The 48,206-nt window shown below is 67.2% G+C and carries 63 protein-coding genes and 2 riboswitches; of the genes, 12 read left to right on the forward strand and 51 right to left on the reverse strand.

The genetic code is table 11. From position 1 onward, the window contains the following. Positions 1-140: 140 nt before the first annotated feature. On the reverse strand, positions 141-1,292 hold the full coding sequence (locus FJX73_10610; GenBank protein MBM3471223.1) for a hypothetical protein: 1,152 nt from the start codon (positions 1,290-1,292) through the stop codon (positions 141-143). Continuing rightward, the gene (locus FJX73_10615) at positions 1,289-2,473 is read right to left on the reverse strand and encodes a hypothetical protein (GenBank protein MBM3471224.1); all 1,185 of its coding nucleotides are present in this window, start codon (positions 2,471-2,473) and stop codon (positions 1,289-1,291) included. Before FJX73_10615 ends, FJX73_10610 begins: the two co-directional genes overlap by 4 nt. A 55-nt stretch (positions 2,474-2,528) precedes the next feature. On the opposite strand from FJX73_10615, the gene FJX73_10620 reads away from it, so the two are divergent. After that, the gene (locus FJX73_10620) at positions 2,529-3,818 is read left to right on the forward strand and encodes a hypothetical protein (protein ID MBM3471225.1); all 1,290 of its coding nucleotides are present in this window, start codon (positions 2,529-2,531) and stop codon (positions 3,816-3,818) included. Here the strand turns inward: FJX73_10620 and FJX73_10625 are convergent. The 11 genes from FJX73_10625 to FJX73_10675 all read right to left on the reverse strand — a co-directional run bounded on the left by FJX73_10625 (position 3,815) and on the right by FJX73_10675 (position 14,513). Beyond that, on the reverse strand, positions 3,815-4,387 hold the full coding sequence (locus FJX73_10625; protein MBM3471226.1) for a Uma2 family endonuclease: 573 nt from the start codon (positions 4,385-4,387) through the stop codon (positions 3,815-3,817). The genes FJX73_10620 and FJX73_10625 overlap by 4 nt on opposite strands. A gap of 44 nt (positions 4,388-4,431) precedes the next feature. After that, on the reverse strand, positions 4,432-5,751 hold the full coding sequence (locus FJX73_10630; protein ID MBM3471227.1) for a phospholipid carrier-dependent glycosyltransferase: 1,320 nt from the start codon (positions 5,749-5,751) through the stop codon (positions 4,432-4,434). Continuing rightward, positions 5,735-8,260 (reverse strand): DUF3488 domain-containing protein, encoded by a 2,526-nt coding sequence (locus FJX73_10635; GenBank protein MBM3471228.1) that lies wholly within the window; start codon positions 8,258-8,260, stop codon positions 5,735-5,737. The genes FJX73_10630 and FJX73_10635 overlap by 17 nt, the downstream gene beginning before the upstream one ends. Then, positions 7,936-9,054, reverse strand: coding sequence for a DUF58 domain-containing protein (locus FJX73_10640; GenBank protein MBM3471229.1), 1,119 nt, complete (start codon positions 9,052-9,054; stop codon positions 7,936-7,938). The genes FJX73_10635 and FJX73_10640 overlap by 325 nt, the downstream gene beginning before the upstream one ends. After that, complete coding sequence (locus FJX73_10645; GenBank protein MBM3471230.1) at positions 9,041-9,991, reverse strand: MoxR family ATPase; 951 nt, start codon at positions 9,989-9,991, stop codon at positions 9,041-9,043. Before FJX73_10645 ends, FJX73_10640 begins: the two co-directional genes overlap by 14 nt. A gap of 33 nt (positions 9,992-10,024) precedes the next feature. Then, positions 10,025-11,119: a glycosyltransferase gene (locus FJX73_10650; protein MBM3471231.1), complete on the reverse strand. Its 1,095-nt coding sequence runs from the start codon at positions 11,117-11,119 to the stop codon at positions 10,025-10,027. Further along, entirely contained in the window at positions 11,116-11,451 is a 336-nt protein-coding gene (locus FJX73_10655) for an mRNA-degrading endonuclease (protein MBM3471232.1), read from the reverse strand. Before FJX73_10655 ends, FJX73_10650 begins: the two co-directional genes overlap by 4 nt. Before the next feature lie 3 nt (positions 11,452-11,454). Next, positions 11,455-11,697, reverse strand: coding sequence for an AbrB/MazE/SpoVT family DNA-binding domain-containing protein (locus tag FJX73_10660; GenBank protein MBM3471233.1), 243 nt, complete (start codon positions 11,695-11,697; stop codon positions 11,455-11,457). A 70-nt stretch (positions 11,698-11,767) separates the two neighbouring features. Continuing rightward, positions 11,768-12,226: a type II toxin-antitoxin system PemK/MazF family toxin gene (locus FJX73_10665; protein MBM3471234.1), complete on the reverse strand. Its 459-nt coding sequence runs from the start codon at positions 12,224-12,226 to the stop codon at positions 11,768-11,770. A 104-nt stretch (positions 12,227-12,330) separates the two neighbouring features. Next, positions 12,331-13,539, reverse strand: a complete 1,209-nt coding sequence (locus FJX73_10670; protein ID MBM3471235.1) for a flippase — start codon at positions 13,537-13,539, stop codon at positions 12,331-12,333. A 47-nt stretch (positions 13,540-13,586) separates the two neighbouring features. Then, complete coding sequence (locus tag FJX73_10675; GenBank protein MBM3471236.1) at positions 13,587-14,513, reverse strand: glycosyltransferase family 2 protein; 927 nt, start codon at positions 14,511-14,513, stop codon at positions 13,587-13,589. Positions 14,514-14,515: 2 nt separating this feature from the next. On the opposite strand from FJX73_10675, the gene FJX73_10680 reads away from it, so the two are divergent. Then, complete coding sequence (locus FJX73_10680) at positions 14,516-15,325, forward strand: nucleotidyl transferase AbiEii/AbiGii toxin family protein (protein ID MBM3471237.1); 810 nt, start codon at positions 14,516-14,518, stop codon at positions 15,323-15,325. Further along, positions 15,132-15,953, forward strand: coding sequence for a hypothetical protein (locus FJX73_10685; GenBank protein MBM3471238.1), 822 nt, complete (start codon positions 15,132-15,134; stop codon positions 15,951-15,953). The genes FJX73_10680 and FJX73_10685 overlap by 194 nt, the downstream gene beginning before the upstream one ends. Before the next feature lie 53 nt (positions 15,954-16,006). On the opposite strand, the gene FJX73_10690 is transcribed toward FJX73_10685, so the two are convergent. From FJX73_10690 to FJX73_10720, 7 genes are all read right to left on the reverse strand, one after another. Next, complete coding sequence (locus FJX73_10690; protein ID MBM3471239.1) at positions 16,007-16,483, reverse strand: PIN domain nuclease; 477 nt, start codon at positions 16,481-16,483, stop codon at positions 16,007-16,009. Beyond that, complete coding sequence (locus FJX73_10695; GenBank protein ID MBM3471240.1) at positions 16,461-16,667, reverse strand: type II toxin-antitoxin system VapB family antitoxin; 207 nt, start codon at positions 16,665-16,667, stop codon at positions 16,461-16,463. The genes FJX73_10690 and FJX73_10695 overlap by 23 nt, the downstream gene beginning before the upstream one ends. 83 nt (positions 16,668-16,750) lie before the next feature. After that, positions 16,751-18,334 carry a hypothetical protein gene (locus tag FJX73_10700; protein MBM3471241.1) on the reverse strand — a complete coding sequence of 528 codons (1,584 nt, stop codon included), beginning with the start codon at positions 18,332-18,334 and terminating at the stop codon, positions 16,751-16,753. Then, positions 18,334-18,678: a type II toxin-antitoxin system PemK/MazF family toxin gene (locus FJX73_10705; protein ID MBM3471242.1), complete on the reverse strand. Its 345-nt coding sequence runs from the start codon at positions 18,676-18,678 to the stop codon at positions 18,334-18,336. The genes FJX73_10700 and FJX73_10705 overlap by 1 nt, the downstream gene beginning before the upstream one ends. Next, a complete protein-coding gene (locus FJX73_10710) occupies positions 18,665-18,925 on the reverse strand; it encodes a hypothetical protein (GenBank protein ID MBM3471243.1) in 261 nt (86 codons plus the stop codon). The genes FJX73_10705 and FJX73_10710 overlap by 14 nt, the downstream gene beginning before the upstream one ends. 67 nt (positions 18,926-18,992) lie before the next feature. Then, positions 18,993-19,454: a type II toxin-antitoxin system VapC family toxin gene (locus FJX73_10715; protein ID MBM3471244.1), complete on the reverse strand. Its 462-nt coding sequence runs from the start codon at positions 19,452-19,454 to the stop codon at positions 18,993-18,995. Positions 19,455-19,457: 3 nt separating this feature from the next. Further along, positions 19,458-19,718, reverse strand: a complete 261-nt coding sequence (locus FJX73_10720; GenBank protein ID MBM3471245.1) for an AbrB/MazE/SpoVT family DNA-binding domain-containing protein — start codon at positions 19,716-19,718, stop codon at positions 19,458-19,460. 141 nt (positions 19,719-19,859) lie between these two features. On the opposite strand from FJX73_10720, the gene FJX73_10725 reads away from it, so the two are divergent. Both FJX73_10725 and FJX73_10730 read left to right on the forward strand, forming a co-directional pair. After that, positions 19,860-20,183, forward strand: a complete 324-nt coding sequence (locus tag FJX73_10725) for a hypothetical protein (protein MBM3471246.1) — start codon at positions 19,860-19,862, stop codon at positions 20,181-20,183. Next, positions 20,180-20,602: a type II toxin-antitoxin system VapC family toxin gene (locus tag FJX73_10730; protein ID MBM3471247.1), complete on the forward strand. Its 423-nt coding sequence runs from the start codon at positions 20,180-20,182 to the stop codon at positions 20,600-20,602. Before FJX73_10725 ends, FJX73_10730 begins: the two co-directional genes overlap by 4 nt. Before the next feature lie 216 nt (positions 20,603-20,818). Here FJX73_10730 and FJX73_10735 read toward each other — a convergent pair whose 3' ends face one another. Next, a complete protein-coding gene (locus tag FJX73_10735; protein ID MBM3471248.1) occupies positions 20,819-21,019 on the reverse strand; it encodes a hypothetical protein in 201 nt (66 codons plus the stop codon). Between the two features lie 624 nt (positions 21,020-21,643). Beyond that, the gene (locus FJX73_10740; protein MBM3471249.1) at positions 21,644-21,859 is read right to left on the reverse strand and encodes a hypothetical protein; all 216 of its coding nucleotides are present in this window, start codon (positions 21,857-21,859) and stop codon (positions 21,644-21,646) included. A gap of 252 nt (positions 21,860-22,111) precedes the next feature. Between FJX73_10740 and FJX73_10745 the strand changes: the two genes are divergently transcribed. Both FJX73_10745 and FJX73_10750 read left to right on the forward strand, forming a co-directional pair. Next, positions 22,112-22,384: an AbrB/MazE/SpoVT family DNA-binding domain-containing protein gene (locus FJX73_10745; GenBank protein ID MBM3471250.1), complete on the forward strand. Its 273-nt coding sequence runs from the start codon at positions 22,112-22,114 to the stop codon at positions 22,382-22,384. After that, entirely contained in the window at positions 22,272-22,694 is a 423-nt protein-coding gene (locus tag FJX73_10750; GenBank protein ID MBM3471251.1) for a nucleotidyltransferase domain-containing protein, read from the forward strand. Before FJX73_10745 ends, FJX73_10750 begins: the two co-directional genes overlap by 113 nt. 240 nt (positions 22,695-22,934) lie before the next feature. On the opposite strand, the gene FJX73_10755 is transcribed toward FJX73_10750, so the two are convergent. The 12 genes from FJX73_10755 to FJX73_10810 form a co-directional block, all read right to left on the reverse strand. Then, positions 22,935-23,363: a putative toxin-antitoxin system toxin component, PIN family gene (locus FJX73_10755; GenBank protein MBM3471252.1), complete on the reverse strand. Its 429-nt coding sequence runs from the start codon at positions 23,361-23,363 to the stop codon at positions 22,935-22,937. After that, positions 23,363-23,584 (reverse strand): hypothetical protein, encoded by a 222-nt coding sequence (locus tag FJX73_10760; protein ID MBM3471253.1) that lies wholly within the window; start codon positions 23,582-23,584, stop codon positions 23,363-23,365. Before FJX73_10760 ends, FJX73_10755 begins: the two co-directional genes overlap by 1 nt. A gap of 42 nt (positions 23,585-23,626) precedes the next feature. Further along, positions 23,627-23,830, reverse strand: a complete 204-nt coding sequence (locus FJX73_10765; GenBank protein ID MBM3471254.1) for a hypothetical protein — start codon at positions 23,828-23,830, stop codon at positions 23,627-23,629. A gap of 6 nt (positions 23,831-23,836) precedes the next feature. Further along, the gene (locus FJX73_10770) at positions 23,837-24,280 is read right to left on the reverse strand and encodes a type II secretion system protein (protein MBM3471255.1); all 444 of its coding nucleotides are present in this window, start codon (positions 24,278-24,280) and stop codon (positions 23,837-23,839) included. A 12-nt stretch (positions 24,281-24,292) separates the two neighbouring features. Continuing rightward, positions 24,293-25,702 carry an O-antigen ligase family protein gene (locus FJX73_10775; GenBank protein MBM3471256.1) on the reverse strand — a complete coding sequence of 470 codons (1,410 nt, stop codon included), beginning with the start codon at positions 25,700-25,702 and terminating at the stop codon, positions 24,293-24,295. A gap of 96 nt (positions 25,703-25,798) precedes the next feature. Then, positions 25,799-26,221 (reverse strand): type II secretion system protein, encoded by a 423-nt coding sequence (locus FJX73_10780; protein ID MBM3471257.1) that lies wholly within the window; start codon positions 26,219-26,221, stop codon positions 25,799-25,801. 207 nt (positions 26,222-26,428) lie between these two features. After that, a complete protein-coding gene (locus FJX73_10785) occupies positions 26,429-28,147 on the reverse strand; it encodes a hypothetical protein (GenBank protein ID MBM3471258.1) in 1,719 nt (572 codons plus the stop codon). 10 nt (positions 28,148-28,157) lie between these two features. Next, positions 28,158-28,766 (reverse strand): type II secretion system protein, encoded by a 609-nt coding sequence (locus FJX73_10790; GenBank protein MBM3471259.1) that lies wholly within the window; start codon positions 28,764-28,766, stop codon positions 28,158-28,160. A 14-nt stretch (positions 28,767-28,780) separates the two neighbouring features. Next, a complete protein-coding gene (locus tag FJX73_10795) occupies positions 28,781-29,308 on the reverse strand; it encodes a hypothetical protein (GenBank protein MBM3471260.1) in 528 nt (175 codons plus the stop codon). Then, positions 29,305-29,838 (reverse strand): hypothetical protein, encoded by a 534-nt coding sequence (locus tag FJX73_10800; protein ID MBM3471261.1) that lies wholly within the window; start codon positions 29,836-29,838, stop codon positions 29,305-29,307. The genes FJX73_10795 and FJX73_10800 overlap by 4 nt, the downstream gene beginning before the upstream one ends. 225 nt (positions 29,839-30,063) lie before the next feature. After that, positions 30,064-30,327, reverse strand: coding sequence for a hypothetical protein (locus FJX73_10805; GenBank protein ID MBM3471262.1), 264 nt, complete (start codon positions 30,325-30,327; stop codon positions 30,064-30,066). Beyond that, positions 30,299-30,745 carry an AbrB/MazE/SpoVT family DNA-binding domain-containing protein gene (locus tag FJX73_10810; protein ID MBM3471263.1) on the reverse strand — a complete coding sequence of 149 codons (447 nt, stop codon included), beginning with the start codon at positions 30,743-30,745 and terminating at the stop codon, positions 30,299-30,301. Before FJX73_10810 ends, FJX73_10805 begins: the two co-directional genes overlap by 29 nt. Positions 30,746-31,078: 333 nt before the next feature. Between FJX73_10810 and FJX73_10815 the strand changes: the two genes are divergently transcribed. From FJX73_10815 to FJX73_10830, 4 genes are all read left to right on the forward strand, one after another. Then, positions 31,079-31,420, forward strand: coding sequence for a type II toxin-antitoxin system RelE/ParE family toxin (locus FJX73_10815; protein MBM3471264.1), 342 nt, complete (start codon positions 31,079-31,081; stop codon positions 31,418-31,420). Further along, positions 31,287-31,844 (forward strand): nucleotidyltransferase domain-containing protein, encoded by a 558-nt coding sequence (locus FJX73_10820; GenBank protein ID MBM3471265.1) that lies wholly within the window; start codon positions 31,287-31,289, stop codon positions 31,842-31,844. Before FJX73_10815 ends, FJX73_10820 begins: the two co-directional genes overlap by 134 nt. After that, on the forward strand, positions 31,612-32,262 hold the full coding sequence (locus FJX73_10825; GenBank protein MBM3471266.1) for a DUF86 domain-containing protein: 651 nt from the start codon (positions 31,612-31,614) through the stop codon (positions 32,260-32,262). Before FJX73_10820 ends, FJX73_10825 begins: the two co-directional genes overlap by 233 nt. A gap of 76 nt (positions 32,263-32,338) precedes the next feature. Continuing rightward, positions 32,339-32,527, forward strand: a complete 189-nt coding sequence (locus FJX73_10830; GenBank protein MBM3471267.1) for a hypothetical protein — start codon at positions 32,339-32,341, stop codon at positions 32,525-32,527. A gap of 64 nt (positions 32,528-32,591) precedes the next feature. On the opposite strand, the gene FJX73_10835 is transcribed toward FJX73_10830, so the two are convergent. The 10 genes from FJX73_10835 to FJX73_10880 form a co-directional block, all read right to left on the reverse strand. Further along, positions 32,592-33,029, reverse strand: coding sequence for a type II toxin-antitoxin system VapC family toxin (locus tag FJX73_10835; protein MBM3471268.1), 438 nt, complete (start codon positions 33,027-33,029; stop codon positions 32,592-32,594). Next, positions 33,026-33,304, reverse strand: coding sequence for a type II toxin-antitoxin system prevent-host-death family antitoxin (locus FJX73_10840; GenBank protein MBM3471269.1), 279 nt, complete (start codon positions 33,302-33,304; stop codon positions 33,026-33,028). The genes FJX73_10835 and FJX73_10840 overlap by 4 nt, the downstream gene beginning before the upstream one ends. 278 nt (positions 33,305-33,582) lie before the next feature. Further along, positions 33,583-33,981: a type II toxin-antitoxin system PemK/MazF family toxin gene (locus FJX73_10845; protein ID MBM3471270.1), complete on the reverse strand. Its 399-nt coding sequence runs from the start codon at positions 33,979-33,981 to the stop codon at positions 33,583-33,585. Beyond that, positions 33,963-34,253 (reverse strand): hypothetical protein, encoded by a 291-nt coding sequence (locus FJX73_10850; GenBank protein MBM3471271.1) that lies wholly within the window; start codon positions 34,251-34,253, stop codon positions 33,963-33,965. Before FJX73_10850 ends, FJX73_10845 begins: the two co-directional genes overlap by 19 nt. Positions 34,254-34,322: 69 nt before the next feature. Beyond that, complete coding sequence (locus tag FJX73_10855; GenBank protein MBM3471272.1) at positions 34,323-35,540, reverse strand: type II secretion system F family protein; 1,218 nt, start codon at positions 35,538-35,540, stop codon at positions 34,323-34,325. An 8-nt stretch (positions 35,541-35,548) separates the two neighbouring features. Continuing rightward, a complete protein-coding gene (locus FJX73_10860; GenBank protein ID MBM3471273.1) occupies positions 35,549-36,733 on the reverse strand; it encodes a type IV pilus twitching motility protein PilT in 1,185 nt (394 codons plus the stop codon). A 9-nt stretch (positions 36,734-36,742) separates the two neighbouring features. Further along, positions 36,743-38,452, reverse strand: a complete 1,710-nt coding sequence (gene gspE, locus FJX73_10865) for a type II secretion system protein GspE (GenBank protein MBM3471274.1) — start codon at positions 38,450-38,452, stop codon at positions 36,743-36,745. Then, positions 38,439-38,681, reverse strand: coding sequence for a hypothetical protein (locus FJX73_10870; GenBank protein MBM3471275.1), 243 nt, complete (start codon positions 38,679-38,681; stop codon positions 38,439-38,441). Before FJX73_10870 ends, gspE (FJX73_10865) begins: the two co-directional genes overlap by 14 nt. Next, on the reverse strand, positions 38,678-38,959 hold the full coding sequence (locus tag FJX73_10875) for a MerR family transcriptional regulator (GenBank protein MBM3471276.1): 282 nt from the start codon (positions 38,957-38,959) through the stop codon (positions 38,678-38,680). The genes FJX73_10870 and FJX73_10875 overlap by 4 nt, the downstream gene beginning before the upstream one ends. Then, positions 38,956-40,533, reverse strand: a complete 1,578-nt coding sequence (locus tag FJX73_10880) for a hypothetical protein (GenBank protein ID MBM3471277.1) — start codon at positions 40,531-40,533, stop codon at positions 38,956-38,958. Before FJX73_10880 ends, FJX73_10875 begins: the two co-directional genes overlap by 4 nt. Positions 40,534-40,649: 116 nt before the next feature. After that, positions 40,650-40,735, forward strand: a riboswitch (cyclic di-GMP riboswitch). Position 40,736: 1 nt separating this feature from the next. On the opposite strand from FJX73_10880, the gene gspE (FJX73_10885) reads away from it, so the two are divergent. Further along, positions 40,737-42,956, forward strand: a complete 2,220-nt coding sequence (gene gspE, locus FJX73_10885) for a type II secretion system protein GspE (GenBank protein MBM3471278.1) — start codon at positions 40,737-40,739, stop codon at positions 42,954-42,956. Positions 42,957-42,994: 38 nt separating this feature from the next. On the opposite strand, the gene FJX73_10890 is transcribed toward gspE (FJX73_10885), so the two are convergent. From FJX73_10890 to FJX73_10920, 7 genes are all read right to left on the reverse strand, one after another. Further along, the gene (locus FJX73_10890) at positions 42,995-43,423 is read right to left on the reverse strand and encodes a hypothetical protein (GenBank protein MBM3471279.1); all 429 of its coding nucleotides are present in this window, start codon (positions 43,421-43,423) and stop codon (positions 42,995-42,997) included. Continuing rightward, a complete protein-coding gene (locus FJX73_10895) occupies positions 43,420-43,935 on the reverse strand; it encodes a hypothetical protein (GenBank protein MBM3471280.1) in 516 nt (171 codons plus the stop codon). The genes FJX73_10890 and FJX73_10895 overlap by 4 nt, the downstream gene beginning before the upstream one ends. Before the next feature lie 57 nt (positions 43,936-43,992). Further along, positions 43,993-45,492 (reverse strand): DUF4900 domain-containing protein, encoded by a 1,500-nt coding sequence (locus FJX73_10900; GenBank protein ID MBM3471281.1) that lies wholly within the window; start codon positions 45,490-45,492, stop codon positions 43,993-43,995. A 22-nt stretch (positions 45,493-45,514) separates the two neighbouring features. After that, on the reverse strand, positions 45,515-46,150 hold the full coding sequence (locus FJX73_10905; protein ID MBM3471282.1) for a hypothetical protein: 636 nt from the start codon (positions 46,148-46,150) through the stop codon (positions 45,515-45,517). Beyond that, positions 46,104-46,541 (reverse strand): type II secretion system protein, encoded by a 438-nt coding sequence (locus FJX73_10910; protein MBM3471283.1) that lies wholly within the window; start codon positions 46,539-46,541, stop codon positions 46,104-46,106. The genes FJX73_10905 and FJX73_10910 overlap by 47 nt, the downstream gene beginning before the upstream one ends. Before the next feature lie 132 nt (positions 46,542-46,673). Continuing rightward, positions 46,674-47,033: a dynein regulation protein LC7 gene (locus tag FJX73_10915; protein ID MBM3471284.1), complete on the reverse strand. Its 360-nt coding sequence runs from the start codon at positions 47,031-47,033 to the stop codon at positions 46,674-46,676. 17 nt (positions 47,034-47,050) lie between these two features. After that, complete coding sequence (locus FJX73_10920; GenBank protein ID MBM3471285.1) at positions 47,051-47,866, reverse strand: sigma-70 family RNA polymerase sigma factor; 816 nt, start codon at positions 47,864-47,866, stop codon at positions 47,051-47,053. 63 nt (positions 47,867-47,929) lie between these two features. Continuing rightward, positions 47,930-48,007, reverse strand: a riboswitch (cyclic di-GMP riboswitch). Between the last annotated feature and the right edge of the window lie 199 nt (positions 48,008-48,206).

Here is a 48,206-nt window from a genome sequence, read left to right on the forward strand (position 1 = left end):
ACTACCCTGATCCTAGGTGAAAAGCACGAGGTCGTCAAGGTTCTTGTTGACGACCCCGCCCCTACTGGCTGGAATACCCGCCGGAAGCCCGCTTCAGCCTCTATCCGAACTTATGTCTGAATCGTAGAGACAGGACCGGGTCACCATCCCAGCGCCCGGACCCAGTATACACCAGTCCCATTGACCGCGATGCCAGCGGCCAGCAGGGCCAAGTCCACCGCCAGAGGGCCGCTGCGCAGGGCGCCAGCTAGCAGCACCAGCACCGGCACCCACCAGTCCAGACTATACCGGTACCCGTACTGCACCCAGCCCACCGAGAAGAAGAACAGCATCGGCACCAGCATGCTGAGGATCACGGCGGCCCAGGGGAGCCATGCCCTGCGGTCTGCCCGGGTGAACAGCAACCGGACGACCACCGGGCTCGTGATCCAGAGCGCCATCCCGTGAGGCGAGGGCCGTAGGTACGGCGGGTCGGGAATCAGATCAGGCAGGCGCAGAAACATGGCGGCAAGGTGCTCGGGCACGTAGCGAACGTTGAAGAATCCCCACCGGGCCACGGCATCCGCGCTGGCCGAGGCCATTGACAGCAATCCGTATCCCGACTGCAGGGGGTCTCCAAAGCGCAGCGCGTTGTAGGTCAGGTAGACCGCCATGCCCGCTGCACTGGCCAGCGCGAACGGCACCAGCGCCCGCAGCGTCCGGTGGCGCAGCCAGAGGATCGCTGCCACGGCCGGCACAGCCGGCAGCACGCTCAGGCGGGTCAGCCACGCCGCAGCCAGCACCGCCCCCACCACCGCGGGCCTGGCCCCACCGGCCATCTCCCAGACCAACACCGCCATTGCCAGGACCACCACCACCTGGGCGAAGAACCAAGTGGTGCCGATCGCCACAGCCGGCCACAGGACGCTGCCGAAGGAGAGGGCGGCGGCGCAGAACAGGCGCACCGCCAGTGGGAAACCCATGCGGCGCAGCGCGGCCACAAGCACGGCCGCGGCCGCCCCCGCCAGGACCTGCCCGACCCGGCCCTGGTCGGCACCCTCTCCCTGCAGCGCCACGACGGGCATCAGCAGGACGGCCGGTACCGGCGGAAACGGCGCGTACACCCGGTCTCCGATGCGGATGACGTCGTGGTAGTGGGCCGGCAGTCCCCGGAGATCCACACGACCCTGCAGGAACGCCGATGCCATGTACACGTAGTGGCGGTACGCCGTGTTCGTACGGGGCGTCACCATGACGTAGATCACCAGCGCCACCGCGAAGACCACCGCCGGTTCGAGCAGGGACCGTCTCAAGGCACGATCCACCCAAGACGCCAGAAGACTACCCCCCAAGCGTTCACAATAACGCCGGCCACCATCAGGGCCTTTGCCAGCAACGACGGCCGTCCGCGCATGCCCCAGATGGTCAGCACGAACAACAACGGGTAGAAGTCCGTGGCCAGGCGGTAGCCGAACTGGGTGGTGCCGGTTGCCCCAAACGACATCACAACCATGCTCACCAGAAGGATCGAGACCCAGGCGGCCAGTGCCTCCGCGCGCAGTGGCGCGCGCAGGGCATAGACGAACGCGGGGGTCGTCACCCAGATCGCGAGCCCGGTCCAGGGCACGAGCGCGAACGGAGGGTGCGGCACGAGCACCGGCCGGTCGAGAAACATGATGTGCAGGTGCCTGGGAATGTAAGAGATGTGGAACAGCCCGCGTGAGAACCACGGCTCGTCGAGGATCCCAGGTCGCACGGCATTGGCCACGTCGGCGACGGTGCCGAACCGCAGGTAGTTGTAGGCGCTGTTGAGCAGCACCGCGGCCGCGATCGGACCGGCCAGTCGGATCAGGTAGCTCAGGTCAACCCGCCGCCAGCCCCCGAGGCCGCCCGGCCACCAGGCGGCACGCGTGGCTGCCAGGAAGAACGGCAGCGTGAGCACGGTCGGCAGGTGCGACAGGTAGGCCACCGCGATTCCGGCACCGATGATTGTCGGCCGCCGCGCACCGAACGTCTCCACCAGCGACAAACTCAGTCCTGCCACAGCCACGACGTGCGCGAAGTACCACGTGCTGCCCACGGCGCTCAGGAACCAGATGATCGTGCCGAAGGCGCCCATCGCTCCGAACCAGAGATAGTCGCGCGGCTTCGGGGTCAGGCGGGACGCCAGCAGCACCATCAGCCCTGCGGCGAACGCGCCCGTCAACCAACTGGCCAGCGACTGACTTGCCCTCAGCCCCCAGACGGCCACATACGGCAGCAGCAGAATCGCCGGGCCCGGCGGCGGTATGACATAGAACCGGCCGTCGTATTGCGTCATCTCGAGGTAGCGCGGAGGGCGATCGAGGTCGAGGCGGCCGTTCAGAAAGGCGTCCGCCAGCAGCACGTAATGATTGAAGGGCGTCTGGCCGCCGTAAGAGAGCGCGTAGACCGAGAACGCCAGCACCGCCATCGCCACCGCCCAGAACGCCGGGTGCCGGAGGAGTGTCCTCATCGGCAATGGGTTTGCGATGCGGGGATTAGAGCCCATTGTGTGGAATCACTCTTCGATGACCGCTGACAATCCTCCCCCCGCCCCCGCCGCCGTAACGCACGCCGACCGGGACTACCGGCGCTGGTGGAACCTGGCGGCGGCTGCGCTGCTGCTTCGCTTCCTCATCATGCCCTACGGCGGCTTCCCGGTGGACATCGGAACGTTCAGGGCATGGGCGGTTGGCCTGGCCGAGAAGGGCCCTGCCGCGTTCTACGGCGCGGGGTTCGCCGACTACCTCCCGGGATACCTCTACGTGCTCTGGGTAATCGGGGAGATAAACCAGGTCGTCCGGCTCAGCGACCAGGCCTTCGTGTTCGCCCTCAAGCTGCCCGCGGCAGTATGCGATGTCGCCGCGGCCTGGGTTGTCTTCGCCCTCACGCGGAGGATGGGTTCGGGCTGGGCCCTGACCCTCTCGGCTTCGTACCTGTTCAATCCGGGGATCGTCTTCAACAGCGCATACTGGGGGCAGGCCGACGCGGTCGGAGCCCTGTTAGCCCTCTCCGGCGTCGCGCTGCTGGGCGCCGCGTCGCCGCTGCTCCCGGCGGCACTGCTCACGATCGGGGCGTTGATCAAGCCCCAGACCGCTCCGGTGGCGATCCCGGCCGGCCTCTACCTGGTGCGGATGCTCGCGCGTCCGGTCCACGGCCCTCCCCGCTGGGATCTGCTGATGGGCGCGGCCGCCGTAGCCGCGGCTGCTCTGGTGCTCATCGTCCTGCCCTTCGGCCTGAGCCCGCTCGGTCTGATCGGCGTCCTGCGAGTCTCGCTCGGCGTCTATCCCTACAGCAGCGTCGTCGCCTTCAACTTCTGGGGGGCGGCTCAGGGATTCTGGGTCGGAGACGGTGTACAGTGGCTGGGGATCCCGCTGTACCTGCTTGGAGCAACCGCTGCGACCGCCGCCCTGGTGGTTGTTGCGGTTGGAGCCCTGCGCCGCCCGACGCTTCGTGGGACGGTGCTGGCCTGCTCGGTGGCGCTGCTGGCGACCTTCGTGCTCCCGACCAGGATACACGAGCGCTACCTGCTCCCGGCCATCCCGTTCTTCGCGGCGGCCGCGGCGGCCGACCGGCGGATGCTCGGGGTCTACGCGGCTCTCTCGGTGGTGTTCGCGCTCAACCTGCTCTTCGCGTACACGCGCCCGTACGTCCAGACCTTCGCGCTGCCGGCCTGGCTGGAATCCACGGTATTCTCACCCATCGGTACCCGCGCGCTCAGCGTGGCCGCGGTCCTGGCCTTTCTGGTCGCGCTGTGGGTCCTCTTCACTCCGGCCCGCGGGCCGATCAGCGAAGAACACCGCGGCGTCAAGGACTAGGGCAGGAGATCCGCAACCGCGATCGTGTGATCTGGGCGCGCGAGCGGCGCAACCTGCTCGGCGACGCCCAGCCGCAGGGTGGCGCGGTATTCGCCGCGCCCCTCGCCGATCGGTGCAGGATCCCGCAGGATCTCAAGCGTTCGGTCAACAAGGTTGAGCACCCAGTACTCCGGGATTCCTGCATCGGCATACAACTGCGCCTTGCGCGTCCGGTCGAACTCCAGCGTCGTCCCGGCAACCTCGGCGACCAGCACCGCCGTCGTGGGATGCTGGTCGCGGTATTCCCTGGGATCTCCTGGAACAACCGCGACATCGGGTTCAGGCTCAGAGAACACGCCCACCGCCAGGGGAAGCTGCGCGCGCACCACGTAGCCCGCGGGGAAAGCGGTCCGCAGAGCATCGAGCAGGAGCGTCACCGCCGTCGCATGCCCGGGTCCCTGGGGCGCCATTTCGACGATCTCTCCCTCAATGAGCTGCACCCGGTCGTCGGGGCCCAGCGCGCCGAGGGCTACAAGCCGGTCGTACTCCTTCCGCGCCCACCGCTTGAGTTGCACGCTCACGGTTCCCACCTCGGCCCAATCATACCATCGGACAGACCCACGGAGCTTTCAGCCTATATCCACGACCCGAACCACATCAATCGCATCATCCGTTCGTTGGTCATCGGCACAGCCGACAGCACGGGATAGTACGCCACGAACCACCCAACCGCCAGGGCGACGAACAGCCACACGACGACCCCTCCCACCCTGGCACGCACGCGCGCCATCACCGCGGCCAGGCCCATGATCAGGAACGGCAGCGACGGCATGAAGTGATAGAGGAACAGCGCCCGGCTGATGAAGGCGTACTGCAGATAAGAGATCGCAAAACCGGCCAGCAGGAAGGTCTCGGGCATCGCGCGGGTGCGCACGGCGCGCCAGGCGACCAGGCAGAACGCCGGAAGGCTCGCCCACCAGACGATCGGGTTTCCGATGGCCAGGATACCGCGCTGGATCTGCGGCGCGGCCTCGTAGTACTCGTACCAGATCGGCCGGATCAGCACCGGCCAGGACCACCAGTTCGACTGGTAGGGATGGGGCTCGGTGAGACTCGCGTGGAACTCGTACATGGAGACCTGATGCGCGACCCACTCGCGGACGCTGTGACCCAGCATGAAGTACGGGATGTAGGTCACCAGGTAGACCGCCACCGGCACAAGGACGAACGCGGCGGCGATGTGGCGGATGTCCCCGCGCGGCAGCGCGATCCTGCCCCACCCGCGGAGCAGCGCCAGCGTCACCGGGATCGTCGAGAGGGGCACGACCGTGGTCCACTTGGTGGCGATCGCGCAGCCCGCGGCCGCGCCGGCAAGATAGAGCCAGCGTACCTCACCGCCTGAGGGCTCCTCCGGACGGTCCAGGCGGCCCCGCAGATACCGCCAGAACGCGGCATACGAGCCGAACAGGAACAGGGTCAGGAAGATGTCGGGCTTTGCGATCCGGCTCTCGACAAAGATGAGGCCGTCGGTGGCGACAAGCAGCGCGCTGAAGGCGGCGATGAACCGGTCCCTGAACAGTATGGCGGCGAGGGCGTAGATCACAGCCACCAGGAGCGTGCCGGCGACCGCGCTGGCCACACGCCAGCCGACTGCGCGATCTCCGGCCAGCCGGATTCCCCCGGCGATGATCAGCTTCGACAGCGGCGGGTGGGTGCGCTCCTCGGTGACCTCAGCACCGGAGAGGATCTGCTGCGCTGCCTTCGCATAGTAGATCTCGTCGAAGATCATGTGCGCAGGCGTCTCAAGGCGCGGCAGGCGTACAAGGGCCGCGAAAAGGACAATCCCAAGCAACAGCCACAGGGCCGCGCGCCTGGACTCCGCCGGACCAGGGGCTGTGCCGGACGCCGGAGCGCCGGCAGGAGCTGGCCCGGGGATCTCAGCGGGAAGGGCCATGCCCCTTCCTCAGGCGGGCGCCGAGCGCGTCCAGGTGGCGCCGGGCTTCTGCCAGCACCTCTGCGCCCGGCTCCTCCTGGCCGTAGACGGACGCCTCGACCAGGGCCGAGAGCCGGGCGACCTCAGGCATCGGACCCGAGGCCTCAACCCGCTGCCGGAACTCTTCCACGGTCTCCGAGGGCGCGCGGCGCCATCCCCGTCGGGCGAGCATCGCGCACATCCGGCGGTAGATCTCGCCGAGGCCCCCGCCGGGCATCTCGGAGGCCTGCCTCGATCCCACAATCAGCCGCGTTCCTGCCACCGCCAGCACCCCTGCCAGCGCGATCCCGGCCCACAGCGCGCCCTGCGCCAGGACGGATGCCGCCTCCAGCACGCGCGCCGCGGCCGGCGAACGGGCAGCCAGCGCCTGGAGCCGCGCGCGCAGCAACTCGGCCACATCCTGCCAGACCCAGCGCCGCAGCGCCGGCGCACCCAGGGTGGCCGTATCCGGGAACCCCGGCGTCGGCTCGAACTCCACCCATCCCACCCCGGGGAAGAACACCTCCACCCAGGCATGGGCATCGCTGTTGCGGACCTCGTACAGCCCGGTAAGCGGGTTGAGCGTCCCTGGCGCGTATCCGGTTACCAGCCGGGCCGGGATCTCCGCTGCCCGCAGCAGCACGACCATCGCGCTCGCAAACTGCTCGCAGTAGCCCCGCCGCTCCTCGAACAGGAAGTAGTCCACCGCGTCGCCGGGTCGCCGCTGTGGGGGGATGGTCAGATCGTACCGGTACTCGGCCCACAGGTGGCGGTTCACGGAGGCGACCCGGTCGTAGGCCGTGGGCTGATCGGCAACGAGCCGCAGAGCCAGGTCGCGCACCCGTCCCGGGATCTGCGGCAGTGCCAGGTAGCGCGCCCGTAGGTCCGCGGGTATCTCGCCCTGGGCACCGCGCAGACGCCCGGGGTCTGGGATCAGCGCGCGCGATACCACTGAGTACACCGTGCCGGGCGGGAGCGTGGACGACAACCTGATCGCGCCGTACCGGTCGAGGTAGACCCGGGCAGTGGACAGGTAGAGGCTCTCCGCCACCGGCGCGGCGAAGACCACGTTGGGCTGCTCCGCCTCAATGAAGAACGACTGTGTGACCCGGATTGGCCGCACGCCGTAGCGAAGGATCTCATCCTGCCTGTGGGCCAGGCTGATCGGCGGGAACCTGCCCTCGGCCTCATATACACGGTTGTCGCTGATCTTCCAACCGGAGCCGGTGTACGTGTCGAATACCAGCGCCCGCCAGTTGAACTGATGGGTGGACCGCACGCGCATGACCACGGTCTCGTCAAGCCGGCCGCGCATGCGCAGGTCCACCGTTGTGCCGAAGCCAAAGTACCCGCGCGGGTTCCACAGGCTCTGCGACGCGCCGTCATCGCCCCCGCCCGGGTAGGCCGGGTTGAAGATCCGGCCGGCGAAGAAATCCAGCAGCAGGCGCTGGGGCGAGAACGGCAGCGTGACCAGACGTACGCCTTCGTAGCGCGGGGTGAGCGTGAAGACCACACCGGCCACCAGCAGCACCATGATCAGAAGGTGGTTCGCCGCCGGCATCATGCCCTGGAGTCGCGGACCGGCAGCCGGACCCGAAATCCCGCGCGTCGGCCAGCCCGCCGCGGCCCCGGTAGCGATGCCGGGGGCTCTGCCCGGGGGTACAGCGGCCTCCACAGCGGCCTGCCAGGAGTTGTGCACCAGCACATGGACCGCAGCCAGGGCATACGGCACAAGGTAGAGCAGGTAGGTCATGTCCCGGCCGAACGCCGCGGCCACCGCCATCAGGATCACCGACGAGAGCAGGCTGAACAGCAGATCGCGCCTCGCCGGCACATCGAACGAGTGTAGCGTCTGCAGCCAGAGCAGAAGCACGGTGAGCGGCACGCTCGTGTGGAAGGGGTTGGAATAGACGTCGCGCAGGAACTGCCAGCCCACCTGCAGGCACAGCGCGGCCAGAATCAGCTTGACCCACCAGTTGCGCTTCCCGCGGCGCCAGTAGGAGAACATGAACCCGGCGGCGACCAGGGTCGGGACTATCAGACGGTGCTCCAGGAAGTCGTCGTGGGCGGTCACCGCCATGATGCTGACGACCACCGAGGCCAGGGTCCACAACCGGAGCGGCACCGAGTGCTCCGGCGCACCGGTGGCCACGAGGCGGCGCCAACCTACCACGCCTGCACCGTCCCATCCTCCATGTAGACGAGGCCTGATGCGGTTCCGACTCCGGCAGAGGCGCCGGCCACCCGGACCGCGGGGAGTACCGGCGTCACGCCCTCGGGCCACGATCCGCCGGCAGGCCGCGATCCGCCGGGCCACGATTCGCCGAGCCACGCCTCGCTCCCGGTGTTCGCTGCCACCACTATCAGGTGGCGGCCGGACGCGGCCAGTTTCGGGAGCACTTCTGCTACCGGCGGCGAGCAGGGAGTCACGCCGGCCAGCCAGTCCATGGCCGGCTCGCGGCCGCGGTGCTGGACTACCCCCTCCTCCCATCCGGTCAGCACAACGTCCGCTTCGCGGTCGAGCGCCGCCTGGAACAGCGAAGCCGCGGCGCGCACGACGGCATCCAGTTGCTCAGGACTCTGCCGGCTATCGAGGTCAACGACGATCGCGGCGCCAGGCGTGACCGGCCGCTCGAACTCACGCACAACCAGGGCCCCGCGCCGTGCCGAGGATCTCCAGTGGATGTGGGCAGGATTGTCACCCCACCTGTAGTCCCGTACGCCGTAGAGGTCCTCGGCCTGCCGCGTACGAGCGCCCGAGGACCCGCCTTCCAGCACCGGGATCAGGTGTGCCATCACCCCTGAGGGCACCGGTCGGGTCCGCGGCCAGATCGTGACCCCTCCGTTTGCCGGGAACTTGCGGCTCGCCGCGAACAGGCCCAGCGGCCCCCGGGACGCCACCGTCACCGGCTCGAGCGCAAACCGGCCGCGGACGGGCGGCACAACGGTCAGGCTGATCGTGGCCCGGACGCCGGGGACCGCGTGCGGCACCAGAGCCCGCGCCCGGGCGCCCGACCATCCACACTCAACAACGAAGAACCGGCCCCCCCGGGGGGATTCCAGCGTGATCTCAACCGGCAGGGGAACGCCCTCCACCCCTCGGGCCGGCGCCTGCTGCTCCACGCGCAGCCGGCGCAGCGGCACGTGCGCCGTGGCCGCGCCTACGAAGAGCAGCGAGACCAGCAGCGCGTCGAGAACGAAGAGCAGCCCGGAGGCCAGGTTGGTCGCGAGCAGAAAGACCGCGCCCGCAAGCAGCAGCGCGGAGGTGCCCTCACGCGTTGGCACGGGGCGCCTCGAAGACCGGCACCTGGGTCTGAGCCAGGATCTCCGCGATCACCGCGTCAGCCGAGGACGCCGGGCCGGCCAGCGACCGAAGGACCATCCGGTGGGCCATTATCGGGACCGCCAACGCCTTCACATCGTCGGGGGTAACGAACGCCCGACCGACCAGCGCGGCCCGCGCCTGCGCGGCGCGCACCAGGGCCAGGCCGCCGCGAGGGCTGCATCCGAGCGCAACCGAAGGGTGGTCTCGGGTTGCGCCGGTGACCGCCAGCACGTACTCGCGCACCGCAGGGCTGACCAGGATCGCCGCAGCGGACTCCTGCAGGGCCAGCACCTCGGAAGGCACCAGCACCGGCGTGACCGCCTCTATTGGGTGATGCCCGGCATGGCCGGCCAGCATCGCGCGCTCGGCCTCCAGCGGAGGGTATCCCAGCGACGTGGCCATGGCGAAGCGGTCGAGCTGGCCCTCCGGCAGAGGGTAGGTTCCATGATGCTCGGTCGGATTGAGCGTTGCGATCAGGAAGAAAGGGTGCGGCAGCCGCCGCGCCTGGCCGTCGGCCGTGACCTGCCCCTCATCCATCGGCTCCAGGAATGACGACTGCGTGCGCGGCGTGGCGCGGTTCAGCTCATCCACCAGGACCACGTTTGCGAAGATCGGGCCGGGCACGAACCGGGTCTCAAATGTGCGGGGATCAATGATCGAAGTGCCGAGCACGTCCGAGGGCAGCAGGTCGGGAGTGCACTGGATGCGCGTGAACTCCCCGCCGATCGAGCGGGCCAGGGCCCGGGCCAGCATCGTCTTGCCCACGCCGGGCACGTCGCGCAGCAGCACGTGCCCGCGGGAGAGCAGGACCACCAGCACCAGGTCAATGACCGCGTCCTTGCCCAGGATGACGCGGCCGATGCTCTCGCGCAGCCGGGCGATCTGGTCAGCGAGCATCGGGAGACGCTCCGTCGTGTGTCAACGCGCACCTCACCGCTGGCGCCAGGTCCACAGATTGTGCACCACGAAGTTCAGCAACCCGCCGAGGCCGATGGCGATGAGGTTAGCGACCATAGGTATCAGCCCGACGCGTGTCAGCCCCCAGAGGAATCCCAGGTAGACCAGGTAGCCCAGCCAGGTGGCCATATAGTACTTGCCCATCCGCTGCAAGAAGGAGGACAGGCTCCCTTCCTTGCGGTCGGCCCAGGTGTAGACATTGTTCAGGAGGAAGTTGGTGAACGTCGAGACCAAACCGGCCACAATGCCCGCCCGCATGAAGTGAACGCCTACCGGATGCGTGAGCAGCCAGAACACGACCATGTTGACCACCACGCCGCTGGCGCCCACGAGCAGGAACTTCCACAGCCTCGAATCCGCCGGGCTGGCCGTGACGAGAACCGCGATGTGGCGAAACAGGTCGAGCCCCTGCCGGAGCGTCGCCTTGGTCTGTCCTGCGCAGCGCGCCTCGAAGATGTAGGGCACCTCGGCCACGCGCCGGTACCGGCCGCGCGCCAGGATCTCCAGCAGGATCTTGAACCCCACCGGCCGGAGCGCCACTCCCTCCACCACGCCCCGGCGCACCACGAAGCAGCCCGAGAGCGGGTCGGTGCTGCGTCGTGCTGCCCCGAGCAGCGCCCAGGCGAGTAGCCGGGTGACCTGCGAAACCAGCCGCCGCCACGGCGACAGCCCAGGCCTGCCCGCGCCGGGCAGGTAGCGCGAGGCCACGGCCAGGTCGGCGCGCTCCTCCTCCAGGCGTCGCATCAGGGCCGCCAGCACCTCGGGTGGGTGCTGCAGATCGGCGTCCAGCACCCCGATCACCTCGCCGCGGCCGAAGCGAAGCCCGGCCACAACCGCACCGGCCAGGCCGTCTCCCTGCTCGCGGTGGTGCACCGTGATCCTGGGGTCCAACCGCGCTACCTCGGCCAGCACCGTGTCCGTCCCGTCGGTGCTGTCGTCCACGAAGACCAGTTCATGGTCAAGGGATCCCAGCGCAGCCCGCAGCGCGTCCAGCAGGCGTGGGATGTTCTCCCTCTCGTTGCGGGTGGGAATGACAACCGACAGGTCTGGGGGTTGGGGGGTCATCATTGTGACAGCAGGGCCGCAAGCTTGAGCAATGCTTCCTGCACAGTCTCACCCGGAAGCGTACAGATCCACATCGCTTCCCGGGCCTTCCAGTCCAGGCTCTTCGCCTGGTCGGAGAGGATCACACCTTGGATTGGAAGCCCCTTAGGGATCTGCACCTCGAACGGGTACCCCTTCACTTGGCTGGTGATGGGGCACAGGATGGCCAGGCCAACCTTGCCATTGTACACGCCCGGTGACATCACCAGCGCCAGCCGCCGCCCCGCCTGCTCACGCCCCGTCTTCGGATTCATGGAGACCCAGACCACGTCTCCTCGATCCGGTACCCTGGCCATGGCCTACCAGGCCTCGTTCCCTTGCGAAGGGCCGGTATCCACTTCGCGATGCAGGTTGGTCTTCCGGACGCCGCGCAGGAGTTCATCCAAGATGACCGGAGTTGCGAAAGCCGGCTCAACTATGAGCTTCCCCCGATGCAGCCGGAGCACAACGGGAGAGTCATCCTCCAAGCCAACTTCAACCGCAAACGTCTTGGGGATGCGCACCGCAAGGCTGTTGCCCCATCGCTGAACCCGCGTCTTCATTGGGTCCTCCTTCAACGGGCTATACAATGAGTATACCACGCGTGCGGTTCATGAATTAGCCATCCGCCCATCACGCCTCATCGCGACGCGCGACCCCGATGGCCGCGGCCAGCCCTCGGGCGAACTCGTCTAGGTCGCCCGTCGGCAGACGTCCGAGCCTGCGGCGGATGACTTGCCGGGAGATCGTCGTGGTCTTGGCCCGTACTACCGACGGATGAAGCAGCCCCGACGCCTCCCATCCCTGCACCAGATGGTCTCCAGGCCTTCGAGGTGCCTCGATGCGGCTCGTTATCATGGCCACGATGCAGTCGGCGCATCCGGCGTGGTACTCGCGCGTGCTGATGACAAGCGCAGGCCGCAGGTGCTCGACTTGTGCATCCGCGTCCTGCGCGAACACGCCCTCAGCAGGGGCGGCGGCGGCCTGGGTCTCTAGTTGATCTTCGACGAGACTGATCCCCTGGTCGGCCATCCACATCTTTAGCGCCTCGACCACGATTTCTCGCATCGGACGGCTCTGCCTCTTGCGCATGGATTTCTCCCGGGAGCACCAGGATCGTTGCTCACTTACCCATACTGCCGGGGATATGGCAATACGGCAACCCGTTGGACATCAGGTGGGTACCAGAAGAGTCCTCATCCCTGGAGCGGATCCAGGTGCCTGATCCGAAGATACAACCACATCCCCGCCGCGGCAAACGCCTCGGCCGCCACCACGGCCCAGGCCATTCCCCTCTCCCCAAGCGAAGGCGCCAGCCAGACCGCCAGCCCCAGGTTGAGCAACCCTGCCCAGATGACGATTCGGGTGAAGGGCCGGTCCAGCCCGAGCGGCAGCATCCACTGGATGCCCAGAACGTTGCTGGCCGCGGCCAGGGGCGGGACCAGCGCCAGCACGCGCAGTACCGCGACCGCGGGCTCAAATCCGGGGCCCAGGAGCAGGCGCACCAACACCGGCGCCCCCAGGAAGGTCGCAATCCCCAGCAATACTCCACCCAGTGCCATCGCTGCCAGGCCCAGCCGGACCATACGGAGCGCCTCGGTGCGGGCATGGCTGGCCAGGCGGCTGACGCGCGGGTAGAGCGCCTGGCCTGCCGGACCCAGCAGCCCGACGATCGCCCTCCCGATCTTCTCCGCGCCCGCGTAGTAGCCCACAACCTGGGGCGGCGCGAACAGGCCCAGGATGAAGGCGTTGCCGGCTGTGTAGAGGCCTGCCGATGCGCGGAAGACGAACATGCTCCAGCCCATGCGCAGCGCGTCCCGGGTTGCCCGCCAGCCGGGCCACCGGATCGGCGCCTCGCGGCGGACCATAATCCATCCGCCCCCGAGGGCCAGGAAGCCCGCGGCCGCCTGCAGCAACAGCACCAGGGCCGCGTCCTTGGGCGCGCGCACCAGAACGAAGATGCCCGCGGTTGCCAGGACTCTTGTCCCGGTGTCGAGCAGCGCGGCCTGCCGCATCCGTTCCATCCCCATCAGGTACCATCCGAACGAGGAACCCTGAGCAACCCCCCAGAGATACGCGCCCCAGAGCAGCGCGGGATGCTCTCCCAGGACGGGCAGCCGCGCCTGCAAGACAAGCGGGATCGGGAGGATGAGCACCCCCAGCAGCGCCCGCGCGCCCAGCACCCCTGCTGCGAGATCCGCCAGCCGGGCACGGTCGCTCCTGGAGCGGGCGACCTCGCGCGTGGCCGACAGGTGGAAGCCGTACTCCACCACATGCGTGATGTAGATGCCCAGGGCCAGGGCCATCGCGAGGCGGCCCCAGCCGGCCGGGCCCAGCACGCGGGCAAGGTACGGAACGGTGATAAGCGGCAGCAGGTAGTTGGCCAGGTGGGCCCAGTACAGCACTAGCGCGTTCTGGGCCAGGCTGTGCCGCAGGAGGCCGCGGAGCTCGTTCAGCGCGTCCCCTCCGGGGGAGATCCGGAGACCGGGGGAGGCCCGGAAGCCGGAGGAGACCCAGGAACCCGGGGCGATCGTGTGGCGATGAGCCGCAGGTAGCCGAGTATGGTCCTGACCGCGGGCATCTTGCTGCGGCCGGCCTTGCGGTCGTACCGCAGGTCGAGCGGCACCTCAACGATGCGCGGCCGGAAGGCCGCGAGCTTGACCAGCAGCTCGGTCATCACCACGAACCCGGCCGACTCGATCAGGCGCGGCCCGTAGGCCGCCAGCGCCTGCCCCAGCAGACCGGCGCGGTAGGCGCGGTACCCGCACGAGTAGTCGCGGACCCCGGGCAGCCCGAAGCGCAGACGCAGCAGCCAGCCCACCCCGACGCTGAGCAGCGCCCGGTGTGGAGGCACCCCGGCCTGGAACGCACCCTGCTGGAAGCGCGACGCGATGACCACGTCGGCCCCGCCGCGCATCGCATCGAGCATCGCCGGAATCTGGTCGGGCGAGTGGGTGTTGTCGGCGTCCATTGTGATGATGATGCCCTGCGGCCCTGACTGAGCGGCCTCGCGCCAGGCGTACTCCAGGCCGGTGCGGATCGCGGCGGCCAGGCCACGGTTCTCGGGGTGAACCAGCACGGTCAGGGGAATGCGGCCGGAGAAGCTCTGCGCGGCATCGCCGGTCCCATCGGTGCTGCCGTCGTCCACCACGACGACACGCACGGCCGCCATGTCCGCAAGCCGCCTGCCGAGGGCCTCGATTGCTTCCAGCAGCGGCGGCAGCCCGGCGGCTTCGTTGTACGCGGGGAGCACGATCCAGACGGCCACTCCTGCCGGCTTCGTCTCTCCGGAACCGATTCCTGCGCCGCACGCGGGGCCCTGGCGCCTGCCGCCTTTGAACCTTGTCTCTGTCTCGGAGGTTTTATTATGTACTTGAATTTATGAAAATACGCGTTAGAATGCATAATGTGACCTTCGACCCTCTCCAGAAACGGGAGATCTTTCACCTGGCGTTCCTGCGGGCGTTCGCCCGCTCGGTGCCTCTGACGATGTTTGTCTTGAAAGGTGGGGGTAATCTCCGCTTCTTCTTCGGCAGCATCCGATACTCCGAAGACATGGACCTCGATGCGGCCGGCCTCGAGGTGCACGTGCTGCGCGACAAGGTCATGGCGATCCTCACCTCCTCCGCACTGGCCTATACCCTGCGGACCTTCGGGATCGAGCGCGTCGAGCCTCCAGCCATCTCGCGCGCCAAGCAAACCGAAACCGTGCAGCGATTCAAGGTGCACCTCATCACGACCGCAGGGGAAGACCTGTCTACCAAAGTCGAGTTCTCGAGACGCGGGTTGGACTCGCCGCTCCGATCGGAAGCCGTCTCGGCCTCAGTGCTTGCCGCCTACCGCATGACTCCCCTGATCGTGCCTCACTACACGGCGCTTGCCGCGGTCCGCCAGAAGATTCGAGCCCTGGCTTCCAGGCATCAGGTGCAAGGGAGGGACATCTTCGACCTCTACATGCTCAGCACGCACCCGGAAATCGCGAACGTCAATCTCGCGGATGGAATCCCACTATCAGTGGCCCAAGTCGCCCGCGAGAGGGTCTTCGCGGTGGGCTACGAGCAGTACCGGGACACCGTCGTGGCCTTCCTCGGGCCCGAGGATCGAGCCGCGCATGATTCGAGTCAGGTCTGGGACGAGATCCGGCTTCGTGCTGTCGCCCTTCTTGAGCAGAGGGCTCAGGATGATCGGTAGGATCTCCGTCCCACAGGCCATCCAGGCCATCGGCCGACCGGTGTTCACGACCCGGGAGATCGCGGCGGTTCGCGGCGGCTCGGTCTCGGCCACGAGCCAGGCGCTGAGGCGGATGGAACGACAGGGCCTGCTCGTAAGTCCGGCGCGGGGCATCTGGTGCGTCCCGACCGATCCGCGGTTCACGCCTCTAGCGTTGGTACCCTACCTGGCCGGGGGTCACCAGGCGTATGTCTCCTTCTTCTCTGCCCTGAATCTTCACGGGCTCATCGAGCAGATCCCGCAAATCGTCTATGTCGCCACGACCGGGCACCCTAGGATCAGAAGGACGCCGGCGGGATCCTACTCCTTCCATCGCATCCATCCGCGCTTCTTCGCCGGCTTCGACTGGTACCGGGGCCGGCAGGAGTTCCTCATTGCCAGCCCCGAGAAAGCGCTGGTGGATTCCCTGTACCTATCGAGCAGGAGGGGGAGGCGCTTCGCGCACTTTCCGGAGATCGACTTCGGCGAGAAGTTCAGCTTTCGCCGCGCCGCTGAGTGGGTGGAGCAGATTCCCTACAGGAACATGCGTGAACATGCCTCGGCACGTCTGGAGGCGCTCAGACGGAGAAGTCGGGAGAGGGCCAGATGACCCCAGTGGCCAGGCCGTGAGAAGGCGCTGTACGCGCGCGGCGAGGCAGAGAGCTAGTCAGAGACGTCACGCTGCCTTGGACCGCCTGCCCGCTCGATCAAGGCGAAGTGCCGGTCTCCCGCATGCCAGATCTCGCAATCCCGGGCGCGGACGATCCCCGCGATCATGAGATCCACCGTGGGCACCCGCTGACCTCGACGGTTCAGGGCACGGGCGACGCCCGCGGCGGCGGCGCACGCCTCCCACGAGGCATCGAGCAACTCCATTGCCCGGATCCGTTCGACTGCCGCAGCATGGGCCGGAAGGCGCTCATCCAACCCGGCCAGCAGTTCCACCACGACAGGCGACGCCGTCACAACAAGGCCCTCGGCCAACGCCGCAGCCACGCGGCGTTTGACCTGTGGGTGACCGCGCGGCTTGAAGAATTCAATCCAGGCCGAGGTGTCTATCAGGAAGCTCATCTCCGACCCTCTACCGGCTGCGCAACCGACGACACGGGATCGTGCTTCACCGCTCGGTGCGCATTGCATCGAGCCGCCGTCGCGTGAGCCGGATGTCAACCCGGCCCGCCATCGCGGCGAGCTCCGCGAGCTTGCGTCGCCGGACGGCTTCTCGAAGCGCGATCTCAATGGTCTCCCGCTTCGTGCGGGCACCCGTCAGCCGCCGCGCCTCGGCAAGCAGCGCGTCGTCAATCGTCACCATCATGCGCGGCACGGCATACACCTCCCGATACACCTAATCATACACCATCACCATGCCGTGGCCGGACGGAACACGGGAGTCCGTCCCGCCTGACCTCATCGGGCCGCGCCTCGCTCCAGCAGGATCAGCCGCGCCATGTTGATGGCCTCCTGACGGGTTACCGCGAAGCCCCGCTCGCCCAGCGCGCCGACCAGCACCCCGACCGACGGCGGCACCGGCGGCACGGTCAGGATCCACACGCGCTGGTGCTGCGCCAGAGCGTCGGCGACCTGCCGCAGGCGCGCGCCACCCGGCCCCTCGACGTCCCTCTCGCCCCGCGGCGTCAACACGACGCGCGGCTGCGGACCTCGGAAGTAGTAGTTCACCGGTATCCGCGAGAACCCAGGCAAAAATGCGATCGCGTCATCGGGGCGCGCCTGCGCGGCGAGCGTGCGCGAGACCAGGCGCCAGTCGAAGACATCGAGGCGGGGCTGGCAGTAGAATGCCAGCGTGCCTGCGGCGTTCGGTACGAGCACGAGCACCGGCAGCAGCAGGCCCGCGGCCCGCAGCAGCCGCTTCGGGCCGGCCGCCAATGCCGCGGCCCCTGCGGCCACCAGCAGCGCCACCGGAGGCACAATGAAAAGCAGGTAGTGCGGCGCGTAGATATTGCGCACAAGCGAGGCGCCCAGCGCCATGGCCAGCGGCAGCAGGCCGGCGCAGAGGAGCAGCACCCGGGCATCCCACGGAATCCTTCGGTACACGGCGCCAAGTGCGGCCAGTGCCAAAGCCATGGCGAAGCCCAGGAAGGCCAGCGCTCCGGTCACCCGAACCGGCTCCCGGTCGCCATCCAGCGGCGCAACCTTCACACCGCCCGGACCCACGGGCCCGGTGACCGGCCCGATTACCGGCCGGCCCACGGTCATCGCGGCAAGAGTGTCCACAGGGAGGTTCCAGGATAGCGGCTGCCGGTGCTCGGGCCACGCCCGGCCGCCTGAGAGCTGCAGGCCCAGCGCCGGCAGCCACGGCAGGAACAGGAGCACCGCCGTGAGTACGCCAAGAATCCGGCGCCGCCATGCGCCCGCCGACGCCGGACGCAGCCAGACCAGGTAGACCACCTGCGAGGTCACGACGAAGAGGCCGAAGTAGTGGGAATACAGCATCGCCGCGGTAACGACCGTATAGGTGGCCCACGCCTTGCGGCTCCCGATGACGCCTCGATCCCCGTGGATGTTGCCGGCGGCTGCCGCGGCCCACAGCGCCCACCACGAGAGCAGGGCGGTCAGCGTGAGCAGCCCGTACATGCGGGCCTCCTGTCCGGCTGCCACCTGCGACGGTGAGGCGGCCACCAGCAGCGCGGCGAACAGCGCCGGGCCCGCCCCAACCAGGCGCCGGCCAAAGGTCCATGTCACGGCGGCCACCGGCACGCTGATCAGAACAGAGAGCGACCGCACCGCGGCCTCGCCGCTGCCGAAGAGCGCCATCCAGAAGTGCAGCAGCAGGTAGTGCAGCGGAGGGTGCACATCATTGGTGGCCACCTGAGCCAGCAGGCGCTCCAGCGGTTGAGCGGCCAGGAAGACGCTGATGGTCTCGTCGAACCATAGCGATTTCGCGGTCAGCCCCCACAGCCGCAACCCGGCGGCCAGGATGACGACCGCGGCTGCCAGCGCGGTCTCGTACTTCGCGATCCCTGAATGCGTCATCACTGCTCGAGATCGAGCGACCACCGCAGATCGCGGCCGATCGCTTCCATGTCCGCCTTCGGCATGGAACCCAGCTTCCGGTGCACCATGTCCCCCTTGATGGTGCGGACGATCCCCGTCGCTACGGACGGAAAGAGCAGCCCGGCTTCCTTCCACCCTGCGATCAGGTGATCGCCGGGAAGCCGGCGGTGCACGTTGCTGGTGATGGCGGCTACGATGAGGTCGCGCCGGGCCTGGTGATAGGCGCGCGCGCTGACCACGACGGCGGGGCGCAGTTTCCTCCCCGCCTCATCGGCGAACACGAACCCTACTAGAACGACGTCACCCCGATCACAGACGATCATAGGCCGTGTCCTGCGGGTTGTCCCACAGATCCGCCAGCACCGGATCGGCCGCGGCGGTCATACCGAGCGTGGCCCTCACGTCATCGCTCAGGTCTTCACGGAGCCGCTCCTCGATGGCCGCCAGCACGTACTCGCGTATCGTAAGGTCGCGCTGCGCCGCCACCACCCGGAGACGCCTGCGGACTTCGGGTGTGACATCAATGCTGATCCTGGGCCGCTTCGAGGCCGAGTCCGCGATCCGCGGCATATCTGCCCCCCATGAAACTCGTCCTTTAGCGACAGATTGTCACAAAGACACTTCGGTGTCAATCGGCCTACACGTAGTCATCCAGCAGGATAACCTCTGGAGTATCGGGGATCGGCCTCCGGAAGACAGGGCCGTTTGTGACGAGCGCGCCTGCGCCGTGCACCATGACCGTGCCCAGGACCAGCGCGTCCGGCATGCGCAGGCCGAGCGCCCGGAGCCGGGCCGCCCGTTCGGCGATCGGCACTGTGACATCGGCCAGGGTCGCATTGGGTAGCCCGCGGAGGAACGCCGCTGCCCGCGCCGCCTTCGCCTCGTCCCGTGCCAGGCGCGGACCGGCCAGAATCTCACCGACCGACACCGTTGAGACGACCAGGCGGAACTCCTCCTCGGCCAGGCGGGTCAAGAGCGCCATCGTGAGATCCACGTATGATGCCAGACCCTCCAGGTGGTAGATGAGGATGTCGGAGTCCACCGCAACCACGGTGTGAGGCCGAAGCGCGTCCAGGAAACGCTCCGTGTCGGCCCTCACCCCCTACGGCCACCCTTCGCGTTCCCGATCGAGGTAGCCGCGGATCTCTTCCGGGCTGCGGCCGTAGGTGCCTGCGAGGATACCCGCCGTCATCTCGGCGTAGCGGCGGGTGCTGACCAAGACGGCCTCGTCCTCACGCAGGATCCACACGCCCCGGTCTCCGGGCTTGAGCGCCAGCTGCTCGCGCACCGCGGCCGGGACGCCGACCTGCGACTTCTGAGTGAGCCTGGCTGGGTAGGCGGTCTGCCTATCTGCATTACCCATGGCATATCACCAGGGAAATAGTATGGGGTATTACCGATCTGGTCAAGTGTGCCGGGTCTCTTTCCTCCGGATACCGACCAATCTTGCCCATCTATTCCATGTAGTCCACGTATATGATATAGTGACTGCGGTGATGCTCAAGTGCGAAAGAGCCGTCCAGAAACGACGATATACCTTGGTGGGGGACTCCAGCGAGAGCTCGATGAGTACCGGCAGGCTTTCTCCGTGCCCCCGGGGGTCAGTGCGATTGTCCGCGAGGCAGTGAGGCGGTTTCTGGAGGACACCAGGGCCCATGAGGGCACGCTGGCTCCCCGCGCCTGGATCGAGGCCACCGGCCCAACCGTGGCCCGCCTGGCGGCCGCCGGCACGTCGGTTGGGGCCCGGTCCATCGTTGAGGCCATCGAGACAGCGCGGGATGAGCGGGCCGCGGATGCCGCAGCGGGCGGCCCTGGGGACCCGCAGTGAGGGCCGTCCTGGACGCTTCTGTGGTGGTGCGGGCCGTGCTCCCGGGACAGTCCTACCACGCCGAAGTTCGCGCTTGGATGCGGGGACTCACCGAAGTCGTTGCCCCCCACCTGCTGCCGTTCGAGGTTGCAACCGCCATCCGACGGCCTGAAGCAGGCGGGCACATCTCGCCCGAGCATGCCGAAGTGGCCCTAATCGAGGCGCTGCGCCTGCGGGTCACGCTGCGCACCCCGCGCGACCTCCACATCAGGTCCCTGCACCCGGCCCGGGCGCTGGGGGTATCGCGCACCCACGACGCGGCGTACCTGGCGCTGGCGCTTGAGGAAGGCTGCCCGCTCTATACGCTGGACGAACGGATCATCCGGAACGCCGCCCAGCACGGGCATCCGGTCCGCCACCCAGCCCTGGAATCCTCATGAGCGGGACCTGCCCCGGTCACGCCCGGGGGACGGTCCCGAGCGGTGCCTTTGGACGCGGTGGCGCGTCGCGGGCTTTGCAGGCGGTCAGTAGACGTCGCCCCGTGGGCTGATGAGGGCGACGTCTACCTGATCTCGTCCAGGGCGTCAACGAGCCGACGCCGTGTTTCAGCGTCGGCTCGTTCCAGGTACCGCCGCGCTTGGCGCGACAGCCTGAGCCTAAATGGCACGCTTGACGTCCTCCCAGTCGGCGAACTCACCGGCGGCGATCTCACTCAGGGCCTTGTCGGCAAGAGTCGCTTCCTCGGGAGTGAGATCATCGGGCCGGCGCATGCTTGCGGCGATCCGCCACAGGCCGATGATTTCCTTCTCGCTCAGGTTGTCGATCAACGACTTCAGGCTCTCTCGCATGGTCTGCACGGCAAAGACCTCCTGCTACCATACGCACAGGGACTATCGGACTGCTCCCCTGTGCCCGATTGTACCACGTGGCGCTGGTCGGGAGCCCGCCCAACCAACCCCATGCCTGCTATAGACCGCTGCCTCCTCCGCCCCCTGCGAGGTGGTCAAGGAGTCTAGTGCGGTGTCACGATCCGGACACCCTCGAAAGCCTCGAGGGGCCGCAGGTGTCTTGTCTCCCGTTACGAGGAAATCAGCTGAGATCCTGGCCGAAGGCCTCACGAGTGAGGAAACCGCTCGGACCTCGGCAAGAGCGTCACGGACCCGGCGTTCCGGGACTCGGATCACGCACCGCCCCGCCTCCATCCGGTCGCGACCTTGTCAAGCAGCCGCTGGAGATCCTCCTCCGTTCTGATCCCTCCTCGGTGTTACCCAGTAACACCCTGCCGGTTCCAGCGGCGCCCGTCAACCAGAGGCTCAGTTCTCAGATCCTCGAGATGCGCGCGATCCGCGTCCCACACAGAGCGGTGCTGCACGAGGCCTAAGTCATGGACCGGACGGATGTCAGGCGAGAGGAACCGTGACCGGCGCCGGCAGCGGTGTTCCTCTGGCTGCTGGGCGGCTAGCTGGTGTGGGTCGAGATGACTACCGATACGCCGCGCTGCGGGGCAGCACGCGCAGGATCACGATCTGGCCGCCGGACACGGAGAATCGAACGCGCCAATCGCCAACGCGAAGCCGCCATTCAACCTCATACCCTCGCAGCCGCCCGACGAAGCACTTCACCGTGGGGGATAGTCTCACTCTCCCCGCGGGCTTCTTGGACGGCGGCAGCCTCTTCTGGCGTTTCAGGCTCGTCATCCTCGGGAGCGATCGTCAGGGCCAGGTCTACAGGGTCAATTGACGCCCCAGCCTTCAGCGCTCGCAGCAGCTTTTCGGCTGCGCCCGCCCGGCTCTCGGGCAGTTCGTCTACGAGCCGATGGAGATGCTCTCTGATGGTCATGAGTGTCCGCCTCCGGCTGAGGGCCCTCACGTTCGCGGTCGCCCGCCTGAAAGGCAGTCAAGACTGAGCCGGCCCCCGCGGAGACTGTCAAGCCCAGGGCTGCACTTCCCTTGGCCTATTCCGTCGTAACCGTCGTAACCGCAAAGGGCCAGGTCACCATCCCAAAGTCCGTGCGCGACCGCCTGGGCATCCACGCGGCGGATGTTGTGGAGTTCGAGGTCCGGCAGGGCGGGCGATCCTGCGCCCTGCGCAGCCGGAGAGGCCTGCTGACTGAGGCTGGACCCCCTTCTCATCAGCGACGTCCTGCTGCCTGCCTTCCGCGCGGAGCAGGGCTGGGCCGAGTCCCTGGGCCAGGAGGTCTGCGCCGCCCTCGGCGGCCGTGACACCGCCTCCGTCATCCTCTACGGCAGCGCAGCCCGCAAGACGGATACTCCGGCAAGCGACGTGGATCTGGCCGTCATCGTGGGCCCCGGCGGGGATTGCGCGCTGGTCGAGGAAGCCGTCCGTGCCCGGCACGGCGCCCTGCACGAACGGCACGGCCGCGCGGTGTCCTTCCTTGTCATCGGACAGGATGAGTTCCGCGCCCGGGCGGCACGCAGAGATCCTCTGGTCTCCAGCGTTCTCGCGCACGGTCGGGTCGTGGCAGGCCAGCCGATCGCGGACATCCTGGCGGGCGTGACAGCCGATGGGTGAGCGGAAACCAAGGACAGGCGGCAGGCCCCCAGCACCCGCGGTCAGCAAAGGAACTGCTGGCCCTTGAGCGGTGGGACACTGCCGCGTTGCTTTCCTTGCACGCCGCAATCAGCGCGGCTGATGCGGCGTGTGTGAGGCGAGCAGGGATACGGGCCGCCGGTCAGTCATACGCGGACGCCGTCCGGCTGGTGCGCCACCTCTTCCCAGGTGATACAGGGGCCGACCGGGCCTCAAGCCAGCTCAGAGGCCCGGGGCCTCCCTCTTCATCCTATCCAGGAAGGCGCGCGGTGTGAGCACAGGCGGCCGTGGGCTCTCCTGACCGAGGAGATGCGCATCGCCGGAGACGAGGAAATCGGCGCCCGTAACCCGCGCCAGCGCCACGAGGTAGTCGTCGCCGGGGTCCGGCGAAATCCCGTGGGCGTCAGGGGGGTCTTCGGCGGTGGTGGCCATCCGGCGGAGGAGATCAACGTAGACCGCCGCATCGTCCTCGCTGACGTACCTGCGGAACTTCGGCCTTGCCAGAACGCGGCCGAGTTCCCGCAGAAGGCGCGGCGAGACGATCAGGTCGAACTGCCCCTCCATCCAGGCCAGGAGCAGTCCTGCTGGAGCGCCCTTTCCTGAGATGAGGGAGGCGACCAGTACGCCGGGATCCAGAACCGCCCGGCGCACTACTCCCTCGATGCGTGGAGCTCGTCGTAGGCCAGGGCGAGCGCCTCGTCTTCACTCAGTTCACTGCCCTTCCATGCCCTGGTGACGGCCTCGATCCCGAGGTGGCCCCGCAAGGCTTCCTCGACGACCTGGTACTCCTTCTTGCCGGTGCGCACCGCGGCTATCTTGGTGAGGCGCAGCAGGCCCTCATCTATGTAGACGGTAGTCTTCTTTCGCGTCATGAATTCATCATAGGGTATTTCGTTCTTTCTGTCAAACTGTCATTACCCGGGAGCAGCGACCGCCTCGGCATCCACGCGGCGGATGTTGTGGAGTTCGAGGTCCGGCGGGGCGAGGCGATCCTGCGCCCGGTGCGGGCGGGGTTCCTTGAGCGATTCGCCTCGGTTGCGCCGCGGGAGCGACCCGAGCGTTGGGCACAGGTGCGCCAGGGTGTCGCCGCCGGACGGCGGGCGGCGGGACCGCCGCATCTACTCCTACGACGAGGACTTCGACCGGCTGGGTGTCAGGCGAGAGGATCCGTAGAACAGCCGCGCAATCACGGGTAGGCCACGTTCCTCGCGGACGACCCGTCCCCATTCACGGTGAGAGTCACCGTCGCACCGTTCACGGGAAGGCACTTGAGCGGCGTTGCATCGCCGGTTGCCTGGATTTGGATCTCGGTCGCCGTTCCATCGGCCGCCAGGCCGCAGTCCCAGCATCCGACCGCGTCTTCGGGCCTGTGAAAACCCAGGATGGTCGCCGAGGGACTCGTCGGCCTCGGCCACGAATGCGGTGCGCCTCACACCGACGTACCTCACCATTGCGAACCCGAGAAGAATGCCGATGACCGCGAACACGACGAGGATCTCCATCAGCGTGAATCCTTGCTCTCCAGCGCTACGGCGAGTTCCGGCCCTGGGCCATATTCGCAGCCTCATGAGTTCCCGGTTCTAGGGCTCGGCCTGGATGACCGGCGCGCTGGACCGCGCACGGGCAGCGCCGAAGCCGAGCAGCGACCAGAAGACGAACGACGACCCCAGGAACCCGGGCTGAACTTGAAGCGCAAGCAGGTATGACAGTGCACCGGCAGCCGCGCCCGCGGCCAGTAGATCCCCGCCGGCCGCCGCTCGCAGCGACGGGACCAGAAACGCAGCGAGCACCCAGAGGTACGCTGCCAGCCCAAGGATCCCTGCAGCGACGGCCATCTCCAGCAACTCGTTGTGCACCCTGTCATAGTGGAACATTGCAGGGAGCGTCCGTCCGGCGTACAGCCGGGCCTCCCTCTGATCGCGCAGATTCGGGAAGTACCGGAAGGAGTCCAGGCCCTGCCCGAGCCAGGGCCGGCGCATCCAGCCGGCGACCGCGCCCCGCCAGACCGTCAGCCGCACGGCCATGCCGCCGCCGTGCTCCAGCGTCATCGCCAGCCGCTGCGCCGGCCCGCGTGCGTCCGGGTGGACCTCACCTGGCACGCGCCGGAGCGTCTGGCCGTCCGCCGCTACCCGGGCCAGCACCTTCTCGTCAATGGTGCGGGCGAACGGCCAGGCCTGCGCCGTATACAGGACGGTCAGCCCGAGCATCACCGCCCCAACCGCGGCAGCCCACCTGCGCTGCGGTGCTCCATGCCGCGCGAGGACCACCGCGGCAAGCAGCGCAATCCCCAGCCACGACGCGACCCATGCGGCGCGCGAACCAGTTACCAGAAGCCCAACGAACAGGAAACCGGCAAGGAGCACCATCCCTGCCCTCGCAGCCCGGCTGCCCGCGGCAACCGCGCCGGATGCTGCGACCATGACTGCCATGCCCAGGTACCCGGCCAGGAATGCGGCGTTACCCTGCATCGCGAACGGCCTCAGGTAGCCGTAGAAACCCCACACAGGGTCCAGCCCGGAGAACTGCACCAGCGCGTAGAGCGCGTTGCCGGCTGCGCCGACAAGCAGGGCTCCGCGCCAGGCGCGCTGGAACCCGGGAGCGTCCCTGAGTTCGTGAGCCGTTGCAACGGCCACCACCAGGTAGCAGACGAGCGTGACCAGGCCCTCCCCGCGGTACCGCCCTCCCCAGAATGAGATGTGCGGGTTCGCCGCGTGCCAGGTGGCCAGCCCCAGGACGGCGGCCAGGGCAGGCAGCGTGATGCGCAGGTCCATCCGAGGCGATAAGCGGCGGTCGAGCATCCACCGCAGTGTCGACAGCAACGCCGCAAGGCCGCCGACAGCCCATACGGCGTTCCGCTTCGCCACAACCAGCGTGCGCCCTGGCTCGAGGGGATCGAACAGGAGGGGGATCAGGGCGATGCTCACGACGAGCAGCCAGCGCAGCGCCGCAGAGGGGAGATCGGACCTGGATCCTGGTGTGCCGGTGATCAAGCCGGGTCTCCTCGACGATTCGACCCCACAAAGCGCCGGGGACCCGGCATCCGGGCCCCCGGCCTGGAACCCTCGTTGCTGAGTCCCTTCAGGTGCCTACGGGAACACCAGCGATCTGGTGGACGCGCCTCCGCCGTTGAGCGTGACCGTGATGGTCGTGCCGTCGATGGGAGTGCACTTCACCGGTGTGCTGTCGCCAGTGCCTATCATCGCCACGGTTGTTGGTGTTATGGCGCCATAGGCGATGTCCCAGCACGACGCGGTGGCGTCGTCGGGCGCCTGGAATCCCACGGCGGCCAGGGTGATGCCCGTAAACGTGCTGTACTGCTGGTAGTAGGCCCAGGACATGGTCTTCAGTTCCTGCAGCAGGTTGTCGCCTTCTGCGACGAAGGCATTGCGGCGGGCGCCGAGGTACCGGGGTACCGCCAGGGCAATCAGGATTCCGAGGATAGCGAGCACGACGACCAGCTCGATCAGCGTGAAGCCGCGCTCCCCCCTCTTCTTCCAGAAGTACTTCATCATCGCCTATCCCTCCTTGGAGATCTCTCTCCTCGCCTGCACTGCGTATCAACAACAATCATACCAGGGGGTCATGATCCTCTTGCTCTCCGACCGTCTGGCTCCGCCCATCACCTCCCGCTTCCCGACATCGTCCACCGCGCGCCGCTATTCCTAGTTATGCCCACGCCGCGCGTGTCCTAGACAGGCGGCGCAGTGCGGGTCTCCCTAGTAGAGCTCCTTCCAGTTCCTGTGGACCACCGCGCCGCCGCTTCCCCCCAGGAGCTGGGCCAGCGGGAAGGGCAGGTAGTTCGGCAGGTCTGGTACCTGGAAGAAGTCGGGGTTCTGCGACGTGTCCAGCTTGTTGGCCATCACAACCCCGTAGACCTGCACCTTCTTCAGCGACAAGAACCTGTGCACCGGGTCGTCCCGCGCGCCGGCCACGATAACGGCGTTGATCTCCTGGTCGCACGAGTTGGCAGACCCGTACAGCCGCACGCTCCCGTTGACGATGAAGACGGCCAGGTCCTGCGCCGGCATGGTCGTGGGCGGCGACGCCCCACAGGTGGTACGCTCTGAGGCCCGCTGCCGGGCCAGGATACTGCAGCTCCACGAGCCGGTACAGGGGCCGGTGACGTTGCTGCCAGGGGCTCCTGTGGGATCCCTGCCGGTCCCGCCCGAGTCCATGGCCCACACACTGGCCGCCGGGTAGTCCACCACGACAGTCCCGGTCCCTGAGTACACCACATCCTTGGCTATGCCCAGGCGGCCCCTGATCAGGACCGGCAGGTCCCGAACGGTGGAGTTGAAGGTGAGCAGCCCGGGCTGGCTGCCCAGCCGCGGCTCCCACTTCAGAATGTGGTTTGCGGGATCAGCGACCCCGCCGGTGGCGAAGTCGCACTGCTTCGGCTCGAGCAGCGATGTCCAGTACGCCTTCGTGGGGAGATAGAAGATGGCGCCGCCGGCGGATAGGACCAGGTCCGGCTGGACAATCGGTGACGCGCTGCCCTCTCTGCAAACGACGAGTTGGCCGCCCTGCACCGCGTTGCCGTAGCCGCCCGACGCCACCAGCGCGCTCACGTAACCTGCCACGTCCGGGTAGGGGATGTCCGGCACAAGGTTGTCTACCTGGTATGCCCAAAGGTTCTGCCTGCCGTCGCGGCGCAGATCGAGGCGCTCGGCGTGCACCCCCCACATGGGCTGCGTCTGCGTCCCAACAGTGGAGTTTCCCGTGGACATGTCCAGGAGGCCACGAACGTACAGCTGGTTCGGGTAGGGCTGGCGGTCGGTGCTGAACAGCGGACGGTCGTTGTAGACGCCGGTCCGGACCGCCTTCAACCCCAGGTCGCCGCGCACATAGATCGAACCGTGCACGGTGACGTTGCCTCCACCCTCGTCAATCAGCATGTCCTGCGCCGAGTACGTGACGAAATCCGATGCGGTCAGGCGGCGGGCCTCGAACTCCACGGTGCGCGCGGCCCGGCCGACGCGGCCGATGACCCGCACCTGGATGCTGTTGACGTTGATGGAATCGCTGGGGTTGGCACTCATCCGCCGGATGTAGATGCTGTAGGCCCCCAGCGGCGCCAGTCCCAGCGGGGGGAAAGGCTTGTCCCGGGCCGCCCCGTCGTAGGCGGCGTCGGTCAGGGGCAGCCAGGGCGTACCTGACGCCGATGCATAGGCCGCGTCGGCCCCGCTGCCGTCGCTCCAGTCGGGGTCTGTCCGAAGGACGGCCTGGGCCCTTTCCAGGCCTCCCTCGGCGACGAAGAACGCCTGCACGGCCTGCTCGCTGGTCACCGCGGCCGCATACTCAGACAGGGCGAGGTTGGCCACGGCCACGGTGAGCATGGCCATCACCAACGTCACGACGATTGCCGTGAGAAGCGCCATCCCGGATTCCGCGCGGTGCAGGCCTCCCGGAGCCCGAAGGCCACCAGCGGCTCTCATCTTCGCACCCCTACCTCTCCCTCCTGATGACGGACTGGGTGGACAAGGCAAACGGCGCCTGGCCGGGGCGCAGGCCACGGAAGCCGACGGCGATCTCGATCCGCCTGACCAGGTAGCGGTCAGGGTCGGACAGCGGCACCGGCAGCCGCGGGTCGCCGACCGTCGAGGCGTCGAAGTAGGTGAGAGCAAGCGAGGTGACCTCCAGCCGGCCTGCCTCCAGCCCGGAGGTGAGCGGCCGCTCCACCCCGGAGGTGCAGTCCGATGTGCTCGTCCGCTCGTAGACTACTCCACCCCTCAGGTAGACCTGGTGGCACTCCGCTGTTCCGTCACCGTCTGCATCGGCCCAGAAGCGGATCTCGCTCCCGCTCCCGTGGTTGATCGCAGGGCTCCCTGGTGCCTCGACGTACCCGACGCCCACCAACCGCACGCGGCGGGAGAGCCACTCGAGGAGCGCGCGTGCGCCCTGCTGCTCAGAGGTGACCTGCTGGGCGACCTGCCAGCCCACCATGGCGGCCTTGAACGCCGCGAAGATGGCCAGCAGCGCCAGCGAGAAGACCGAGAGCGCCACCAAGATCTCCAGGAGGGCGATCCCTCGCCGGCCTCGCGTCCGCGGGGGCATGCGCATGGTCCTCCTCACCTTCGCCGGCTCAGCGACGTGTACGCCGTGACCACGGGCCGGGCCGGGCAGTCCGCCTCGTCGCGGAACACGTCAACCCTGACGAGCCGGAGCAGGGACAACTCCTCCGATGAGTTATCGGGGTTGGGCATCACGGGTGTCTTGGGGTCCCATGTAACGCAGATCCGGACGACCCGGAAGTCAGGCGGCGGGAGCGGGCCTACGTCATACGGCGACGGGGCTGGTGAATCCTCCCCCACGCAGTTGCGCGGAAACTCGATCACACACGACCCGGCCGATGGGGCGCACGCGTTGTCGAAGCCGATCTGCCTGATGAACTCCAGTTCGGCCTGGGTCCACGATGCGGCGACTGACCGCAGCCGCGCGGGCTTCTGCTCGGACGAAGCGGCTGCACCTGCCGGGTTCTTACCCACGACCCCCAGGACGGCCACGGTCAGTCGGAGGGAGGCGACGAGGGCTCCGGAGACCAGGAGGGCCGCGATCATGACCTCCAGGAACGAGAAGCCCCTCGTGCAACTCCTCATGGCCGCACCGTTGCCAGGCCGGTGCCGGGCTCCACGTCCACGACGAGGGTCTGTCCGCGGAATCCCAGTTGCACCGAGCGCCGGGCGCCGTCGGGATACGGAGCCCCAGAACCGGCAAACGCCAGGGCAACGCGCTCGTCGTCAATCAGACAGGGAAGGTCTCCCGGGGTCAGGTTCATGCCAATCCCACCGCGGTATTCCTGCCCGGCATTGGCGACCTTCACGGTCGGTCCTCGCTCCAAGTCGGCCGGGTTCCGATCCACCGGCGATCTGAACGCCACCCTGTAGATGTCGTAGCCGTCAGGCCGGAGGCAGACCTCTACCCGAGGGCCGTCGCCTGACTGGGCGATCGCGGCCTGCTGGGCCAGGCGGAGGTCTCCCTGGAGGAGGAATGCGGCGTTCTGAATCTGGCGCCGGGCGATATAGCCGAGGTAGCCGGGGACGGCAAGGCCCAGCACAGCGGCGATCACCGCGATGGCGATCAGTCCATCGAGGAAGCTGAAGCCCCGCCGCCCTGGGGATACGGACACAGACGCCGACCGACCTCCGGCTGATCTCCGGCCCTGTGCTGCCCGTCATGAGTCCTATGCTGTTCTTCCGCTCCAAGCGGGCGGTTCGACACCCACCCGAAGGCTCCTCCTGGTCACGGGCCGGGAGGCCGGGCTCCGTAGCGGACAGCAGGCACGGGGGTGCTGCTGCGCGGGGACGAGGTCGAGTTCCGCCGTGCCGATTGACCGGCCCCTGGAAGAGATCGCCTACGGCTTTCGGAAGATCTCGTGCGTGCCGACCCGGCGCAGGATACAGGCATCTCCTTCAATGCGACAGGTCAGGCGATAGGCCGAGGTGACGCGCACCTCCCAGATGTCCGGGAGTCCTTCCATCTTGCGGAGGCGCAAAGACGGGTGACCCGGATTCTCCGCCAGCCGCCGCAGCGCCCGGTCAACCCGACGCTGGATTTCCGGCGGCAGGTCGGCGTAGTCGTCGAAGAACCTACGCCCTGCGACGAACCTGAGCGGCATCGTGGAGTTCCCTGATCAGAGCCTCTGCGGATCGGTACCGCGTGACCTTCCCGGCCCGGAGGTCGCGTTCCGCTTCACGCTCCCGCCGCTGCCATCGCTCATGCCACCACCACGCCTGGTCGCCGGGGATGAGTCCCGACTTCACCGCCACAGCCACCTCGTCATCGGTTAGCCCCTTTGACCCACGCACGTCCGCCCGAATCCGCCTGGTCTTTGTACCTGCCGAATTCAGGAGACGCTGCTCCACATGGCTCAGTGACGGTGCGGGAGCCCGGTCTACCACGCGCTTGGGGGTGAGGAGCACCTGACCTCCCTTCGCCTGAACCTCCACCAGATCGCCTGGCTCCAAGCGAAGGCGGCTCGAGATCACCTTTGGAATCGTGATCTGGCGCTTCGGCCCTACGCGAACCAACGGCATGACCGGTCATGGCCTCCTTGACCAACTTCTGGGTATTCTTACTTCTTGAGTGTATCCTACGGGTCTCCCCGAGGACCGTCAAGTACCCGCTCACCGAAACGAGGGCTGGTCCACCTCGAGCGGCCGCTTCGCGACGCCGTTAGGCGCCTGGCGCGGCGGGACGGCATCTCGATGTCCGCGAAGGTGCGCGACCTGGTCACCCGGGCGCTGGAGGACGAGGAGGACGCTGCCCTCGTAGCGCTGGCGGAGCAGCCGGAACGCACGTTCCGCCGTCGGGCCGCGCTGTCGCACCGTCAGGTCTGGGCCGGTGCACCACGCCGCTGACCCGGCCGGATGACCTACCGCCTCCTCTACCACCCAGCGGTGGCCCGGGATGATCTCGCAGCGATCAGCCCCGAGGTCCGAGAGCGTATCGCCCGGGCGGTGGAAACCCGCCTATGCACCGCCCCGGAGCGGTATGGTGTCCCCCTGCGCGGCACCCTGAAGGGGTACTGGAAGCTGCGCGTCGGGGACCACCGGGCTATCTACCGGGTGGTCGGGGATGAGATCTGGATCCTCGCGATCCGTCACCGGCGCGACATGTACGGAGAGGTGCGCGACCTGGTCACCCGGGCGCTGGAGAGGCAGGGTTCCCTGGCACCCCCGGGGTCGTGCATGCTACCATGGCGACGGTGAGCCGATGCACATCAGCGGACAGCAGGCGCGGGACCTCACGGGCGTCGCCGAGAAGCATGGCCTACGCCTGATCGTTGCCTTTGGATCGCGCGTGACCGGTAAGGACCACCCCGATAGCGATCTCGACCTTGCCGTCCTCCCCTCCCCCGGCGCGGAGGTTCCCGTCGGAGCGCTGTCCGCCCTGATCGCAGATCTCGCAGGGATCTTCCCCGGAGTCGAAGTTGACGTCTCGCTCATGCATCAAGCCGACCCCCTGTTCCTCAAGAAGATCTTCGAGACGGGGGTGCTGCTGCACGGCGACGAGGTCGAGTTCCGCCGGCACCGCGTTTACGCGTTCCGACGCTACAGCGAGTACCTCCCCTACCTCCGTATCGAGGAGGCGGCAACGCGGCGGCTGGTCGAGAGGCTGCGCCGTGCCGATTGACCGCGAAGTGCTCATCCGAAAGAGCACGCTGATCGCCGAGGACCTGGTGCGCCTGCGCCAACTGGCCGATCTGCCGGAAGACGATTACCTGGCCCAGTTGCACGTTCAGCTCGCCACGGAGCGCCTGCTGGAGCGCATGATCGGCCGGATGCTCGACGTCAACTATCACGTCGCGGTGGAGATGGGCGGCACAGCGCCGCGGGACTTCTTTGAGTCGTTCCTCAGAATGGCCGAGACGAAAGTCCTGCCGCCGGACTTCGCGCGGCAGATCGCGCATGCCGCCGGCCTGCGCAATCGCCTTGCCCACGAGTACAACGACATTGACCCACACCAGGTCTACGAGGCGGCAGGACGGGCATTGGTGGACATCCCTACCTACCTGGGCCACCTGCAGCGGTTCCTGGACACGATCCCGTAGCCGGCGATCGCGGCTCGCCTACGGGGTCGGGGCGGCTCTGAGCATTCGCATAAACGATGATCTGAAGCGCGTCATAGTGGCACGCGCCAGAGGGCAGCATCGAAAGCCCAGCGAGCAGGCGCGGCGATACATCGAGATCGCCTTGATTGCCGAAGAGAACCCGGATCTTCCCTTTGGGTTCATCCAGGGTATTCTGGAGGCCCGGGCCGAGAAGGATGCCGGCCTGGTTGAGGAACCTGTCGCCGGCGGGGACCGCGAAGTCTGAAGGCTGACCCCAGCCTGGGGGCTGGGGGGTGGATCGAGCGCGGTCTGGCCGGTGCCGGCCAGCCTCACACCCACAGCACTCGGAGTCCTACTGCCTCGGCGCTCGATCGCTGCCGGGCATCTGAGGTCAGGAACGGAACGTCGGTTCCCGTGGCATCCTTGAAGAAGAGGGCCGAGGCGATGTGGATGGCGTCGGCCGTCCGCGTCGGGATCCGCCTGATGACGTCCTCGGCACGGGAAAGTACGACGGGCGCCAGCTCCACGAGGGTCCACCACCGACGTTCGTCGGCACACCGCTCAAGGGCTGTCGCCAGGCTCCGGTCCGGCAGCGTCCCGCCGCGGTGCTTGGTGTACAGGGCGGAGATGATCTCCACCCGCGCCAGGCGCGATGTGACGAGATCGTGCGCGGACGTCAGGCGCCCGGCCTCGGAGGATCCCGGCTCGCGCACGTAGCGCTTCACCAGGACGCTGGTGTCCGCGTAGGCCCAGCGCGGGACGCTCACCGCCTGTCCCGCTCTTCACGCACGATGCGGGACAGGGGCTTACCCTTGGCTGCCACCGGTCTGGCCGATGGCATACGGCCCTCCCGCTCCGCGGCCTCCACAAACCCCGCCCGCACCAGCCGATCCAGCGTCACCCCACCGTTCCCGAGCGCCCGCAGAGGGCTGATAACAGCGATCGGCCGCCCCCGCTCGGTGAGGACGACCTCTTGCCCGGTGCGCACGGCGCGAATCGCCTTCGAGAACCCCTGGTTCGCCTCGCGCAGGCCCAATCGCATGGGGGGACATCCTCCAGAGTAGTGCTTATCACTACATCATCATAGCACGGCCGCCCCGCAAGGGCCACTGGGCCCCTGGCGCGATTCGACTAAACGAAAACCTGAAGCGCGTCATGGTGGCACGCGCCAGAGGGCAGCATCGAAAGCCCAGCGAGCAGGCGCAAGGTACAACAAGCGGCGTGGAGCGGGGACCGCCGGGACCTGAAACGCTACAGAAAAACCCGAAGGTCCGAAGGTTGACCCCAGAACTATCCGGCCGCGCGCCTGGCAGGGTCAGATTAGGGTTCGTCCGCCAGGTCGTCGAGGTTCTCGAATCCGAGGTGCAGGAGCACCTTGTTCGCAACCTCACGGCGGAGCACGGGATCGGTGAGGCGGCCAAAGACCCGCCGGACGCGCGCTGCTGAGACCGTGCGCATCTGCTGGGGCAGGATTATGCTGTCCAGCGGGTTCCCCGCCGCGGCCGACGGAAGCAGAATCTCCCAACGTTGCGGCTGTCGTCGTTCTTTCATGCTGGTGACCGGAAGGACCGTGAGTAGGCCAGATGTCTCGTTGAACGGCTCGTTGCTGACGACGAGCGCAGGGCGACTACCAGCTTGCTCGTGACCCTCCGCTGGGTCAGGCGCGACCTCAACCAACGCCCAGCGCCGCCGCAATGACCTCAGACAGCCGCCCCCCAGGTCTCCCGGTCCAGAGCATCGAAATCCCGTTCAACGGAGTCCTGTGTGGCTCGATACTGGGCATCCTGCATGGCGGCGGCATAGGCCACGCGGAGCACCACCTCGCGTTGTTCCCGGAGGAAACGACCCAAGCTGCGCCGCACGAGGTTCTCGATCAGCGCGTTCTGGCTGGGAGCCCGGCCTGCGCGCACAAGGGCTTCGATGGCACCGAGCACATCGGTGTGAAGATAGAACGTCCGCTTCTTCGCACGTGGGGTGACCGCTCTCGGCATTGTACCCACCCCTTACACCCAATAGTAACCCCCGGAACTGGTGTGTCAATGCCTCACCCCACGCGTTCCCTACCGCACCCCTGTCGCCAACTGGAAGATCGGCATGTAGAGCGAGATCACCATCGCGCCCACGACCACGCCCATGAAGATGATCAGGATCGGCTCCAGCATCGAGGTCAGTCCGGCCACCATGGCCTCGATCTCGACGTCGTAGAAGTCGGCCACCTTCTCCAGCATCTGCTCGAGCGCGCCGGTCTCCTCTCCCACCTTGGCCATCTGCACCACCATCGGCGGGAAGACGCCCGAGAACTGCAGCGGTATGGCGATCGTCTGGCCCTCGCGGATGCTGGTGCGCACCGCGTCAATCGCGTTGCCTATGACCGTGTTGTCAATCGCCTTGGAGACCACCTCGAGTGACTGCATGATCGGCACGCCGCTGGCAATCAGGGTGCCCAGCGTGCGGGTGAACCGGGCGACCACGATCTTGCGGTTCAATTCGCCCAGCACCGGCATCTTCAGCTTGAAGCGGTCGTAGCGCGCCCGTCCCGTGGGGGTCTGCAGGTAGCGACGCAGCGCGTAGATCACCACGGCGGCAACCGCAAAGATCACGTACCAGTACGATCGGAGCGCCACGCTGAATGCCATCGCTATCTGGGTGGGTAGCGGGAGCTGTCCAGACCCGCCCAGCTCCTTGAACATGTTCTCGAACTGGGGCAGGATCACGATCGTCATGAAGAACAGGCCGCCCAGCGACGCCGCGGTCAGCAGCACGGGATAGACCATCGCCGACTTGATCTTGGAGCGCAGCGCCTGCTCCTTCTCCAGATAGACGGCGACGCGGTTGAGAACCTCGTCGAGCACGCCACCGGTCTCGCCTGCCTTCACCATGTTGACGTAGAGCGAGGAGAACGCCTTGGGGTGCCGCCCCATCGCGTCCGAGAGCGGCCGGCCGGCCTCCACGTCCGAGCGCACCTCGGCGACGATCGCCCGAAGGCGCTTGTTGCCGGATTGCTGCTCCAGGATCGTGAGCGTCCTCACCAGCGACAGACCCGCGTTCACCATGGTCGCGAACTGCCGGCTGAAGATCGCCAGGTCCTTCAACCCTATGCCGAAGAGTCCCTGCAGCGACTCGAAGATGTCGGCGCGCTCGACCGTCCGCTCGAGGTGCGTGATGAAGAAGCCCATGTCGCGGAGCCGGTCCACGACCATGGCGTCACTGTCGGCCTCGATGACGCCCGAGATCAGGCGCCCGGTGTTGTCCTTGGCGCTGTACCGGAACACTGCCATGGCGGCGCCTACCCCCTCGTGTTGCGGCCGGCGTGTTCGACGTCGCCGCCGCCCTCTCTGATCATCTTGCGCAGCTCCTCACTGTGGATGGCCCGGCTGAGCGCGTCCTCCATCGTGATCATCTTGCGCAGGCACAGGTCTCGGAGCGATTGGTCCATCGTCTGCATCCCGTACTGCCCGCCGGTCTGGATCGCCGTCTCGATCTGGTGCGTCTTGGACTCCCGTACCAGGTTGCGGATCGCCGGCGTGGCCAGCATGATCTCCACGGCCGGGATACGCCCGATCTCGTCCAGGGTGGGCCAGCTCTGCCCGCCGGCGCCGCCCAACCGCGGCCTCCCCGCCGCCGGCCGAGCGTCTACCCGCCCCTTGTACCGCGCGTTGGGGAGCAGTTGCTGCGAGATCACCGACTCGAGCACCATCGAGATCTGAATGCGGATCTGCTGCTGCTGGTAGGGCGGGAAGACGTCAATGATCCGGTCTATGGACTGTGCGGCGTTGGCCGTGTGCAGCGTGGCAAAGACCAGGTGGCCGGTCTCGGCGATCGTCAAGGCCGCAGAGATCGTCTCCAGGTCGCGCATCTCACCGATCAGCACCACGTTTGGATCCTCGCGCAGCACGGCGCGCAGCGCCGCCGGGAACGACTGCGTGTCGAACCCCAGCTCTCGCTGGTTGACGATGCTCTTCCTGTGCTGGTGGAGGTACTCGATCGGGTCCTCCACGGTCACGATGTGGGCGCTGCGCTCGCTGTTGATGAAGTCAATCATCGAGGCCAGCGTCGTGGACTTGCCGTGGCCGGTGGGACCGGTTACCAGCACCAGCCCGCGGGGCTTTCGGGTCAGCTCCTTCAGGGCCGGCGGGAGGTTCAGGACCTCCACCGTCGGGATCGTCATCGGAATCACGCGGATGGCGATTCCCACCGCGCCCCGCTGCCGGTAGATGTTGACCCGGAAGCGGCCCAGCCCGGGCACGCCGTAGGACAGGTCGAGTTCCCAGAACTTCTCGAACTTCTGCTTCTGGAAGGTGTTGAGCATGCTGTAGCCGAGCTGGAATGTGTCCTCGGCGGAGAGGATCTCGTGGTGCTCCATCGGCGCCAGCCGGCCCCACAGGCGCATCGTGGGCTTGATCCCGGAGGTCAGGTGCAGGTCCGACGCCTGGGCTGTAACAACCTCGCGCAGCAGATCCTCGATGTGCATGACAGCCCCCTATTCGACGAACACGACGCGGAGCAGTTCCTCCAGCGAGGTCAATCCGGCCAGCACCTTGGCCACGCCGTCCCCGTGCAGCGTGCGCATCCCCGCGGAAACCGCAGCGTGCTTGAGGACGTCCGCGGAGGCCTCCTTCACGACCAGCGCGCGGATCGCGTCGTCCATCATCATGATCTCGAAAAGACCGATGCGCCCCTTGTACCCGATGTGGTTACACCGGTCGCAGCCCTTTGCCCGGTAGACGACAGGCGGGGGATCGTCCGGGCCTGCCAGACCGTAGCGCACCGACACCTCCGCCGGGGGCGTGTACGCCTCGCGGCAGTGCTGGCAGAGCAGCCGCACCAGGCGCTGCGCGACCACGCCGATGACCGAAGAGGCCACCAGGAACGGCTCCACGCCCATGTCCGCCAGCCGGGCAACGGCCCCGGGCGCGTCGTTGGTGTGCAGCGTCGAGAGGACCAGGTGGCCGGTCAGCGCGGCGTTGATCGCAATCCGCGCGGTTTCCTCGTCGCGGATCTCGCCGACCATTATGATGTCGGGGTCCTGCCGCAGGAAAGAACGCAGGCCCGTGGCAAAGGTTAGGCCGGCCTTGGGGTTGATCTGGACCTGGCTGATGCCGGGGAGCTGGTACTCAACCGGGTCCTCGACGGTGATGATGTTGACGTCAATCTTGTTGAGCCGGTTGAGGATCGCGTACAGACTTGTCGTCTTGCCGCTGCCGGTCGGGCCGGTGATCAGGATGATCCCGTAGGGCTTGACGATCAGCGACTCGAACCGCGGCAGGTCCGGACCCAGCAGGCCGAGCTTCTCCACGCCAACCAGCGCCGCCCGCTTGTCCAGGATCCGCATTACCACCTTCTCGCCATGCACGGTAGGAATGCTGGAGACGCGCAGGTCAATCTCGCGGTTGTCCACGCGCAGTTCGATGCGGCCGTCCTGCGGGGCACGCCGCTCGGCGATGTTCATGTTGGCCATGATCTTCACGCGGCTGGTGGCCGCGGCCTGCACGTGCTTGGGCGCGGTCATGACGCTGTAGAGCGTGCCATCAATACGGTAGCGAATGCGGAGCTGCTTCTCCTGCGGCTCCACGTGGACGTCGCTGGCGCCCTGGCGGACCGCCTGGACCAGCATCAGGTTCACCAGGCGAACGACCGGCGCGTCCTCGACGATCTCGCGCAGCTTGTCTAGCCCGGGTTCCTCCTCGCCCACGTCCGAGGGGCGGATCTCCTGGATGACCTGATCCAGGGTGCCCTCGAGCGCCGGGTACTGGTTGACGGCGTGCTGGAACCCTTCGGGCGTAATCGCGGCAGGGATCAGGTCGCGGTCCACCACGCGCCGGATGTCGTCGAGGGCCACCACGTCCAGCGGGTCCACCATCCCCACGATAAGCGCGTTTCCCTCGATGCGCAGCGGGATGACCTGGTAGCGCCGGATCAAGGCCTCGGGGAGGGCCGTGAGCACCTCCTCGGGAATCCCAACCGCCTGCACGCTGACGAACTCGATCCCTATCTGGCCGGCCACGGCCTTGGAGATGGCCTCCTGGGTCGTCAGCCCGCGGCTGACGAGCACCTTGCCGAGTCGGTCGCCGCTCGCGTTCTGGGCCGCCAGCGCCTGTTCAAGCTGGGCGCTGGTGATGAGCCCGGCTTCGACCAGGATCTCACCCAGACGGACCCGGCGGCGGGCCGCGGGGCTCCTAGAGGGCCTCATGCCTCTCCATCAGCATGACGATGTGCGCCTTGTGTACCATCACGACGCCGGTCTCGTAGAGCAGCCGGTCGTCGAGGGAGTAGACCCGCGCAGAGGTGATCGCAAGGAAATCCTTGGCCTGATTGAGCCGGTCGGAGAGCCGGGCGCTCGACGGCAGGTGCAACTCGCCCTCAATCCGCTGCGACGGTGTGAAGATCACTACCTGTTCGCGGTCCAGTTCCACCTTCATCGGGCAGCTCCCCTTCCCTCCACGGCCAGCTCGGCTGACCGGGGACGCTCTACCAACCGCTGGATGCCCTTCAGACTCAGGCCCCGCTCGACCATCGCCTTCACCCACCGGATGCGCTCCACGTCCTCTTCGCTGTAGAGCCGGTGTCCTCCCCCTGTGCGGGCCGGGGCGAACAGGTTGTACTGGTCCTCCCACGCGCGGATGCGCCTGGGGTTGACGCCCGTCAGGTGCGCCACCGTCCGTATCGGGTAGATGGGCGCGCACTTGTCCACGATCATCGGCTTCTTCCTCCGCTTCCGCCGTTCCCACCCACGCGCGGCGCTGCGACCGCGTCGCGCTGCGGCCGGAACCCGTGGTCGCGCAGGAACGAGTAGATCTCCTGGAGCTTCGAGAACCCCTGGTAGTCGGGCCGGTATTCCTGCTCCATCTTGTAGTCCAGTTCCACGAGCTTGTTCAGCGTCACGAAGAACGCGTACTGAACGATGTTGGAGGCCGCCTCGGGCGCGTCGCGATTCTTGTCCACGAACAGGTTCAGGATGTCCACCTTGGGCAGATCCCTGGTGTCGAAACCCTCGGCCTTGGCCCGGGACTCGATGAGTTGCCGCAGGTCGGAGGTGGCCTTCCAGTCCTTGGCCAGCACCATGGCGACGTCCAGGTCGTACTCCAGGTCGCCGCTGCCCATGCTGTGGTGCATGGTGGGCCGGTTGAACGGGTTGAAGATCTCCGTCTCCTCGGCCGGCCGCTCGTCCAGGCGGCAGCCCTCCTTGTCCAGGGGCGAGATCGCGAAGACCGGACAGTTGAGTTCAAGACTGAGCTCGGCGAGCGCCGTGGAGACCATGTCTGTCCTGGCCTTCCAGTCGTCCACGTAGGCGGAGAGCGGGATCTTCTGGAGGTAGTCGAAGAACAGCACGACGTCCTGCGTCTGGAACTCCTGCATCAGGTTGTGGGCGTGGGCCCGGATGCGGTCCAGCGTCTCCTTGCGACCGGCCTCAACCAGGTAGAGATACGGCGAGTACCGGCCCAGCGGGCCCCGGGCCGCGGCCACCTTGTCGGATACGGACTCGCCGTCCCCGTTGCTCCCCATCAGGACCGTGGTGGGGTTGATGCCCACCTCCTTGGCAATCAGCCGGGCGGCCAGCACGCGGCGGGTCTGCTCCCAGGTGTAGAACAAGACCGGCACCTTGTGGTTGGCGGCCACGTGCACCGCCATGTCCAGGGCGAAGTTGGTCTTACCGCGGCGGGGGGCGCCGGCCAGCCCGTAGTAGAAACCCCGGCGCAGGCCCGAGAGCAGGGTGTTGAGCCGGTCGAAGGGGCTGATCGAGTACCCCAGGAGCCCGTTCGTCATCGCCGGCCTGGCGTCTATCATGGGGCCGAGCATCTCCGAGATCGGCGCGACCTGGCGGCGCGTCCTTCGCCGCTGGATTTCGAGCAGTTGGTGGATCGCCTCTGTCGTGAACTGCACTATGTCGGCCTGCCCCTGGCTCGGGCGGTAGAGGTATGACCCGAACGCCTCGTGGACGCGGGCCAGCAGATCGCGGCTCTCCCGGGCCTTGAGTTCCTCGACGTACGCCATCAGATCCCCGGCGTTGGGCGGCGGGAGCAGCAGGACCGATGCCAGGTACTGTTCCATCTCAGGGGTGAGGAGCCCGCGTTCGATTAGTTCCGTACGCAGCCCGGCCTCGTCAAGCACGACCGTCGCGGCGTGCGCGTCGATCGTCGCTTTTGCCAGCCGGCGCGCCTGCGGCGAAACGAGCTGGTCAACGTGGAAGCCCTCGTTCATCGCCAGCGTCAGCAGGTGCCGGTCCCTGATCAGCCCGCTCAAGAAACGAGTTTCCAGCTGGTAGAGTTCCACGATTCCTCCCCGGAAGTTCCCGCGACGCTGTCTTGCGCCGGGTCCCACCCTGTGATATTGTCGTTGCAATCTCGTAGATGGGCAAGTCAGAATATGCCCAGAAGTTTGATGGACTAGTCCCGTAAGGGCAAACCCGGAGCGATCCGGGGACGCAAAGCCACGGGGCCGGCGGCAGAGGCCGCCGGCCGGCTGGGTTGCCGGTGATGGACGTGACCAGCGACGAGACAGGTCTGGCGGCCTTGAAGACGGCCTCAGGGCTGTCTGGCGAGAACCTCACCCTCGAGCGGGCCGTGGCCTACGGCCGCGCCAGGTTGCTTGCCCGCACCGGCCGCTGGTCCGAAGCCCGCGACGCATACCAGCAACTCATCGCCCTTGACCCCAACGAACCCTGGATATACTGGGACCTGGCCGACGTACACCGGGCACTGGACGACCGCCACGAGACCGGCCTGGCCCTCCTGACCGCCGCGGACAAGCACCTCTCCCGCGGGGAGACCGACAAGGTCCTGCGCGCCTACCAGCAGGCAGCAGCGGTATCGCCCAATGATCCCCAGGTGCAGGCCAAGCTCGGCGACCCCCCCGTAGCCCCCGCGGCACCCGTTTCGGACGAACCCCCGACCACACAAGAGGCGGCTGCCTCGGATGAACCGGCCGCCTTGGCAGAGCCGGAAGCGACAGCAGGGCCGTCGGCCGCGGCAGCCCGGGCGCCGCGCGGCCGCACCGCGGGAAAGGGCAGCACCCTGGGCCAGGTGCTGTTGAGTCTGGGCATCATCAACGAGTCGCAGTTGAACGAGGCGCTGGAGATCCAGGCGCGGACAGGCGAGCGCATCGGGCACGTCCTGCTGGAGATGGGCACGGCCACCGAGGCCGACCTGGCCCGCGGCATGGCCGAGCAGTGGGGGTACCCCTACCTGGGGCTGGCCGATACCAAGGTGGACACCGATATCGCCAAGCTGATCCCGCACGCCCTGGCGGTCCGCCACAAGTGCGTGCCGCTCGAGAAGCGCGGTGGAAGACTGCTGCTGGCGATCGCGGATCCCCTCAACGTCATCGCGGTGGATGACGTGCGCCTGATCACCGGGCTCGAGGTAGACCTGGCCGTGTCCACCGAGGAGGACATCTCCTCGGCCCTCAATCGGACCTACCAGTTTGGCGACGCGATCATGGAACGGGTCATGAGGGATGCGGTACCCGACTTCGCCGTCGAGATCGGCGAGGAGGACCCCTCGCTGGAACAGCTCAAGGCCCTGACCGAAGAGGCGCCCGTGGTCAAGCTGGTCAACCTGGTTATAGACGAGGCGGTCAAGCAGGGTGCCAGCGACATCCACGTGGAACCGCAGCGGGCGGGCATCTGGATCCGGTACCGCGTGGACGGCGTTCTGCGGGACGTGATGAGCCCGCCCAAGCACGTCAAAGCCGCGTTGGCTTCCCGCCTTAAGATCATGGCGGAGATGGACATCGCCGAGCGGCGGAGGCCCCAGGACGGCCGCATCCACCTGATCGCCGACGGACGCAGCATAGACCTGCGTGTCTCGACGCTGCCCACGATGTTCGGCGAGAAGGTCGTAATGCGCGTGCTGGACCAGTCCTCAACCAAGATTGGCCTGCCGCGCCTGGGCTTCCAGAGCAACACCCTGGCCCTCTGGGAGGGCGCCGTCAGCAAGCCCCACGGGATGGTGCTGGTCACCGGCCCGACCGGCAGCGGGAAGACCACGACGCTCTACGCGACGCTGGGCAAGCTGAACACCCTGGACCGGAACATCGTTACGATCGAGGATCCGGTGGAGTACCAACTGGGGCGGGTCAACCAGGTCCAGGTCAACGCGAAGGCCGGGTTGACCTTTGCCGGTGGGCTGCGCAGCATCCTCCGCCAGGACCCGGACATCGTGATGGTGGGCGAGATCCGCGATCGCGAAACCGCCGAGATCGCGGTGCAGGCCGCGCTGACCGGCCACCTGGTCCTCTCCACGCTTCACACCAACGACGCGGCTGGCGCCGTCACCCGGCTCGTGGACATGGGCATCGAGGGTTTCCTGATAAGCTCCTCGGTGATCGCGGTGCTGGCGCAGCGCCTGGCCCGCACCATCTGCCCCCGCTGCAAGGTGGCCTACTCGCCGCCGGCCGAGGCCCTCGGCCGGCTGGGCGCCGACGCCCGCCTGGATCCCGGCGTGGTCTTCTACAGGGGACAGGGCTGCGACCACTGCCGGGGCAACGGCTACCGGGGGCGCATCGGCGTCTACGAACTGCTGATCGTCTCCGACACAATCCGAAACATGATCGTCCAGCGCGCCTCGTCCACCGAGATCAAGGCCCAGGCGATCCGCGAAGGTATGCGCACGCTGCGCGACGACGGCCTGGAGAAGGTCATGGCCGGGATCTCGACGATTGACGAGATACTGCGGGTAGTCTACGTGGCAGACTGAGGCGGTCGGCCCAGGGCTATCGGTTCTGGGCTACCGGTTCAGGGCTCCTGGTAGGTAATGCCCCCGGCTGCGTTCACCGAGGCCGCGACCGTCCCCGCGGCATTCTGAACGGTGACCGTACACTCGGCATCCGGCCTGCCGAAGGCCGAGAAGGCGACGACCAGGTCCGCCGTGGTCGTCACCCCCTCGGGCAACACCGCGTTCTCGCTGAACCCCCCACCTTCGCGGACTATAGTGTAACCGGAGCCGGAGGCCGTGAACGTCACGGTATACGGAGTCCGCTCGGCCTTGGAACGCTCGTGCGCCAGGCGGAGGTCCGAGGCCACCTGGGCCACCCCGTAGCGCAACCGCTGCTGTGCCACGTGCCCCTGCCACTGCGTCATACCGGCCGCCAGGAGTATGGCCACGAGCATGGCCACAACCACCAACTCCAGCATGCCGAAGCCGCGGGTGCCGCGCCCGTTCACGGAGACCCCTCACGCCAGACCGGCCGCACTCCTGCCAGGTCGAGCGCGCGCACCTGGTAGCGGTCTATCGTCGGGAAGTAGGGCGGCGAGAACCCGCGGCTCATCCGACGGTCGTACCTGAACTCGGAGCCGTAGCCCCTGATGAGTTGCCCTGCCGTGTTCATGACCCCGAAGACGCCGAGGTATTCCTGGATGAGCCCGCCGACAAGGCGTATGACGCCCCGCGGCGGAGTGGCGTTCCAGTTGGCGTTGAACACGCGGCTGTTGAACCCGTCCGCCAGGTTGCCGGCCATGAGCACGGCGTGGACGTCGAGGTTGAATGTGTTCGGATCGTTGGGATCTGTGAGGAACCTTATGTCGTTATTGGGGGAGTAGATTCCGAGCAGGTTGAGCGGGTTGTCGTTGGGATCCGTGACGGCCGGCGGATCCTCGTAGCGGATGTGCCCGGTGATGTCAATCCGCCCGGACGCCACAATCGTGGACTGCTCCTTCTCTTCCAGCGTGCCCCGCAACGAAAGGATCGCTCCCTCGACGTAGATGATGCCGGCGTTGGCGCTGCCCAGGCCCTGCTATCCCTTGGGAACGCCGGCGAACGCCCGCGTCTGCGATACGACCGGCCAGGACGTGTTGGTGACCGTCGTTCTCTGCGATACTCGGTCAACGATCACGGTCACGGTCTGGCCTCCCTGGACCAGGGTGTAGACCGCGCAACCGCCCGGTGATCCCGGGCCCTGGCTGCAGGCACCGGGCGATGCGCCGCTGTCGGTCATGCCCAGCGTCATGCTGTTGAGATTGCCCTGCACGAAGATCCCGCCCGCAAGCGGCTCGTCCACGTCCGATGTGCCGTTGCCGTTGATGTCCTGGACGGGCACGTAGATGCCCGATGGAACAGGGTCCGTGTTGTTCGGCAGTTCGGGGATGCTGCCCCGGATCTGCAGGTTGGAGACCGCGGTGGTGTCCGCCGGGTCGCGACCTATGGAGACGCCCTTCTGGCTGTACGGGTTGGTGGGAATCGGGATCGTCGCCACTCCCCGGGTGAAGTTGGCCGGGAGGTTGCCATGGTCGTTGCTGGAGTTGCTGTCGCAGTCAGGGAGCACCGGAGCGTCACGCCTCTGACCGCTGACCACGTTCTCATTCGCGGTTCGCCGAACCGGGCTCCCCCTGTTGAAGAACCAGGCCGTGTTCCACGCGCTCGTCAGCGGCGTGGCCCTGGCACGCGACGCGTCGCATGGGATCTGGCTGTCCGGGGTGCCGAACTTCGGGAAGTAGGCGAACCGGAACTCGGTGTTGGTGTGCACAGGGCCGTCGTAAGACGACATGTTGGCAAACCAGAGCGACTCGCCTCCGGGCCCGCGGTGCACATGAGAGAACAGCGCGTACTGGGCGAAGTTCTGCCTCTGTATGTGGATGCTGTAGTCGCCGCGCAGCGCGATCCGGCGCCGGGCCTGCGGGCTGACCCGCCCGTCGCTGACGATCTCGTAGGTGTAGAAGAACTGGAACTCGTCCGCACCGACGCGTTGGACGTAGCGATGCGGCTGGCTCACGTCGTCGGGATGCGGCGCCAGGCGCCGGCGAACGTTGACCGTGGCCGAGTAGTTACCTTCCCCGAGGGGGTTGGACGGCGGCAGCCCGGCAGCTGCCTGCAGCTTCCTGTGGGGCTCGGGTAGACCCCAGTTGACGTGGAACGACAGCATCTCCGTGGCCGAGGTCGCGGCGAAAGTAAACCGAAGCCCGTCCAGGACCAGGAAGTCGAAGATGCGGAACGCGTTCTGTTGATCTGGGACCCCGTCGGCGTACCAGTCCAGCATGATGGCGCCGTCCAGGGAAGGATCAACCGTGGATTGCCCGATCGGATCGGCACCCATCAACGCCATCAGCGCGCCGCGGCCGGAAAAGGCCCCGCCCTCGGCAATGTACATGCTCTGGGCGCCGATGACCCGGAGCGCGCTCAGCCCCATCTCCTTGCCGCTCAGGTAGAGGATGAGCGCGCCCAGGAGCGAGAGAATGAAGATCACGGTGAGGACGGCGAACAGCGCCATCCCGCGTTCGTGCCTGAAAAGGCGCAGCATGTGTTCTCACCCCCTCCGGTGGCTACCGGGCGCGCAGCGCCGCGTCTCCAGCGAATGTACGGCTGACATGATCTCGAACCGCGGTCACGGTCATCCTCACCCTGGCTATGGATTCGAGACTGGCAGGCGACGATCCAAGCGAAGTACCCGTGGCATCGAAGTACTCGAACGCCAGCCCGTCGGGCCCGCCGTCCCTTCCGATGTAGTGGGCCAGAGGCCTCCCTGCGGTCGAATCGGGACAGCCGATTCCCGCGGAATCCTCCCTGCGCGTAAGCGTGTGGGCGTCGGCGTCGTACGCGAAGGTTACCCGATAGGGGCTGGTCAGGGAGAAAGGCGTGTCCTGAGGGACCAACAGCGTAAGCACGGTCGCGGTCGCGCACGTGATGGACTGCGCCCAACGGATCTCATCCACCATGTTGTCCAGGGCCGCCCGCACATGGGCCTGGGTCTGAAGGAAGTCGTTGGTCGTGCGGGCAGACCTGCCGCCGACCGTCACCAGACCAAAGATGCTCCCCAGCACGAGGGTCAGCAAACTCAGGGCTACGACCAGCTCAATCAGAGTTACGCCCCGGGCCCCGCGCAGGGAGGCAGGCAACGACTGAACGAGGCCTCTACTGATCATCGAGCACGGTCGTGAGCGAAACGAATGGGCTCCCATCGGGATCGGTCAACCTGTAGACCTGCACCGTGGCGGTAGTCAGCCGCAGGTTCTCGTTGAGGGTGATGTCCACGGCCACCTGGAAAGTGTGAGGGGTTGGGTTGGTCACGCCGGTGTACGGGTCCGGCAGCGGTAGCGGAGATCGGGTAAGGTCCGTGAAGCCCACCATCTCGTAGGGGTTGACGCTGGCGCGGACCTGCTCCATCACCTGGATGGCCAGTGTGGTCGCGGCCGAGCGATCGTTGGCCCGACCGGCGTGCGCCATCCCGATGATGAAGGTCTGAAGGAGTACCACCGAGAAGCCGGCAAACAGCGCCAGCGCTACCAGGAGCTCAAGGTAGGTGAACCCGCTCTCGCCTCCAGCGTCTCGAACCTGCGGCTGCTGCCGCATGACTATCCACCCCCGCAGCGGAACCAGGGCATCATTGGGGGACTTCCCAAATCGCTTCGGGGCTAGACCTGGCGCCTCGGGGCTAGACCTGGCGCTTCCCGCCGGCGCGCGGGGGCGGGTTCCAGGGTATGGCTAGACCAGCGCTGCGGCGAGCTGGCTGTTGCGCCGCATCTCCAGGCGGATGCGCCCCAGGTTGGCCTGCCGCGTTCCCACGACCACCATCACGGCATCGGCCCCTGCCGGCCCGACGGCCACCGGGCCGTCGTCGTACTCCAGCAGCATGGTGCGCAGCACACCGCGGCCAATCTCCTTGCCCATCGAGTCGGCCGCCGAGATGTTGCTGGCCACGATTGCCGCCAGGGCCTCGAGGTCCACCCGCTCCTCCGTGGTCATCCCCTCGACGACGAACCCGTCCCGGCCGACGATCATGGCGGCCACCACGCCGTCAACCCTGGTCATGTCCGCTAGCACGTCCTTCAACTGCGACATCATGGTCTCCCTCCCGCGGCCTACAGCGCCCCGTGCGAGGGCGCGTTGATCGCACCGCGCAGCTTGCCCAGCGCTGCGGCAAGCACGCGCGACACGTGCTTCTGTGAAATCCCAATCTGCTTGGCGGCTTCCATCTGCGTCAGGTCGGTGTAGAACAGGTAGTACACGACCTTGCGCTGCAGGGCGGTCAGCGATTCCAGTGCCTCCATCAGCATCACCCGGTCCTCAATGGGAAGCTGGAAGCTGATGTGGGTTCGGTGCCGGATCCGATCGCGGTCCACCCGAAGATCGGCCCCTTCCTCGTCGGGCTCGATCGAGACGGTGCGGAGGACCTCCCTGGCACGCAGGACCTCGAGCAACCCGTCCTCCTCGATGTTGAGCTCTCGCGCCAGGGCCTCGAGACTCGGGAAGCGACCGGTCTCGCCGACGTGGGCGTTTATGGTTTCCTCAATGCGGGCATTGAGCCGGTTGAGCCAGCGTGGCCTGCGAATCGTGTCCCGCTGGTCGCGCAGGTAGTGGCGGATCTCGCCGCGGATCAGGTAGCTGGCGTAGGTGGCAAACTTCGCGCCGCGGCTTGAATCGAACCCGTTGATGGCGTTGAGCAGCCCGATGTAGCCCACCTGGATCAGGTCCTCGGAGGGCACACCGGAGTAGGCGAACTCCGCGGCAATGCGCCGGACCAGGGGGGTGCACGCGGCGATGATGCGCTCGTGCGCGTCCGGGCTGCGCGCGTCCACATGCTCCTGGATCAAGAGATCCACGGCATCGTACCCGGAGCCATCTTCGCTCCGAGGTCCCGGTCCCTCTGCTGGGCGGTGCGGGGTCCGTGCCGCCATCGCCAGTGCCTCCTGAAAACGCCGAGCCCTCCTGAGCTGCCCCAGGAGGACCGTGTTCCCACCTTCGGCAGCCCGGCCGACCACATCACTGGTCCCGAGGCTTTGCGCCCCCACCTTGCGATGGGTTTGCCCTTTTCGGGGTTCGTATTCAGTTGTCGAACCCGGCGGGCGGGTCCGGTAATACTGCATCATAGACCACCCAGAGCATTTGCGCAAGGTCTGTGTCAAACTTCTACCTGCAGTTCAGACATTGGAACCCATGGCGTGCCTGCTGGCACGTGGGTAAGGGGAAAGAGCTTGACCTCAGAGGCGATCACGGGGGGTGGAAGGAGCTAGAAGA

This window comes from Armatimonadota bacterium (assembly GCA_016869025.1).
Classification (GTDB): Bacteria; Sysuimicrobiota; Sysuimicrobiia; order Sysuimicrobiales; family Humicultoraceae; genus VGFA01.

Bases quoted from the DNA above. Each gene is read 5' to 3' on its own strand.
- FJX73_10740 (MBM3471249.1), bottom strand. From the start codon at position 21,859: ATGACGAGCCTGAAACGCCAGAAGAGGCTGCCGCCGTCCAAGAAGCCC.
- FJX73_10855 (MBM3471272.1), bottom strand. From the start codon at position 35,540: ATGGCAGTGTTCCGGTACAGCGCCAAGGACAACACCGGGCGCCTGATC.
- FJX73_10870 (MBM3471275.1), bottom strand. From the start codon at position 38,681: ATGAAGGTGGAACTGGACCGCGAACAGGTAGTGATCTTCACACCGTCG.
- FJX73_10665 (MBM3471234.1), bottom strand. From the start codon at position 12,226: ATGCGCAAGAGGCAGAGCCGTCCGATGCGAGAAATCGTGGTCGAGGCG.
- FJX73_10820 (MBM3471265.1), top strand. From the start codon at position 31,287: ATGAGATCTGGATCCTCGCGATCCGTCACCGGCGCGACATGTACGGAG.
- FJX73_10645 (MBM3471230.1), bottom strand. From the start codon at position 9,991: ATGCTCGCTGACCAGATCGCCCGGCTGCGCGAGAGCATCGGCCGCGTC.
- FJX73_10720 (MBM3471245.1), bottom strand. From the start codon at position 19,718: ATGGGTAATGCAGATAGGCAGACCGCCTACCCAGCCAGGCTCACTCAG.
- FJX73_10915 (MBM3471284.1), bottom strand. From the start codon at position 47,033: ATGATGTCGCAGTTGAAGGACGTGCTAGCGGACATGACCAGGGTTGAC.
- FJX73_10620 (MBM3471225.1), top strand. From the start codon at position 2,529: ATGACCGCTGACAATCCTCCCCCCGCCCCCGCCGCCGTAACGCACGCC.
- FJX73_10910 (MBM3471283.1), bottom strand. From the start codon at position 46,541: ATGCGGCAGCAGCCGCAGGTTCGAGACGCTGGAGGCGAGAGCGGGTTC.
- FJX73_10805 (MBM3471262.1), bottom strand. From the start codon at position 30,327: ATGCCGCTCAGGTTCGTCGCAGGGCGTAGGTTCTTCGACGACTACGCC.
- FJX73_10765 (MBM3471254.1), bottom strand. From the start codon at position 23,830: ATGCGGCGGTCCCGCCGCCCGCCGTCCGGCGGCGACACCCTGGCGCAC.
- FJX73_10810 (MBM3471263.1), bottom strand. From the start codon at position 30,745: ATGCCGTTGGTTCGCGTAGGGCCGAAGCGCCAGATCACGATTCCAAAG.
- FJX73_10760 (MBM3471253.1), bottom strand. From the start codon at position 23,584: ATGACGCGAAAGAAGACTACCGTCTACATAGATGAGGGCCTGCTGCGC.
- FJX73_10660 (MBM3471233.1), bottom strand. From the start codon at position 11,697: ATGAAGACGCGGGTTCAGCGATGGGGCAACAGCCTTGCGGTGCGCATC.
- gspE (MBM3471278.1), top strand. From the start codon at position 40,737: ATGGACGTGACCAGCGACGAGACAGGTCTGGCGGCCTTGAAGACGGCC.
- FJX73_10615 (MBM3471224.1), bottom strand. From the start codon at position 2,473: ATGAGGACACTCCTCCGGCACCCGGCGTTCTGGGCGGTGGCGATGGCG.
- FJX73_10790 (MBM3471259.1), bottom strand. From the start codon at position 28,766: ATGCCCCCGCGGACGCGAGGCCGGCGAGGGATCGCCCTCCTGGAGATC.
- FJX73_10630 (MBM3471227.1), bottom strand. From the start codon at position 5,751: ATGGCCCTTCCCGCTGAGATCCCCGGGCCAGCTCCTGCCGGCGCTCCG.
- FJX73_10920 (MBM3471285.1), bottom strand. From the start codon at position 47,866: ATGGCGGCACGGACCCCGCACCGCCCAGCAGAGGGACCGGGACCTCGG.
- FJX73_10655 (MBM3471232.1), bottom strand. From the start codon at position 11,451: ATGGCCAGGGTACCGGATCGAGGAGACGTGGTCTGGGTCTCCATGAAT.
- FJX73_10840 (MBM3471269.1), bottom strand. From the start codon at position 33,304: ATGCGATTGGGCCTGCGCGAGGCGAACCAGGGGTTCTCGAAGGCGATT.
- FJX73_10875 (MBM3471276.1), bottom strand. From the start codon at position 38,959: ATGATCGTGGACAAGTGCGCGCCCATCTACCCGATACGGACGGTGGCG.
- FJX73_10700 (MBM3471241.1), bottom strand. From the start codon at position 18,334: ATGACGCATTCAGGGATCGCGAAGTACGAGACCGCGCTGGCAGCCGCG.
- FJX73_10710 (MBM3471243.1), bottom strand. From the start codon at position 18,925: ATGCCGCGGATCGCGGACTCGGCCTCGAAGCGGCCCAGGATCAGCATT.
- FJX73_10785 (MBM3471258.1), bottom strand. From the start codon at position 28,147: ATGAGAGCCGCTGGTGGCCTTCGGGCTCCGGGAGGCCTGCACCGCGCG.
- FJX73_10685 (MBM3471238.1), top strand. From the start codon at position 15,132: ATGGAATCCCACTATCAGTGGCCCAAGTCGCCCGCGAGAGGGTCTTCG.
- FJX73_10690 (MBM3471239.1), bottom strand. From the start codon at position 16,483: ATGCAATGCGCACCGAGCGGTGAAGCACGATCCCGTGTCGTCGGTTGC.
- FJX73_10900 (MBM3471281.1), bottom strand. From the start codon at position 45,492: ATGCTGCGCCTTTTCAGGCACGAACGCGGGATGGCGCTGTTCGCCGTC.
- FJX73_10770 (MBM3471255.1), bottom strand. From the start codon at position 24,280: ATGAGGCTGCGAATATGGCCCAGGGCCGGAACTCGCCGTAGCGCTGGA.
- FJX73_10850 (MBM3471271.1), bottom strand. From the start codon at position 34,253: ATGCCGAGAGCGGTCACCCCACGTGCGAAGAAGCGGACGTTCTATCTT.
- gspE (MBM3471274.1), bottom strand. From the start codon at position 38,452: ATGAGGCCCTCTAGGAGCCCCGCGGCCCGCCGCCGGGTCCGTCTGGGT.
- FJX73_10705 (MBM3471242.1), bottom strand. From the start codon at position 18,678: ATGATCGTCTGTGATCGGGGTGACGTCGTTCTAGTAGGGTTCGTGTTC.
- FJX73_10680 (MBM3471237.1), top strand. From the start codon at position 14,516: ATGAAAATACGCGTTAGAATGCATAATGTGACCTTCGACCCTCTCCAG.
- FJX73_10815 (MBM3471264.1), top strand. From the start codon at position 31,079: ATGACCTACCGCCTCCTCTACCACCCAGCGGTGGCCCGGGATGATCTC.
- FJX73_10780 (MBM3471257.1), bottom strand. From the start codon at position 26,221: ATGAAGTACTTCTGGAAGAAGAGGGGGGAGCGCGGCTTCACGCTGATC.
- FJX73_10860 (MBM3471273.1), bottom strand. From the start codon at position 36,733: ATGCACATCGAGGATCTGCTGCGCGAGGTTGTTACAGCCCAGGCGTCG.
- FJX73_10795 (MBM3471260.1), bottom strand. From the start codon at position 29,308: ATGAGGAGTTGCACGAGGGGCTTCTCGTTCCTGGAGGTCATGATCGCG.
- FJX73_10635 (MBM3471228.1), bottom strand. From the start codon at position 8,260: ATGGGAGGAGGGGGTAGTCCAGCACCGCGGCCGCGAGCCGGCCATGGA.
- FJX73_10905 (MBM3471282.1), bottom strand. From the start codon at position 46,150: ATGGGAGCCCATTCGTTTCGCTCACGACCGTGCTCGATGATCAGTAGA.
- FJX73_10650 (MBM3471231.1), bottom strand. From the start codon at position 11,119: ATGATGACCCCCCAACCCCCAGACCTGTCGGTTGTCATTCCCACCCGC.